Source organism: Janthinobacterium sp. Mn2066 (assembly GCF_049319705.1).
In the GTDB taxonomy this organism is placed as follows: Bacteria; Pseudomonadota; Gammaproteobacteria; order Burkholderiales; family Burkholderiaceae_D; genus Janthinobacterium.
Genome location: NZ_JBMOUF010000007.1, coordinates 342385 through 397707 on the forward strand (window position 1 = coordinate 342385; position 55323 = coordinate 397707).

Consider the following 55323-nt stretch of genomic DNA (forward strand, 5'->3'; position numbering starts at 1 on the left):
CGCCATCCTGCTGTTCCCGGACAGCGACATGCGCGGCGAACCGCTGGCGCTGGACCGCAATGCCGATGACCTGGTGCCATATGGTTTCAATGACCGCGCCTCGTCCATCGTCGTCAATGACGGCCAGTGGCAAGTCTGCAGCGACTCGTATTACCGCGGCCGCTGCGAAATCATCGGGCCGGGACAATATGGCCGCCTGAATGGCCTGGAAAACCAGATTTCCTCCCTGCGCAGGGTGCGCTGAGATGCGGGCTGCTTTCCGTCCGGCGCTGCTGTGCGCCGCCACCCTGCTGGCCCCTTTGGTTCCGTTGGCCGCCGAGGCGGGCGAGCTGACCTTGTTCCAGGATAGCGATTTCCGGGGCCGCGCCGTCACCGTGCGCTCCGACGTGGGCGACCTGTCGCGCATGAGCTTTAATGACAAGGCGTCGAGCATCATCGTGCGTTCGGGCTCCTGGGAAGTGTGCAGGGACGCCAATTACCGGGGCAGCTGCCGCGTACTGCGCCAGGGCTATTACAGCAGCCTGCCCGGCATGAATGACGCCATTTCCTCGGTCCGTGAAGTGAACAAGCCTGGCCACGGCGGCCATCGGCCACCGCCACCCCCCAGGCCGCAGCCGCCGGACGACATGCGCGGCGCCGTGCTGCTGTTTCCCGATGTGGGCATGCGCGGCCGGCCCGTGCGCCTGGAGCGCGAAGCGCGCGACTTGAGCCGCTACGGCTTCAATGACCGCACCGTTTCCGTCGTCGTCAACTACGGCCGCTGGGAATTCTGCGCCGACGCCAATTACCGTGGCCGCTGCATGATCATGGGGCCGGGCAGCTACGGCCGCCTGCACGGCATGGAGCGCCGCATTTCCTCGGTGCGCAGGGTACGCTAGGTAGATACTGCCGTATCGTTTAACAGCTCAGCCATCCACTCTGTAAAAGCTCGCACCGTCGACGACAGGTGCCGGCTCTGCGGGTAAATCACCGAGAGCGGGACGGCGGGGCCAGGATACTGTTCCAGCACCTGCACCAGGCGGCCGCTGCGCAAGTGCGGCGCCGCCAGGTAATCGGCGATGCGTATCAGGCCCAGTCCCTCCAGCGCGCATGCCAGATAGGCGTCGGTATCGTTGACGGCCAGCTTGCCCCGCACGGCGATCGTGCGCTCTTGACCGTCGGCGATAAAGCGCCAGTCGATTGAACGGCCACTGCGTCCCGAGTGAAACTCGATCAGCTGGTGCTGCTGCAAGTCTTCCAGCGACCGGGGCTTGCCATGCTTCGCCAGATAGTCGGGCGAGGCGCACACCAGCCATACAAAACTGCCCACCTTGCGCGCCACCAGCAGCGCCGAGTTTTCCGGCACGCCGCTGCGCACCACACAGTCCACGCCTTCCTGTATCAGGTCGACCGGCCGGTCGCCGAGGGTCAGCACCAGATCGATCTCGGGATACCTGGCCTGGAATTGCGCGATCGCCGGCAACACGATCTGGCGCGCAAACGACGCCGTCATGTCGATGCGCAGCTTGCCGCGGGCCTGGCTCGCATTCGTGGCAAGCCGGGTTTCCACCGCCTCCACCTCGCTCAGCACACGCAGGCAGTGGTCGTAGTACAGGCTGCCGGCGGCCGTCAGGCTGAGCGTGCGCGTGGTCCGCTGCAGCAGGCTGGCGCCGAGAAACGCCTCCAGGTCTTGAATGGTCCTGCTGACGGTGGAGCGGGGAATCGACAGGCTCTTCGCGGCCCCGGCGAAGCTGTGCGATTCCACCACGCGGGCAAATATGTGCATGGCGCGGATTCTGTCCAAGGCGTTCTCCTGCTGGCTGATAAGTCGCTAGATTATCCCGTATTTTGCAATTCTGAAAGCAGCGTCTGGGGGCTTATGTAGGTGGTGCTTCAATTTTATACTCTGCAGATTGGATCAAAAAACAGACTAATCGCTGAAAAGGAAACGCAGATGAAGCACAACGTGGAAATGGAAAATACCCTGGTGCTGGGCGCCGGAGAACTGGGCATGGCGGTCTTGCGCAGCCTGGCGCCGCGCCTGCAACAGACGGGTACTGCGCTGTCCGTGCTGGTGACGCCGCAATCGCTGGTCTCGCCGACACCGATGCAGCTGCTGCGCCAGCGCGAGCTGGATGCGATGGGCGTGCAATTGCTGCCGTTCGACCTGGCCGGGCGCAGCAATGCCGATCTGATCGCCTTGCTGGGCCAATTCCATACGGTGATCAACTGCACGGGATTCGTGGCCGGCGCGGGTACGCAGATGCGGCTGACGGAAGCCGCGATTGCCGCCGGGGTGCGCCGCTATTTTCCATGGCAGTTCGGGGTGGACTATGACGTGATCGGCAAGGGCAGCGGCCAGCCCGTGTTCGATGAACAGTACGATGTGCGGGGCTTGCTGCGGTCGCAATCGGGGACCGAATGGGTGATCATTTCGACTGGCATGTTCACCAGTTTCCTGTTCGAGCCAGGCACGGGCCTGGTCGATTTCGAGGCCGGCATCGTGCGCGGATTGGGGACCTGGGAAACGCAAGTGACGGTGACCACGCCGGAAGACATCGGCCGTTTGACCACCGAAATCCTGCTGCAGCAGCCGCGCATCCGCAATCAGGTGGTCTTCGTTGCCAGCGACACGATTTCCTATGGCCAGCTGGCCGATATCGTCGGCGAGGTGACGGGGCGCGTGGTTAAACGCGAGCTGTTAAGCCGTGACATGCTAGCCGTGCAACTGCTGCAGCAGCCGGACGATGTCATGCTGCGTTACCGCGCCGCCTTCGCACTGGGTCACGGCATGTGGTGGGACAAGGCGGGTACCTACAACGCGCAAAAAGGCATCCCCACGACCGATGTCCGGGCGTGGCTGCTTGCGCGTCAGAAAGCCAGGCCTTAACTCTTCTGCTTGTATTGTGCGCAACCATAGTTCCGCTCAATTCGTGTACTCTTTCCACAGGCGGGTCAACCATGGGGAGCATGCACGGTGGATTACAAGGACTATTACAAGGAGCTTGGCGTCGAAAAGACGGCCAGCGAGGCCGATATCAAGAAAGCGTACCGCAAGCTGGTGCGCAAATACCATCCCGACGTCAGCAAGGAGCCCGATGCGGACAAGCGCACCAAGGAGCTGAACGAAGCCTATGGCGTGCTGGGCGACGCGGAAAAGCGTGCTGCCTACGATGAGCTGGGGCGCAGCGCCCAGGGGCAGCCCCAGGGCCAGCCTTTCCGGCCGCCGCCTAACTGGGGTTCGGGCTACGAATCGTCCAGCGCCGACGACAGCGATTTCTTTGCCGACCTGTTCGCCCACGTGGGTGGGCGGGGGCGCGCCAACAGCCAGTTCCAGATGCAGGGCGAAGACAGCCACGCCGCCATCGAGGTCAGCCTGCACGACAGCTACCACGGCGCCAGACGCACCATCGTCTTGCGCGTGCCGGAAGCCGATGGGCAGGGCCGCGTGGTGACGCGCGAGCGCACCCTGGAAGTGACGATACCGAAAGGCGTGACCGAAGGCCAGCAGCTGCGCATGAAAGGGCAGGGCCATCCGGGCAGTGGCGGCGCGCCAGCCGGCGACCTGTACCTGGAAATCCGCTTCCAGAGCGATGCGCGCTACAAGGTCGAAGGGCGCGATGTGTTTGAAACGGTGCCCGTCGCGCCGTGGGAGGCGGCGCTGGGCGGTTCCATCGACGTGCCCACGCCATCGGGCACGGTGTCCGTGACGGTGCCACCGAATTCGCAGACGGGGCGCAAGCTGCGCCTGAAGGGGCGCGGCATACCTTCGGCCCAGCCCGGCGATTTATATCTGCTGCTGGAAGTGGTGCTGCCGCCTGCCAACGATGCGAAGGCACGCGAACTGTATGAAACCATGGCGCGCGAGATGGCTTTCAATCCGCGCCAGAAGCTGGGAGCATGATCATGACGAGCAATCTCATCGGCGTACTGCTGGAAGACTCGGCCTTGAGCCTGGAAGAACTGGCGCGCGCCTGCGCCGTGGAGCCTGACTGGGTGGTGCAAAGGGTGCAGACGGGCGTGCTGCTGCATGGCGGGCCGCCGCCAGGACAGCTCACGGCCTGGCGTTTTACCAGCCTGGACCTGGTGCGCGCGCGCCGCCTGCGCGAAATCGAATCGGTGTTCGATGCGAATGCCGACCTGGCGGCGCTGGTGGTCGACCTGTCCGAAGAAGTGGCGCGCCTGAAGCGGCGCCTGCATGTGCTGGGTGTCGACTAAACAAAAGTCTCAGGCGGGTTCGCCGTGCCGCTGCACGGTGATCCGGCTGATATAAAACTGCCCGTCGACCACCACCCGGTGCGGAATGCCGGCCACGTCGAAGCCGGGGCCGCCGTCTTCCATCCATTCCTGCGCCACGCTGTCGAATTGCTGCGGCGTCATGCGCAGCATTTGCGCCGTGATGACGAAACGCGCGCCAGGTTTTTGTTTGTTGACGAAGTCGTCGATGCCTGCCATGTGATTCTCTTTGCTATTGTGTCTTGCTAAATAAACCCCGCAAGTACCGGGGTCGGACCCTGAGGGGCCGATCCCAGGGTTTGCGTTTGGGTTGGGATGGGTATCATACCTCTACCAGTATTCTTCTAATACCCCTGCTCCAGCAGCAGCGGCAACTGCTCCGCAAACCGCTCCGTCAGCCACTTGCCGGCCTGGCCCGGCGGCGTGCCGGTGCGCTGGATCAGGTAGATCGGGTAGTTGGCGGTCTTGTCGACGATCAGCGGCAAGTGCACCAGCCGGCCCGAGGCCAGGTCTTCGCGCACCATCGCTTCGGGCATATTGCCCCAGCCCAGGCCCGCGCGCAGCAGGGCGTGCTTGGAACCGAGGTCGCCCAGGCGCCAGTTGCGCAGCCCCAGCACGCCAAAGTCTTGGCCTTCCGTCAGCGAACTGCGGTCGCTGAGCACCAGTTGCACATGTTCGCGCGCCAGGCCGATGGGGATCGGCCCTGCCAGCTGCGCCAGCGCATGGCCGGGAGCGGCCACCGGCATCAGCCGCACATGGCCGATGGCCAGGCGTTCGAGGGCGTCCGAATTGGCTGACATCCAGCCGCCCACGCCAAGATGGCAATGGCCGTCGAGTACCTGTTGCGAGACGGCGCCCATGGCTTCGATGCGCAGGCGCAGCGCGACGGTGGGAAACTGCACCTGGAAGGTTTCCAGGATGCGCACCAGCACGCAGGTGGGAAACATCACGTCCACCACCACCGACACTTCCGCTTCCAGTCCGCCAGCCAGCGCCTTGGCCCGCGCGCGCATGGCGTCGATTTTCAGCGCCACGGCGCGCGCATCGGCCAGCAGCGCCTGGCCGGCATCGGTCAGGGTGGGCTTGCGCTTGCTCCGGTCGAGCAGCACCACGTTCAGCTGTTCTTCCAGGTTGGCGATGGTGTAGCTGATTACCGATTGCGTGCGGTGCAGCTGGCGCGCCGCATGGGCGAAGCCGCCCGCATCGATGACGGCGACAAACACGCGCAACTGGTCCAGCGAAGGTTGTCCTGGTTCTCTCATGGCCACTCCATTTCCATCTGATATCTACAAAATCGATGCTAAGCATTTAAATTTAACTGGTTTCGTCGATAGTAGACCCGAACTATGATATGTGCAAGTGCAGCAATTGCGGCATTCCACATCCACTTTCTCTGAAGGAGCGATTCATGTCCAAGGTTCTCTACATCAATAGCAGCGCACGCAATAACAGTTCCCTGTCGCGTCAATTGTCAGGCGAATTCGTCGCCAAGCTGGCGGCACAGGGCAATACCGTCGTCGAGCGCGACCTGGCTACCCAGCAAGTGCCGCATCTGACGGAAGACGTGATCGGCGCCTTCTTTACGCCACCCGAGCAACGCGGCGCAGAAGCGGCATTCGCCGTGAAATTGTCCGATACCCTGGTCGATGAGCTGCTGGCCGCCGACGTGCTGGTCCTGGCTGCACCGATGTACAACTTTTCCGTGCCATCGACCCTGAAAGCATGGATCGACCATGTGGCGCGCGTGGGCCGCACCTTCCAATACACGGCAACCGGCCCGGTCGGCCTGGCAACGGGCAAGAAAGCCTACATCTTTACCTCCAGCGGCGGCATCTACAGCGAAGGTCCGGCCGCTGCCTACGACCACCTGAGCACCTATCTGCGCGCGGCGCTGGGCTTCCTCGGCATCACCGACGTCAGCTTCATCCAGACTGAAGGCGTGGCGCGCGGCGACGAAGCGCTGGCCAATGCGCTGGCCAAGACCCGTGCTTCGATCGCTGCACTGGCAGCCTAAGAACACCTAACAAAACCTGCTGCGCGTCGGTATAGGTAGCCTGCGATGCTCACCAGCTCGGCGCCCCCGTACTTCGTACGGCTGCGCTTCTTAGCCACCTCTCCCTTCCGCTCGCTACGGTTTTGTTAGGCGTTGCAAATCGGAAAACTAGTTCTTTAGGAGGATTGCCAGTCTTGTATGGTTGACATAAGCTTGCCGGCGATGCGCTCCGCATCAGCCCGGCGAGCGGTTCGCCATGAAAGATCCTCATGTTCAAGCTGGCAAGGGCAGTATTGCCCGGAATTTCCCCGCTGGCGCGCTCCGCGCCACCGCTCCCCATCAGCAGCACGCTGCCGTCATCGCCGACGCGGCACGCACATCGTCTGGCCGATAACGGCCATATCCACATCATCTGCAATGACGCGCACGGACACGGCGCGTGGTCCCGTTGCGGCGCGCAGTCATTGCACGCGTCCTCGATTCAATAGCTAGTCGCGTTGCAATATTTTTTTTGCATCGTTTATACTTTCTATAGATGCGCTAAAGCAACACCTTGCCGCCATCTTGTAGCAAGATGAACTGATCGTTCATCATTTTAAGTTGTGCCGCGTCATAAAAATAAATAGCTGAGCCAAGTATCCTGAGCAAGCGCGATCGCATGGTTTCCAACCCACCACCGGGCCAGTTTTTAGAGACGAACTAGCCGGTCATTTTTTGGAGCAAACATCGTGCCAATAAAGCATGTTGATTTTTATGAAGTGGATTACATGGCCGAGCCCTTGCGCGGCTGCAAGTTATGGGGCGCTTATGTCGCCGTCTACGCCCCTTCGGTCAATCCCATGCACAGGACCAATATCCTGAAAAAACGCAGGGTCTCGGCCGACCATCAATTCACCACGGAAGCCGACGCCATCGCCGTCGCGGGCGAGGCCGCCGTCAAGCTGGTCGAGCGCCGCCGGCGCCGCTACTATCTGCATCCTTGATGGCTTAAGCGATCGTTTCCGGGGCTAGTTGCTTAGCCTGCAGTTCGCGAAAGACGGCGCCCGGAGCATCGAGTTCGCGCTGCGCCCATGCGCGCAATGCGGGCGAGTCCAGGCCTGCCAGCGCCGCCTGGCGCAAGCTGGCGGCCTCGTCCGCGCGTCCCAGTCCCGTCAGCGTCGCTACGCACAAGCTCACGTCCCGGGTAAAACCATTCAATTCCGCCATGACCCTCGGTGCTTCGTTTTGCGGCGGGAACAGGGGCAGCTCATCTGCCACCCGGTTCAAGGCTTCCAGCTGGCCCAGCGGGTCAGGCAGGTAAGCTTCAGCGAGCGCAAAATCGCCCGCCGCCACGATCGCAGGCAATGCCAGCAAGGCGACGCGCTGCGCCAGCTCCGGCAATCCCGATAGCAGCTGGATAAACAAGTCATGACTGGCCCGCTCCTCCCCGAGTGTTGCATTCATGTCGAGTATCAGCTGGAAGCGCGGGCGCGGCCACGCTTCGCCAGGCAGACCGAAGAATTCATCACCGGCCAGCAGGCGCGCAGCTTGCCCGTCACGCGCGCTGGCCAGCGCCGCATGGGCGGCAGGATAAACCTCGGCCAGCTGGCCCCACTCGAACACCGTGATAAACAGGCGACTCTTGAGATGTCCGGCACTATTGCTGAGGTGATCAAACTGCTGCTGCAGCAAATGCAGTGCTGCATCGTGACGGCCGGCATGGCGGGCGGCGATGGCTTGCTTGACGTAGTGATCCATGGGTTCTTGTTTTGTTTTTTATCAAAGAATAAAGTGTACACCGCGCTCGCCCGTCCATGTCAGCCGCGCTGAAACTGTTTCACAGACGTGGTAGTCTGCAGTGGAAGGCGGCTGGGAGGCGTGCTGTGCCAATAGCGTTTGTCGATCACTATGAAGTCGATTACACGGCGGAACCCTTGCGGGGTACCCGCCAGTGGGGCGCTTACGTCGCCATCTTTACGCCCTCAGGCAGTCCCATGCATCGCGACAATGTGTTTCCCAAGCACCGGGTGCTGGCCGATCATGTTTTCATGACGGAAGCGGAGGCGGAACAGGCCGCGCAGGCCGAAGGTCTGGCAGTACTGGAACGGTTGCGCCAGCCGCCATCGTATTGAGATGGAGCTTTGCGCGGTTGCAAGCTTGCCCGTATCATCTCCTTTCCACCACGCCCGAGGATCACCATGCAACGCTCGCTGCACCTGCTCGTCATCGACCCGCAAAACGATTTTTGCGACCTGCCTGCCGACTGGCTGCCGCAAGGCGCCGCGCCAGCGCTGCCCGTGCCGGGCGCGCATGCCGACATGCTGCGCGTGGCGCGCCTGATCGAGCAGGGCGGCGCAGGCTTGACGCAGATCAGCGTGACCCTCGACGCCCACCACCGCTACGATATCGCCCACCCCACCTTCTGGCGCGCGGCAGATGGCGCTGCGGTGGCGCCGTTCACGCAAATCGTCGCCGCCGATGTGCGCGCTGGCCGCTACCTGCCACGCCGGCCGGAAGCCTTGCCGCGCGCCCTCGCTTATCTCGATGCGTTGGAACAAGCCGGGCGCTACCAGTTGATGGTGTGGCCCGTGCATTGCGAAATCGGTTCCTGGGGCCAGAGTATCCACGCGGCCGTGCGCGCCGCCTATAACGGTTGGGAAGTGGACCAGCTGCAAGTGGTTGCCAAGCTCAGCAAGGGATCGAATCCGTGGACCGAGCATTACTCGGCCGTCATGGCGGAAGTGCCGGACAGCGAAGATCCGGCCACGCAGTTGAATCTGGCCTTCCTCGATACCCTGATTCCGGCCGAGCGCATTTATGTCTGCGGCGAGGCGGCCAGCCATTGCGTCAAGGCCAGCACCGAACATATCGCCGACTACCTGGAACAGCAGCAGGGCAAACAGGCGCTGTCGCGTCTGGTGCTGCTGACCGATTGCATGAGTCCGGTGACGGGTTTCGAAGTCCAGCAGCGCGATTTCCTGGCCGCCATGCAGGCGCGCGGGGCGCAGCTGGCGACGGCAGCGGAGGTCTTGCCTGAGCTGCAGCAAAATGCCGCCGGGTGACACATTTATAAGCCGCTCTCTGCTGAAATGCTTGCAGTGGCGTACTATCTTGGCTTGAGGAAGTTGGAGAAAATTACACATGACCCCGATAGTGCGCAGTTTGCTGGAAACCGATCTGTATAAATTTACAATGTGGCAAGCTTTGCTGCACGGTCATCCGAATACCCATACCGAATACGAATTTGTCTGCCGCAATACACCCGTGTTCCCGCTGGCCGAATTGAAGCATGAGCTGGAAGAGCAGCTCGACCACCTGTGCTCCATGTCGTTTGCCGAGGACGAGCTGGCCTATCTGCGCACCCTGCGCTTCATGAAGAGCGATTTCGTCGATTTTCTGACGGTGTTCCGCTTCCAGCGCAAATTCATCGACGTCAGCACCGATGGCGACGACCTGGTCGTGCATGCGGCCGGCCCGCAAGTGCATGTGATGGGCTTCGAGATTTTCGTGCTGTACATCATCAACGAACTGTATTTCCGCCGCTTCGACCTCGATGCGGCCCTGCGCGAAGGGCGCCAGCGCCTGGCAAGCAAGGTGGCGGCCGTCAAGGAATTCGGCAAGCTGCCGCGCCGCAAGCATCCGTTTGAATTTTCCGATTTCGGCGTGCGCCGCCGTTTTTCAGGCGCCTGGCACGATGAGGTGGTGTCGACCCTGGCGCGCGCCGTGCCCGAGTATTTCAAGGGCACCTCGAATGTCTACCTGGCGAAAAAGCTGGGCATCGTGCCGATCGGCACCATGGCGCATGAATACATGCAATCGTTCCAGTCCTTTGGCGTGCGTTTGCGCGATTTCCAGAAAGCCGCGCTGGAAGACTGGGTGCAGGAATACCGGGGCGACCTTGGCATCGCGCTGACGGACGTGGTGGGCATGGATGCTTTCCTGGCCGATTTCGACCTGTACTTCGCCAAGCTGTTCGACGGTTTGCGCCACGATTCGGGCGACCCGGTCGAGTGGGGTGAAAAGGCGCTGGCCCATTACGCGGCCTTGCGCATCGACGCCAATACCAAGCGCCTGGTGTTTTCCGATGGCCTGGACCTGGACAAGGCGTTTGCCCTGTACCAGCATTTTGCCGACCGCATCATGACGGGTTTCGGCATCGGCACCAACCTCACGAACGACGTCGGCTTGACGCCGCTCAACATCGTCATGAAGCTGGTGCGCTGCAACGGCCAGTCGGTGGCGAAACTGTCCGATTCGCCGGGCAAGACCTTGTGCAAGGATGAAACCTTCCTTGCCTACCTACGACAGGTATTCCATCACCCCGCCGCGTGAGTACACCTGTTTTCTTTTTTAAAACCCCGTCAGCACGGTCTGCATGTGTTCTACCTGCGGCGGGGCGGCGAAGAATTCGCTGACCAGGGCGCGCCAGGCGGGGAAGGCGTCGCTGCCACGGAAGTGCACGGTATGGTCTTCCAGCGTAGCCCAGCGCACCACCAGGCGGTAGCCTTCGCTGTTTTCGATCGAGCGTTCCAGGTGCACGGCCTGGCAGCCGCGCGCGTTCTTGAACAGCGGCACGGCCTTGGCGACAGCCGCTTCGAAGGCGGCGTGGGTCTCGGGTTTGATCTGGATATGGGCAATTTCAAAAATCATGGATAGTTCCGGTGTGAAGGGGAAGAACGCTTATCTTGCCATGGTTTGCGCTTGCGTGTGAGAGTTGCTTTTGAACTTATCGCGCGGGAATTGTGAGATAAATATCTTGATATTCTCGTAACTGGCGTGCAAGTGGCGGTAAGATACGTCTTGTGCAGTATCTTGCAAACGGGAATGTTGGGATGATCTTTCATAGGAGAACCAAATGGCAGCGAAGAAAATTCTGTTTTTGACGGGCGATTTTGCAGAGGATTATGAAACGATGGTGCCGTTCCAGGCACTGCTGATGCTGGGCCATACCGTGCATGCCGTCTGCCCTGGCAAGAAGAGCGGCGACACCATCAGGACCGCCATCCATGATTTCGAAGGCGACCAGACCTACACGGAAAAGCCGGGCCATTTGTTCACGCTCAACGCGGCGTTTGATGAAATCGATCCAGCCCGCTACGACGCGCTGATGATTGCCGGCGGCCGCGCGCCCGAATACCTGCGCCTGAACGACCGGGTGATCGCCGCCGTGCGCCATTTCGCCGAAGCGGGCAAGCCGGTCGCCGCCGTCTGCCATGGCGCGCAATTGCTGGCCGCCGCCGATGTGATACGCGGCAAGCGCATTTCCGCCTACCCGGCTTGCGCGCCGGAAGTCAAACTGGCTGGCGGCGAGTATGCCGATATCGCCGTCACGGAAGCGGTGACGGATGGCCAGTTCGTGACGGCGCCCGCCTGGCCCGCGCATCCGGCGTGGCTGGCGCAGTTCGTCAAATTGCTGGGCACGGAAATCCGTTTGTAATTGTTCATGATTATTTTCTGGCCCGCCACGCCGTGACCGGCATGGCGGGTATGTTTTTCTTTTGATTCGAGTTTTCATGCAAGCGCCGCGCAGCAATCCCTCCCGCAAACAACTTCCCGCCTCGCGCTGGCGCCAGCGCCGCCAGGCACACACACCAGCCGGCCTGAGCGCCGCGCAGCAGCGGCAACTGGCCACCCTGCACGCTATCTCCACCTTGCTGGCCGGCCAGCACGCGATCGACGCCTTGTGCCGTGGCTTCCTGCGCCATGTGATGCAGTTCGCCCAGGCCGAAGGCGGCACGGTGCGCATTCTCGATACACAGCAAGACACGGTGCACATGATCGTGCACGAGGGCATCTCCGACGCGATGGTGGAGGAAGAACACTGCATCCCGAACAACGATTGCCTGTGCGGCGCGGCCGTGGCGCAGGGCGTGATCCAGATCCGCGAGTTTCGCTCTAGCGATACGGAACAGCGCTTCCGTTGCCAGGACGAAGGTTTTAGCGCGATTACGGTGATTCCCATCATCGTGCGCGAACAAGTGGTGGGCAGTTTTTCACTGCATTTTGCGCAGCCGAAAAAAGTGGGCGCGCAGCAACATGGCTGGCTGGAAACCCTGGCGCAAAGCCTGGGCATTGCGATAGAAAACCAGCGCCTGATCGCGCGCGAAAAAGAATTCGCCGTGGCCCGCGAACGCAGCCTGCTGGCCGAAGGCTTGCACGACAGTATCGCGCAAAGCTTGAATTTCATCAGCCTGCAAGTGCAGATGCTCGACGATTCCGTGCGCCGGGGCGAACTGGGCGAGGCGGCTGAAGTGCTGCCCTTGATGCGCATGGGCGTGGAGCAAAGTTACCAGGATGTGCGCGAATTGCTGGTCAATTTCCGTACGCGCTGGCAGGGCAGCGACTTGCAGGAAAAGCTGGGCGAAGTGCTGGCCAGGTTCGAACAGCAAACTGGCATCGCGGGCGCGCTGGACGTGCGCGGTCATGGCGCGCCGCTGGCGCCGGAACAGCAATTGCAGGTGCTGTTCATCGTGCAGGAAGCGCTGTCGAATATCCGCAAGCACGCGCAGGCCAGCCACGTGCTGCTGCGGGTGGACAACGGCCGCGATTTCGCGCTGCGCGTGTGCGACGATGGCGACGGTTTCGAGGCTGGCCTGCGGGGCAATCGCGCCGAAGTGCAGATCGGCTTGCGCATCATGCAGGAAAGGGCGGAACGCCTGGGCGCGCAATTGACCGTCGACAGCACGCCCGGCGAAGGCACCACGGTGTCGCTGGCCCTGCCCGAAGCGCGGCGCCTGGCCGCCTGATGAACTTTTAGCTAAATATAGCATCAACATAGATACGGATATAGTGAACGCAACTATCAATATTTTGCTGGTCGATGACCACACCCTGCTGCGTAGCGGCGTCAAGCTGCTGCTGCAGCGCAATCCGCAATTCAAGGTGGTCGGCGAGGCATCGAACGGACAGGACGGCGTCAGGCTGGCGGGCGAGTTACAGCCCGACGTGGTGCTGATGGATTTGAACATGCCCGGCGTGTCGGGCGTGGAAGCGCTGCAGCAAATCTTGCAGCAATGGCCGCACACGGTGGTGCTGATGCTGACCGTATCGGAAGACGCCAGCGACCTGGGCGCGGCCTTGCGCGCGGGCGCCCGTGGCTACCTGCTGAAAAATATCGAGGCCGAGCAGCTGGGCCAGGCGATACGCCGCGCCGCCGCCGGCGAATCGGTAATTGCCGACGCCATGACGGCCAAGCTGGTGTCGCAATTTCGCGCCGGCCAGGGCGCGCCCGAAGCAGATTACGACAAGCTGACGCCGCGCGAACGCGAAGCCATGGCGTGCCTGGCGCGCGGGCAGAGCAACAAGGAAATCGCCCGCGAACTGGACGTGGCGGAAAGCACGGTCAAGATCCACGTGCAAAACATCCTCAAAAAGCTGAAGCTCAGCAGCCGCGTACAAATTGCCGTTTACGCGGTCGAGCGCGGATTAGGCAAATAACGCCTATCCAAACCTACTGCGCGTCGCGCTTTGCGGCCTGCGATGCTCACCGTGCTTTAGCACGGTTGCGCTTCTTAGCCACAAATCACTGCCGCTCGCTACGGTTTTGTTAGACCTTATACCCGCAAAAAAATGCGTGGATAATTGATCTGGGTAGCGTTTTTGCCTAGATGATCCTAGTTCCTTTGACGTATGGCCTTGACGCTGCCGGCACACTACACTTAGCTATTCGCTAATCCACAGAAGAGAGTGTCATGCATAAGGTCAACGTCGATGGCTTGCTGTCGAGCCAGGCTCTGTTCCGCCATATTTCGCCATCCCAACTTGAACAATTGCGCCACGACGTGGTGCGGGTCGAAGTGGAAAAAGGCAAGGTGCTGTTCCGCAAGGGCGAAGTGGCGGAAGGCGCGTATGTGGTGGTCTTCGGCCTCATCAAGCTGAGCGTGTTTTCGATGGAAGGCACGGACAAGGTGCTGGAACTGATACGTCCCGGCCAAAGCTTTGGCGAAGCCATGATTTTCCTCGATGAACCGTATCCCTTCTGCGCCGAAGCGCTGGAACACTGCTTGCTGCTGCGCATCCCGCCGCATGCCTTGCTACGCCTGCTGGACCAGTCGCCCCGTATCGCCCGCCAGATGATGAACAGCCTGTCGCACCATTTGATGGGCTTCATCCGCAATGTCGAGCGTTGCTCGGTGCAAAATGCGACCCAGCGCGTGGTCGAGTATCTGCTGCAGGCATCGGACCAGCAGCGCAGCAACGAGGTCAAGCTGGACTTGAAGAAAAGCTTGCTGGCATCGTTCCTGAACCTGGCGCCGGCTACCCTGTCGCGCGTGCTGCATCAACTGACGGACTTGCATCTGATCAAAGTCAGCGGTTCATTGATCCAGATCCAGTCCGACGCCTTGAAAAGCTATCGCCACGGTTCAGTCACGCCGCTGCTCAACTAGGCTAGCGGGCAAGGTCAGCCGCCAAAATAGCAGGGCGGCACGCACACATACGTTCCACCAGTCCGCCAGCGCCTGCATGCTGGCGGTGCTCCAGCTTCACCACTACGCTTCATTCCTCCGCGTACCCACGAGACTGGGCAGGTTTTGCCTGCCGCCATGATACGCACGCCTTCCAGAAGCCGTGCGCCGGCATGTTCATTGATGACTGCCAGGTATAAGCATAGTGACTTCCGCGCTATCGCCTTTCAGTGTTCGCCAACCTATTATCTGCTAAAGGCAAACATGGCCATGCGTAAATTAATACGCTTGGCAACAGTTATTTAAAGCGTACAGTTCGCTACACTATGGAGTATCCCATGAAACTTTTTCGTTATGGTGAACCGGGCGATATTCGCCCGGGTATTGTTGACGCATCCGGGCGGCTGCGGGATTTGTCCGCCCATCTCGGTGATGTGAGCAGCGATGTTCTGTCAGACGCAGAACTTGCCCGTCTGTCCGAGCTGGATACATCGTTGTTGCCTGAAATACGATCTTCCGTGCGCTACGCGCCACCTATGAGCAGCATTGGCAAATTCATTGCAATCGGCCTCAATTACCGGGACCATGCTGAAGAGGCAAACTTACCCATCCCCTCTGAACCCTTGGTTTTTTTCAAGCCGATTAGCTGTATCAGTGGCGCCAACGATCCCATCATTCAACCACCGCATTCCCATCAACTCGATTGGGAGCTTGAGCTGGCCGTGGTGATCGGCAAGCGGGCTCAGTACGTAGCAGTGGAACAAGCCCTCAGTCATGTGGCAGGCTATTGCGTTGCCAATGACGTGTCCGACCGCGGCTTTCAGTTTCAGAGTTCACAATGGGACAAGGGCAAGAGTTCAGACACTTTTGGTCCGATTGGTCCCTGGCTTGTCACCCGTGACGAAGTGCCTGATCCCCAGAATTTGTCGATGTGGCTGGAGGTGAACGGGCAGCGCCGCCAGGAGGGCAATAGCCGTACCATGATCTTCAGTGTCGCCGAGATTGTTTCCTACTGCAGCCGCTACATGACCCTTGAAGCTGGTGATGTCATCATCACCGGTACGCCACCTGGTGTATCGATGGGGATGAAACCCCAGCCCCAGTGGCTCAAGGAAGGCGATGAAGTCACCTTGTCTATCGAGGGGCTGGGAACTCAACATCACCGGGTGCAGCGGTATCAGTTGCCCTGAGAAGGGCCTGGAATCAAGGTCAGCCGCCAGAACACCAGCGCAAGCAGGCTGACCGCTGCGCCCAGCCCGCACACGCCCCACCAGCCGGCCAGCGCCTGCACGCTGGTGGCGGCGATGGCGCCCAGGCCACTGCCCACCGCATAAAACAGCATGTAGCAGGCTACCAGGCGGCTATGGGCATCGCTATCGTGCTTGAAGATCATGCTCTGGTTGGTAACGTGGATGGCTTGCCCCGCCAGGTCCAGCGCGATGATGCCGACAATCAACGGCCATAGCGCCTGCGTGGTAAAGCCCAGCGGCAACCATGCGGAGCACAGCAACAGCAGCGCTGCGCCCGTGGTCCATTGTCCGCGGCCCCGGTCGGCCAGGCTGCCAGCGCGCGCCGCCCCCAAGGCACCTGCCACCCCCACCAGGCCGAAGGCGCCGATGGCCGTATGGCTAAAGCCTTGCGCGCTCAGGGGAAACACCAGCGTGCTCCAGAAAATGCTCAGCGTGGCAAACATCAGCAGCGCCAGCACACCGCGCACCTGCAGCACCTTGTTATGGGCCAGCATGTGCACCATTGAGGCCAGCAGCGCGCCATACGACAGGCGTTTTTCCGCTTGCGGGGAGGGTGGCAGCATGCGCCACAGCAAAACCAGCAAGGCCAGCGAGATGGCGGCCGAGACCAGGTACACGGCGCGCCAGCCGGCGATATCGGCCACCAGACCCGACAAGGTACGCGCCAGCAGCAGGCCGATCATCACGCCGCCCTGCGCCATGCCGACCACCCGGCCACGTTCATGGGCTGCCGCCGCGCTGGCCGCATAGGCGATCAAGCCCTGCGTCATGGCCGTGCCCAGCAAACCCGCCATCAACATGCCTGCCAGCAAGCCGGCGGTGGAAGTGGCTGATCCCAAGCCCAGCAAGGCCAGGCATAGCAACACCAGCTGGAGCAGGGTCAGGCGGCGCCGGTTCAGCATATCGCCCAGCGGCACGAGCAGCAGCAGGGCCAGCGCGCAGCCCAGTTGGGTGGCCGTGATGACCATGCCGCTGGCCGCCTCCGTCAAGCCGAATTCCTGCGCCAGGGTGGCCAGCAGCGGCTGGGCGTAATACACATTGGCCACGCTCAGGCCGCTGGCGGCGGCAAACAGCCACACAAGCGAGGCGGGCAGGGTCTTGTTGCTATTGATATTGTTATCGCGCATAGGGATGAATAATCTGGTTTTAAAGTGAAACTAGTTGGAGTCTATGCCGAATAGTTTTAAAATGCAACCACAAACAAAGGAGAGTGTGGTGGCCAAGCGCAAGAGTCTGAAAACCGATCCCTGTCCCGTGGCGCGGGCGCTCGACGTGATCGGCGACCGCTGGTCGCTGCTGATCGTGCGCGACGCCTTTGATGGAATGCGCCGCTTCGGCGAATTCCAGAAGAGCCTGGGCGTGGCCCGCAACATCCTGGCCGACCGCCTGCATACCCTGGTGGAAGAGGGTATCTTTACGAGTGAGCCGGCGTCCGATGGCACGGCCTACCAGGAATATGTGCTGACGGAAAAAGGCCTGGGACTGTTTCCCATCGTGGTGGGACTGCGCCAGTGGAGCGAGGCACAGCTGTTCGAGGCGGGCGAAGTCCATTCGACCTTGCTGGAGCGCAATACGGGCGCGCCGGTGCAGGCGATGCTGGTGCGCTCGCCCGATGGACGCGTGCTGCAGGCGGGTGATACCTTGGTGAAAAAAATCACATGATGAGGACAAGGCCATGAGCAGGGTGGCGGTAATCGGCGGCGGCATTACGGGCGTGACCACGGCCTATGCGCTGGCGAAACGGGGCGTGCACGTGACCCTGATCGAGCGGCACCGCTATGCCGCCATGGAAACCTCGTTTGCGAATGGCGGGCAATTGTCTGCCTCGCATGCCGAGGTGTGGAACCACAAGGCCACCATCGTCAACGCCCTGAAATGGATGCTGACCCGCGACGCGCCGCTGCTGCTCAACCCGCGGCCTGGCTGGCACAAGCTGAGCTGGTTCGCGGAATTCCTGGCCGCCATGCCGTCCTATGAAGACAATACGGTGGCCACCGTGCGCATGGCGATTGCCGCGCGCAAGCATCTGTTTTCGTGGGCGGCAGAAGAGGGGATTGATTTCGATCATCGCCAGACCGGCATTTTGCATATCTACCGCGACCGCGCCGGCTTTGAGCGGGCGGCCCGCGTGTCGCGTTTGCTGGCCCAGGGCGGCTTACTGCGCCATCCCGTCACGCCCGAAGAAATGCGCACCATCGAGCCGGCCTTGATGGGCGATTTTTACGGCGGCTATTTCACGGAAAGCGATTCTACCGGCGACATCCACAAATTTACCAGCGGCCTGGCCGCCGCCTGCCTGCGCCTGGGCGTGCGCTGCCGTTACGGCATCACGGTGACGGCGGTCGCCAGTGAAAACCAGCGGGTCGGCATCAGCACCAATGAGGATGACAGCGTGTTCGACGCCGTCGTCATTTGCGCTGGCACGGCCAGCCGCAAGCTGGCGGCCATGCTGGGCGACCATGTGAATGTGTATCCCGTGAAAGGTTATTCCATCACCGTGCAGCTGGACGATGCCGCCAGCCAGGCGGCGGCGCCCATCGTCAGCCTGCTCGACGATGCGACCAAGCTGGTCAGCAGCCGCCTCGGTGTCGACCGCTTGCGCGTGGCTGGCACGGCAGAATTTAATGGCAGCAACCGCGACATCCGCGCCGACCGCATCCGCCCGCTGCTGGCGTGGGTAGAGCAATGTTTTCCCAACGTCAGCACGCGCAAGGTCGTGCCCTGGGCCGGCTTGCGCCCCATGCTGCCCGATATGTTGCCCAAAGTGGGACGGGGCAAGGCGCCGGGCGTGTTCTATAACACGGGCCACGGCCACCTGGGCTGGACCCTGGCGGCCGCCACGGCCGAAACGGTGGCGGCGCAGGTGGTTCAATCGATGGACTGAGCTGTGTTTAAGGCTGCAGTGCCGCCTTGCCCTCGGCTGTCAGGAAGGGGGCGAGCTTGGCATAGGGCAAGCTGAACTCCTGCTCGCAACCGCTGCCATACGCTTCTTCCCAGAATTTCACGCCCGTCTCCGTCAAGCTCAGATGGTACAGGCCGCGGCCCATGTAATCGGTCTTGCAATCGTCGCTGACAGTCACGCCCTTGAACAGGGCCTGGCGCAGGCTGAGGGGCAGGGCGCTCATGTCGTAACTGCCTTCCTCGGATTTGCTGCCGAACCAGCGCCACACATCGACTTCCTTGCCGCTCTGCAAATCCCAGGTGCGAAAGCGCATGCTGATGCCGTTGCGGCCCATGCCTGCCGCCCAGCGGTAGAAATTGATCGTCACGTAACGCGCCGACCAGAACGTGGGTTCGGCGTGCACTTCATCGTCCATGGCGACGCCATACGTACCCAGGAAGTTACGGCGCCGCTCGAAATAATCGACCAGATCGTGCTTGTTTTGCGGCAATTCGGTACGTAGTTGCTTGTTGATGGCGGCAATGCCCTTGCCTGGCCCCGTCAGCTCGGCGGTGATGGTATCGGCGATGCGCAGGCTGCGGAAGGACACGTCTTTGCGCTTGTCCAGATACATGGGGCGGCTGGTGAGCAGCGCCGGAAACTCTTCCAGCGCCAGGTTGTAGGCAGCGCTGGCGCAGGGCTCTTCCTTGCCGGCCGGCGGGCGCACCAGGATCAGGGAAATCGGCAGGGTCTTGCCATTCGACGGGTGATGCCAGGTGCCGCCCAGCTTGCCATCCTGCGGCTTAGCCAATTCCCAGCTGCCGCTGGGATTTTCCCCGTCCACGCTTTCCACCCATGCGGTCTTGCCTTCCGGCTGGTTCAGGTTGATCGCCGTCTTGTGGCGCGCGTAGTAATAATTGCCCTTGTTGTCGTAGGTGCTGGGGAAATTAAAACAGGCGGTGATCTCGGCATTGCCCAGCTTGCCTTGCCAGACGCCGGCCAGCTCGTCGTTGTCGGGTCTGGTGGCTGCCTGCCCGGTCATCGGTAGAGCGGGCAGGCAGAGGAGCGCAAACAAGAGACGGCGCATCGGTGTTTCCTTGCTATCGTGAATGATGGCCGATTTTACATGCTGCATTCACCATGAGCGCTTACGACTGGCATGCTCCCGCTTGCTGCGCCAGCACAGCCATCGCCGGCGTCAGGAATTGCAGCATGGCCGGCGTGACGAAACTGCCCTCCATCAAACGCGGCTCTTGCTGGTGCGCCGTGCGCAGTTTCAGATGCGTGGCCGGGTCGCGGCCCGCATACGACTGGAACAGGTCCAGCCATTGCCTGGCCAGTTCCAGTGCCAGGGCATCGGTGGGGGCGGCATTGGCATCCATGGCGGCGCGGATGGCGGCAAACAGGGGCAGCCATTCCGAGGCGCGCTTGCCATAGTTGTCCTTCAGGAAGGCAAACTCGGCATCGTCGAGGTAGGGACGGTACAGCGCCACGCGCGAGGCATTGAAGGACTGGATAATGAATTGCATCAGCGCATGATCGATGCCGCTGGATGCCTGCAGCGCCGTTTCCGTTTCATGCATGGTATTGAGGCGCGCAAACAGGCCGGCGTGGGCGTTGGTGTCCTGCACTACCTTGACCATCCATTCGGTGGCCAGCGCTTGCGCGTCAGCATCGTCGGGCGTGGCGCCCTGCGCCTGGACGGCGCGCACGCGGGCCACCAGCGCCTTCCATTCCTGTTCCACCTTGGCATCGGTCAGCATCGGTATCTGTTGCAGTTCTTCGCGTGAAAAATAATTGTCGTACATGGTCATCAGCTCCATCGTGGTCAGCCAGTCGGCCAGTTCCGGTTCCTGCCCCTGCAGCAGTTGCTGTTGCAACTGCTGCAAACGGCTGCGCAAGGTATCGGCTTGCGCAATCTGGCTATCGAGTGCGGCGATCTGTTTCGCCACGATAGCCGCCAGCGGCAGGTCCGGACCGGCCAGTGAAGTTGCGATCTCGGCCAGCGACAAACCGAACCTGCGCAGCGCCATGATCCGGTGCAGCCGAGCCATGTCACTGTGCTGGTACAGCCGGTAGCCAGCCTGCGTGCGCCCCGAAGGCGAGAGCAGGCCGATGCTGTCGTAGTGGTGCAGGGTGCGCACGGTCAAGCCCGTGCGCCTGGCCAGTTCACCGATTTTCAACAGCATGGAATACTCCTTGTTCGTGGGCGTACAGACAGCATGGCGCCTGACGTTGCGTGAGGGTCAAGCATTGTTTTATGAAGATGTACACCATTCTTAACGCTGGCGCTGCTGTGCGCGTTCCCATTCCAGGCCGGGCCGGTCGACGCGAAACTGCAGCAGCCGGCCTTGCACCACTTCCGTCACATAGGCCGTGCGGCCATCGGGGCCGCCGAAGGCGATGTTGCTGGGTTTTGCGCCCGGCAGGATGATTTCTTGCAGTACCTTGCCTGCAGGCGACAGCTTGACCACCGTGCCCTTGCCATAGCGCGTCACGTACAGGTTGCCGTCCACGTCCACGCGCATGCCATCCATGCCGAAATCGTCGAATTTGATCAGCAGGCGCTTGTCCGTCAGGCTGCCATCGGCGGCGATGGTGTAGGCCCACAGATTGCGCTGCACGCTTTCATTCACGTACAAGGTCTTGCCGTCGGGGCTGACTTCGATGCCATTGGCCGTGCCCATGGCGTCCAGCGCCAGGGTCACCGTGCCATCGGGAGCTATGCGCCACACGCGGCCCGTGTTGTCCTTCCAGTTAGGATCGCTGGCATACAGCACGTCGCCGGCAGTGATGGCGATATCGTTCGGCTGCGACATGCGCGGCTCGCGTGCGTGGATGGACAGCGCGCGCGTGGCCGGATCGACTTTATAAATCGTGTGCTCGACATAATCGGCGATATACATCTGGCCATCGCTGCCGAAGCGGATGCCATTGGCGATGCTGGCGCCAGGTAAAGTCAGCCAGACCTCGCCGCTGCCGTCGGGCTTGACCTTGCCGATGGTTTGCTGGCGCGCGAAATTGACGGCATAGACATTGCCGTCCGCATCGACAGCCGGGCCTTCGATGCCCTTGGTGAAGGAGTGCGGCGCCGTCACGGTGGTGGCCAGGAACAGGGTCTCGCGGGCGGGCTGGCTGGCGCAGGCGGTGAGGCCGACCAGCGGCAATGCCAGCGCGGCGGCGCGCAGCCAGCGCAGGGCGTATCGGGAACGGGGCATGGGCAAACTCCATATTTTTGATGCAAAGCAGGCATGGTACCGGACTTCACCGCCGGCACGGCAGGCGCTTGCTGCATGCAGGCCGTACAATCGTGTTTTTACCGGAGCGATCATGGACCCCGTCATTTTCCGTACTGCCCAGGCCAGCGACCTGGCCGCCATCATCGGCTTGCTGGCCGACGACCCGCTGGGCGCCCAGCGCGAGACCGTGACGCCAGCCGGCTCGCCGCCCGCCGCCTGCTATCTCGACGCCTTCAAGGCCATCGCTGCAGACACAAACCAGCAACTGGTGGTCGCCGTTGAAAACGAGGTCGTCGTCGGCACCTTGCAACTGTCCTTCATCCCTGGCATCGCCCGCCGTGGCGCCTGGCGCGGCCAGATCGAAGCCGTGCGCATCGCCGCCACGCACCGCAGCGCGGGCCTGGGCCAGCAAATGTTCGAATGGGCGATTGCGCGATGCCGCGCGCGCGGCTGCCACCTGGTGCAGCTGACCACCGACAAGGGCCGCCCCGACGCGCACCGCTTTTACGAGCGGCTGGGCTTTGTGGCCAGTCATGAAGGCTACAAGCTGGCGCTGTAAAACAGGCAATGCGGCGTATGATGGACTTTTCCACGCAATCAGGAGGAGGCATCATGGACAAGCCGGAATTCATCTTGGCAGTCAAGGCGATGGAAGCGCTGGAAATGTACCAGGCCACGTATGGTGCTTCCAAAGAATACCAGGCGCATCTGCAGGAAGTGCAGCAGATACTGCGGCACAAAGGCGCTTCGTTGTTGCTTTCAGAACACGGCGCCGCCAAGTTCTTGCTGGCCTTTGCCGATGCACTGGAAGTGGCGCATTTGCCTGGAGAGTATGTGCCCCTGAGCCGCAGGCCAGCGTAAAACCAGCAAGACCAGTACTGCCTGAATACCAATAATATTTTTATTGTTGGTAATGATTCTCATTTATAATCCCCTTCCACATCGCTCCGGCTGGCGGAAGCGCAGGGGATACATAATGAAAAAAATGATGACAGGAGCCAATACGGCGCCTTTCAGGAGCGCCGCATGAGGGCGCCCGTATTGCGTGGCTGGTATGCCGTGCACCGCTGGAGCAGCCTGATTTGCACGATCAATCTGCTGATGTTGTGTGTGACCGGCCTGCTGCTGGTGTTTCACGACGAAATCGATGCGGCGCTGGGCCAGGATCACCGGCCGGTGGCTGCCGTCGTCGGCAAGGCACCCAAACCGAGTCTGCAAACCCTGGCTGACAGCGCAGTGCAGGGCGATGCGGACTACACCGTGCAATCGATGTTTTTCCCGCCCGACGAACCGTCGCTGGTGGCCATGCACCTGGGCGAGCGCGGTTCGGCCAGCCTGCGCGGCGGCAAGAACATCATCTTCAATCTGGACAATGGCATGCGCCAGGCGCTGCCCGTCAACGTGGAAACGGTGACAGGTTTTCTGCTGAAACTGCACGTCAACCTGTTCCTCGGCTTGCCTGGTCAACTATTTATCGGCCTGGTCGGCCTGATCTTCGTGCTCAGCATCGTCAGCGGCATCGTGATCTATGCGCCGCTGACGCGCAAGCTGGTGTTCGGCATCTTGCGTTTCGGCCGCCAGGCCCGCATCGTGCAGGCCGACCTGCACAACCTGTTTGCCGTCACCACCATGGTGTGGGCGCTGGTGGTGGGTTTGACGGGCACCTTCCTGGCGTTTTCGCCGCTGATCATCGGCCTGTGGCAAAAGACGGAACTGGCCGACATCATCCGCACCCTGCCGGCCGCCAGGCCGCACAGCATGGTGCCCGTCGACCAGGCGATTGCCCAGGCCCGCCTGCGCACCCCCGGCAAGGATCTCGCCTATGTGTTTTATCCCGGCACCGAATACGCCACCGAGCGCCACTACATGGTGGTGCAGCGCGGCCATAGCGAACTGGAACAGCGTCTGTTCAGCATCGTGGTGGTCGACGCCCAGGATGGCACGGTGGCCGATGCGCGCGGCATGCCCTGGTATATGCAAGCCCTGCTGCTGTCCGGTCCCTTCCACTTTGGCGACTATGCGGGCCTGCCTTTGAAAATCCTGTGGGCCTTGCTGACCTTGCTGACGGCCGTCGTCACCGTCAGCGGCTTTATCGTCTGGATGAAACGCACGCGCGCAGTGGTCGTGCGCCGCAATGAGGCCGCGCTGGCCGATGGATGGGGAGGACAAACATGAACGGTACCTGGGGTTGGCCGCTGCTGCTGGCGGCATTGAGCCTGGGCGGCCTGGCCGCCGGCATCCTGGGCGATGGCGTCTGGGATTGGCTGTGCTGGGTGGGTCTGGCCGCACCGATTTTTGTGGTGCTGCGCCGCATGCGGGCGCAGTGGCATGGCCCCGGTGAACGCGGCAAGCACAATCCCTAACGATTTTTCGACGACTTTCGGGAGGTGGGCGTGTCCGCCGACAGCATCCAGCGCAAGGAATTTCTCAGCCTGCTGTTTCACAACCATCACGGTTGGCTTTCCGCGTGGCTGCGCAAGAAGACCGGATGCCAGCACCGCGCGGCTGATCTGGTGCAGGAGGCGTTCGCCCGCATTTTGCTGCTGCCCGACCCGCGCCAGCTGGCGCAGCCGCGCGCCTTCATGGTCACCACGGCCACGCGCATCCTGATCGACGAACAGCGCCGCCGCGTGCTGGAGCAAAGCTATCTGGAAGCCCTGTACCGCCTGCAGGGCGATGACCCTGCAAGCGCCGACTCCCCTGAACAGATCATGCAGGCCGTGCAGGCGCTGGAGACCATCAGCCGCATGCTCGATGGCCTGGCCGCCAAACCGCGCCGCGCATTTTTACTGAGCCGCCTCGATGGCCTGGGCCACGCGGAAATCGCCACCGAACTGGGGGTCTCTGCCAGCATGGTCAAGCAATACCTGGCCAGCGCGCTCGGTCACTGCTACCGCGTGCTGTATCCGGTAGCCGCATGATGGCCAACAGCGCGTTTGACAGCATACCGCCGGAACCCGACGACGCGGTCGTGGACCAGGCCATCCTGTGGCTGACGCAACTGAGCTCGGGCTTGGCCAGCGAGGAAGAGCGCCGCGCCTACCGCGACTGGTGCGCGCAGCATCCGCAAAACGCGCTGGCGGCGCACCGGCTGGAAGGCATCTTTTTGCGTTTTGACGGCTTGCCGGCTGAACCGGCACGCGCCGCACTGGAGAGCCAGCGCCGGCCACGGCGCAAGGCGCTCAAGCTGGCCTTGAGCCTGGCCTTGCTGCTGGCCGGTGGCGGTCTGTTATCGCCATGGCCGCAAGCGCGGTACTGGACTGCCGATTACCGCACGGCGGCAGGCGAGCGGCGCGTGGTGGAACTGGCCGACCATAGCACGCTGACCTTGAACAGCGGCAGCGCCGTCAATATCCGCTACGACGGCCATGCGCGCCGCGTCGACTTGCTGGCCGGCGAAGTGCTGGTGCAGGTGGCGCACATCAGCGACGCGGCATCGCGGCCGTTCGCCGTGCATACCGGGGATGGCGAGGCGCGCGCGCTGGGCACGCGCTACCTGGTGCGGCGCGAACCTGGCGCCACCGTGGTGACGGTGCTGGAATCGGCGGTGCGGGCCGGTAGTGCCGACGGCAATGCGTCGCGCACCGTTTTACCAGACCAGCGCGTGCGCATCAGCGCCAACGCCGTCAGTGCGCCGCAAGCGGTCGATGCCGGGCAGGCGGCCAGCTGGGTGCGCGGCCGCCTGGTGGCCGACAACGCCCCGCTGTCCGAAGTACTGGCCGAGCTGGCGCCTTATCGCCGTGGCCTGCTGCGCTATGACGCGGACAACATGGGCACGCTGCGCGTGTCCGGCGTGTTTGCCCTCGACGATGGCGATCGCACCCTGGCCACCTTGCAGGCGCTGCTGCCGATCACGGTCGAGCATTACACGCCGTTTTTGACCGTGGTATCGGTGAAGACTAAAAAATAATTCACATTTTTTGCCGCGCCGCTGTCCTTGCGCCGTTCTGCTACGTCATGGTTACTGTATCCAAGAAAAAATGCGACTGCATCAACCTACAGGAACCGACATGACATCGAAAAATAAATTACCCCCGCTGCGCCTGGCGGCCCGATTGACACTGCTGTGCGCCGCTGTCGCTGCCCCCTTGCTGGTGGCGCCGATAGCCCAGGCCCAGGTGGCTGGCGCCGTTGCAGCGCAGCGCTCGTACAACATTGCTGGCGGCCCTTTGAGTGGGGTGTTGAATAAATTTGCGCAGCAGGCCGACGTGATCGTGGCCTTCGATCCGGCGCTGGTCCAGGGGCAGGTCTCGGCAGGCTTGAATGGCAGCTACGGCTTGCAATCGGGTTTCGAGACGATATTGCAGGGCAGCGGCCTGGCCGCCGCGGCGCAGGGCAATGGCAGTTTCCTGGTGCAGCGCGCAGCCAGCAAGCCGGTGGCGCATGCTGCTACGCCGGTAGCGACCGTGGCCGCTCCCGCGCCTGTGCTCAGCGAAGTGCTGGTAGTGGGCGCGCGCACGCCGACCCAGATCACGGAAATTCCCAGCACGGCCTGGATCATCGGCAGCGACAGCATCGCCGCCCAGGCGCGCGCCGGCGTACCGCTGAAGGAAATGCTGGGCAACCTGATGCCTGGCCTCGATATCGGCCCGCAAGGCCGCACGGCCTTTGGCCAGAACCTGCGCGGCCGCAGCGCACTGGTGATGATCGATGGCGTGTCGCTCAATGGCTCGCGCGCGCTGAGCCGCCAGTTCGATTCGATCGACCCCTTCAATATCGAACGCATCGAAGTGCTATCCGGCGCCAGCGCCCTGTACGGCGGCAACGCCACCGGCGGCGTGATCAATATCGTCACCAAGCGTGCGGTGTCCAGCGCGCTGGCCTTCACCAGCGAAGCGGGCGTGCGCAGCGGCTTGCGCAATGGCGAGGACCTGGACTGGCACGTGGCGCAATCGGTGGCAGGCGGTAATGAACAAGTCTTCGGTCGCCTGGGTTTCGTGTACGGCAAGACGGGCGCCAGCTACGATGGCAATGGCAAGGCCGTGATCCCCGACATCACCCAGACCGATTTGCAATACAACCAGTCGATCGACTTGCTGGGCAACCTCGATATCAAGCTGGCCCCCGGCCAGGAGTTGAAGCTGCTGGCGCAAGTGTACGATTCGGGTTTCCAGCCGGGCAAGGCGCTGTACCTGGGACCGAACCTGGGCGGTGCGATCCAGCTGACGGCGGCGCCCGTCAATCCGGCGCTGCTCGATGTGCGCGACGGTTTTGCATCGAGCGTCAAGCCGCGCACCAAGCGCCACATGCTGTCGGCGGACTACCATGCGGCCAATGTGCCGGGCGGCCAGGACTTTTATCTGCAAGCCTATACGCGCAGTGAAAAGCTGGACTTTTATCCGTTTCCCGGCATCGACAACTTTGCGGTGGGTGGCGTGCCCGGACGTTCGCTGAACTACGCCGCCTCGCGCCAGAACACGGATACCTCGGGCTTGAAGGCCGTCTTCGCCAAGCAGTTTGACAAGGTGAAACTGACGTATGGTCTCGATTACGACCACGAGAAATTCGAGGGCAAGCAGGTCTTGTTCAACACGGCGCAGGCGCTGCAAAGCGGTGGCCTGGTGTTTAATCAGATCGCAGAACTGGGCCGCTATCCAGGCTTCAAGACCGACATCTATGCGCTGTACGGCCAGGCTGACTGGCGCATCAGCGAGGTGTTGTCGCTGTCGGCCGGTCTGCGCCACCAGCGCGCCAATATCGCAGTCGACGACTTCGTGCAGGCGGCCCAGCAGCGCCTGATCGCCGTGGGTATCGGCCGCTCGGCGCAAGCCATCCCCGGTGGCAAGAACCACTACGACGTTACTTTGCTCAACGCTGGCCTGCTGTACAAGCTGTCGCCGCAACAGCAGTTGTGGACCAATTACTCGGAAGGCTTCGAGCTGGCCGACCCGGCCAAATACTACGGCCAGGGCAACTACGCGCTGGTGGGCGGCGCGGCCGGCAGCTGGAATCTGCTCAATTCCATCAACGTCAGCGGCTCGCCGATGAGCGGCATCAAGACGCGCCAGCTGGAAGCGGGCTGGCGCCATCGCGGCGGGCCATTGTCGGCCCAGGTGGCGCTGTTTTATTCGCAGTCGGACAAGGCGATCGAAGTCAACCGCAGCACCTTCGACATCAGCGTGGTGAATCAAAAAGTGCGCAATATCGGCCTGGAAGGGCAGCTCAATTACAGTCTTGACGAGCATTGGGATGCGGGCGCCAACTGGCTGGCCATCATCACGCAGCAGCAAGCCAATGGCGACTGGAACAAGCGCGACGTGACGGTATCGAGTCCATCGAAACTGACCTCGTATGTGGGCTGGAAGCAGTCAGGACTGGCGCTGCGCCTGCAGGGCACGCAGGTATTCGCAGTCGCCGACGCCAGCGGCAAGCGCCTCACCGGTTACGCGCTGTTCGATTTGCTGGGAGCCTACCAGCTGCCGAAAGGGACCTTGAGCTTTGGTCTGCAAAACCTGCTGGACCGCGACTACACCACCACCTGGGGCCAGCGTTCCAAGATCCTGTACGGCAGCCTGATCGCCGCCCAGGCGCTGGACTACAAAGGCCGTGGCCGCAGCATCGGCCTCACATATTCGCTTGATTATTGAAGCGGACTTATTGCGGCTGCCAGCTGGCCTGCCGATGGAAAGTTATAATGCGTGCGCAATCACACCCATCGACTTCCCATAGGCAGGCAGCATGCAAAACCATCCCATCACCACCGATATTTTACGCGGCGCCATCGAGCTGGAGACGACCGAACAGGGCGTGCTGCCGCATCGCCTGCCCGCATGGGCGCGCAAGCAGTGCACTGACCCGCAACTGGCGATGGTGGAAGCCCAGCCAGCCGGCGTGCGCTTCGTCTTCCGCAGCGAAGCGACCGTGATCGAACTCGATGCCGTCTGCACGCGCCGCGTGTATGTGGGCGCGCCGGCGCGTCCGGATGGCCTGTATGACTTGATCGTCGACGGCCAGCTGGTGGCGCAACAGAGCGTCAGCGGCGGCAAGCTGATGACCATCGACATGGCGGCCGGATCGATGAAGATGGACACGGGCCCGGCCGGCACGGTGCGCTTCGATGGCTTGCCGAATTACGAAAAGCGCATCGAGATCTGGCTGCCCTACAACGAGGCGACGGAAATCCTCGCACTGCGCACCGATGCGCCGATCGAACCGGTCGCGGACGAAGGCCGCAAGGTCTGGCTGCACCACGGCAGCTCGATCAGCCACGGCACGGATGCGGCCAGCCCCAGCACCACCTGGCCAGCGCTTGCGGCCGCGCAAAGCAAGGTAGAGCTGATCAACCTGGGCTTCGGCGGCAGCGCGCTGCTCGATCCATTCGTCGCCCGCGTGATCCGCGATACCAAAGCTGACCTGATCAGCATCAAGCTCGGCATCAACCTGGTGAACCTGGACCTGATGCGCTTGCGCGCCTTCGTCCCGGCCGTGCATGGCTTCATCGACACCATCCGCGAAGGCCATCCGAGCACGCCGCTGCACATCATCTCGCCTATCCTGTGCCCGATCCACGAAGACACGCCCGGCCCCAGCCTGCCCGACATGGCTGCGCTCAGCAGCGGCAAGCTGAGTTTCTACGCGGCCGGCAACCCGGCCGAACGGGCAGCCGGCAAGCTGACCCTCAACGTGATCCGCACCGAGCTGGAAAAAATCGTCAAGCAACGGGCGGCGGACGATGCGCATCTGTTTTACCTCGATGGCCGTGAATTGTATGGCGAGGCGGATGCGCAAGAATTGCCGCTGCCGGATAATTTGCACCCGGATGCGGCGACGCATCAGCGGATGGGCGCAAGGTATGCGCAGCTGGTGCTGAAGGGGTAAGCGATGGATGTGACCAGCATGGCTGCTCACTGTTGACGCTGATCAAGTGCATGCCTTGTCGGTACGCATTGTTCCCATCCACCTCGACAACGGCGCCCAGGTGGATCAGGGAGATAGTTATTACCGCTTTTCCTTGTTAATCACTTGCAGCAGCTTGAACGCTTCATGCTCGATTGCCGGTTCTGCATCGGCCAGTTCCTTGCTTGCCTTGACATACGCGGGGCGCTTGCGCTCTTTCTTTTCTTCCGGTGCAACTGCCGTCGTCATGCCCGCCATGATGAGCTGCGCGCCGGAGTTGTACTTCTTGTAGATGACCTGCTTGCCGTAAGCGGTGTTATAGAAGCGGGTCATTTCGATGGCGGTGTCTGCGGAAATCGCGCTCGTCAGGGTTGGCGCCAGGCGCTGGTACACCTCTGCCGGCGGGGTTTTGTCGAGCTTGGCGAATACGGCCTGCTTCTGTGCTTCAGTCGGATAGCGGCTGCGGGCGGCCACGCCTTTCAAGGCCTTTTCAATCTGCATCGCGGCCAGCAGATCCTGCACGGCTTGAAGGTGGGTGGGGTTGGATGCGACAACCGGTGCTGCGGGCGCCGTGCTGGCGGCAAAGGCGGGGGCGGTGAAGACCAGCGATAAACCCAGTACGGCGTGGACTGCAAACTTCATAAATTCCCTTCGGATGAGGAGGTAGGCGCCATGGGCGCGGTGCATGAATACGAAATTCCAGGAGGCCAGAGTGCGTGTAGCCGCAAGACGACAGGCTGTTTCCGGACAATGGCGTCATGGGATGCAACTATAGCGCAATTGATAACTAGTGTCAGTTGAAGTTCGACCTGTCTGATATCGGATATGGCACCGCCTCATCACAGTTCGAAGGTGATAATTGGATAGTATTTCCTCAATGAAAATGCCATACTATCCAGCATCATCTTCAGTCGAGCCCGGGTCATTAATGAAGCTGTTCTCCACGGTAAGCCCGATCGTATTTGGCGATAAAGGAGAAGGCTGGCCACGTCAGGCCGTGTTCCGTATCGCATTCGTTGTATTGCTGCATCTGGGGCTGCTGTGGATCGTCGCCCGGCCGTCACAGATACCCGCAGTGCCCGACAACCGGGTGTGGCTGCAATTACTGCAGCCAACACTGCCCGTATTTATTCCCAGGAAGACTGTCGATGAGCCCAAGCTTGATCCGCGCCCGGAGCCCAGGCTTGTTCCCCAGCATACGCCAGCGTCTTCCATCGCCCCCCCTCAGCCAGCCGGCCCGGTTGTAACGCCTGCCGCACAGACGGCACCGGCATCTGTAGCCGATGATCCCGAAGAGCGTGCGCTGCTTGCGCAGCCAGCGGCAGCCAGTACGCCGCCTGCCGACATGCTGCAGCGGGCTTTGAAGGCAGTCGGCGCGATAGACCGTCAGTTGCGTGCCGAACACAAGCAGGAATTTACCGCGCCGCCAGACACCGCCAGTTCGCGCCTGGCCAGAGGATTTGCAGAGGCGCATGCGGCAGTGGGGCCCAAGTGGAACGAGGCCGCGCGCATCGAGTTGTTCAGCGCCCCCAACGACCCCAAGCGCATCTACCGTGTGACAACGGCTATGGGCGAATATTGCGTGTTTTTTGCTGACAAGGCCAGTATTGCCGAGAACGGTTCTGCCAAGGCTGGATGGGCCGGTTTTGGGCAGGCGAGCATGTCGAAGTGTCCGATAAAGTTTTGACGGGCTTACAGCGATGGAGTTTGCTGGCGCCGCCTGAATCCCCCAAATCCCACGGCTGCACCGATCAGCAGCAATGCCACGGCAGTGCGGAGCGCCAGGTGCATGCCATGCATGAAAAGCGCTGTTTCTGTGTGCCTGACAAAAAATCCGAAGATGGCCACGCCGATCACGCCGCCCACCTGGCGCGCCGCGTTCAACAGGCCCGAAGCAATACCGGCCTGCGTATTGGGAACAGCGGCCAGGGTTGCATTGGTGATGGTTGGTATCGTCAGCGCAATGCCGCTGCCAGCCAGCAACATGGGCAAGACCAGCGGCAAGTAGGATTGTGCCGCCAGCGCCGGCAGCATCAACAGATAGCCGATGGCAGACACCAGCAGGCCGGCAACGGCCAGCCGGCGTGTCCCGATCCGGCTCACCAGCCTGCCAGCAATAATGTTCATCACCATCAGGATGGCCATCATCGGCAGAAAAGCCAGGCCGGTTTGCTGCGGTGTCCTGTGCTGCACCGCTTGAAAGAACAGGCTGAAGCTAAATACCATGCCGTAAAACACCAGGTTGACGATCAATCCGATCACGGTTGCGCTGCTGACTGCCGCATCGCGCAATAATGCCAGTGGCAGCATCGGCGAGGGATGGCGTGCCTCCAGCCAGATAAACAGGGCGCCAAGCAGGATCGACAGCAGCAGTGTGCCCAGAATAAGCGGGCTTTGCCAGCCGAGGCTGCTCGCTTGCGTCAAGGCAAATGTGAACGTTGCCAAGGTGACTGCTCCCGTCATTTGACCGGGCAGATCCAGGCTGCGGCCGGCTTGGGTGGGCGATGCCGGCGCATGGCGGTAGGTCATCCACAAGCCGATCAGGCCGACAGGCAGGTTGATCAGGAATATGCTGCGCCAGCCCAGCGTGCTGATCAACAGGCCACCGATGACCGGTCCGGCGGCCAGGGCGATGCCGCCGCCGGCGCCCCACCAGCCTATCGCCCGGCTGCGCTGCCGGTCGTCGTGGAATGCCTGCCGTAATAGCGACAGGGAGTTGGGCACCAGCAGCGCCGCGCCAAGTCCTTGAACCAGGCGCCAGGCAATCAGCGACGGCAGGCCCGATGCGGCGCCGCAGCCGGCCGATGCCAGCGTGAAGATCGCAAAACCGGCCATGAAGACGCGCTTCGCGCCCAGGCGATCGCCCAGCGCACCGGCCATCAACAATAATGCCGCGAAGACCAGCGCATACGCATTGACGACCCATTGCAGGCCGGTCAGATCGGCATGGAAGGCGGTACGCAGGGCTTCCAGCGCAACATTGACGACGCTGACATCGATCAAGACAAGTACGAAGCCGAGGCAGGTGGCGATCTGGACAAAGCGGGAATGATCAGGGGATGGTTTGGACATGTGGCCTCTCTCTATATAACGTAGGCCACAGTGTAAGAATGTTTGATCTGTGCGAATATTCCCTATATTTGCATAGCAAACTGGAGAAAATGCACAGATGTTTGACTGGGAAAACCTCCGCTGCTTTCTCGCCGTTGCACAGGCCGGCAGCCTGTCTGCTGCTGCGCGCGTGCTGAAAGTCGATCACGCTACCGTCAGCCGGCGCCTGGGTGCGCTTGAAACGGAACTCCAGGCGCGCCTGGTCGATCGATTGCCACGTGCGTGTCAACTGACCGCGCTGGGGCAGAGAATCTTCACCATTGCCAGGGAGATGGACACGGCCGCCTTTGCCGTAGAGCGGGTCGCGCGTGCTGAACAGTCGCCGATGGTGGGCAAGGTAACGCTCAGCGTGCCTCCCGTGCTGGCCAACAATTTCTTTGCAAAACAATTGTCCGCATTCCGGCGCCTGTACCCGGACATACAGCTATCGCTCGCCAGCCAGGCGCAAAGCGTATCGCTCGGCCGGCGCGAAGCGGATATCGCCGTGCGCCTGTTTCGGCCCAGCGAACCCGGCAATGTCGTGCGCAAACTGGGCGCCATGCCATTTGCCCTGTATGCCAGCCGGAATTACCTGCATCTGGAGGAGCCAGCCAACTGGGAATTCATCGGTTTCGATGCACAATTCGCCGACATGCCCAACCAGAAATGGCTGCTCGCAGCCATCGGAAAACGCAAGATAGTCTGCGAGGTCAGCGACATCACCACCCAGCATGCCGCCGTTCGCTCAGGAATCGGCGTGGCGAACCTGCCGACGTTTATCGGGGACAGCGACCCGGAGCTGCAACGGTTGCCGTTCGATGGCGAGCCGTTTTTCAGGGAAATCTGGCTGGTGGTGCATGTCGACTTGCGGCATGCACCGTTGCTGAGGGCGGTGATCGAGTTTGTGGTGGAGGTGGTGGCGGAGGAGTTTGGAGGAGTGGCGCGCCTGATGCCCCTATCCGCCTAGGGTTCAGCGACGTGGACGCTGGCCTTGATATGCTTGAGGTGGGCCACGATGGTGAACGTCATCACCACCAGCAGCGACCATGAGCTCCATTTGTTGACATGCACTGCCGACCAGGCGCCAAGCTGGTTCGGATAGCGCCATACGCCGAAGAAGGTGCTGATGTTTTCGGCCAGCCAGATAAAGAATCCCACCAGCACGAAACCGAGCAGCAAAGGCATGCTGCGGTCGCGGTCGAGCGGGCGGAACACCACGGTAGTGCGCGCATACAAGCCCAGCGCGCAGGCCGCCAGATACCAGCGATAGTCGCCGATGTAGTGATGGGTAAAAAAGTTGGCGTAGATCAGCACGGCGATCAGCACGCCCATCCAGTATGGCGGATGGTGACGAATCCGCATATCGAGCAGGCGCCAGGTCTGGATGATATAGCTGCCCACGGCCGCATACATAAAGCCTGAAAACAGGGGCACGCCGAACACCTTGCTGTAGGCAAAATCGGGATAGCTCCACGACTGTATCGTCCCCGACACCTTGAACACCTCCAGCGCAAAACCGACCGCATGAAACAGGCTGATGGCTTTCAACTCATCCCACGTTTCCAGTCCGCTCCAGACCATCGCCGCCTGGATCGCCAGCGCCACCAGCAACAGCACGTCATAACGCGGCAAGCCAAACAGGCCGGCACGCGGCACCAGGAACACGGCAGCAAAAAACAGCCCCACGAACAGGCAGGCTCGCGCCTCCTTGATGCCGAAATAGAGAAATTCGGCCAGGAAGCGGGGTAAGCCGCGCAGGCGGTTGCGGGGTGTGGTGTTTAAGAGGTGGGTGTCGAGGGCGGTGAGCATGGGGGACTTTAGCGGCTGGGTGCTACTCAATCACAGTTAGCAAATTTTTTTCTTGGTGTCGTAGTCTATGCATTCATTTTCATAGCGTTCGTCGACCTCTTTCAGGAATCTATCACGACCACGATTGAGTTTGGAAACCGTTAACTCTTGTTCTTCCTCAGGTGTGATCGAGCCGATGTCGGCTTTCAGAGTCTGATGGTCGGCGGATATTGTATAGCCAATATCGCAGTATTTATCGTCATCAAGGCGATGCGAACCTATCCAGTAGCAAATGCCGACGCTGGCCGGTTTGCCATCGTATGCGTAAAAAATATCAAAGCCCGCCAGCTTGAATTGCCTGGGGCGCATCTTTTCTGCGTGCTGTAGTACCTGCAGGACGGTTGCGCCGTCATCTGTTTTCTGGTTCTGCACAGCCTTGATGAGGCGTTTTTCCTCGGCCGGTGAAAGTGGCTGGGCTTTGAATTCTGTTGGGGTTTCGATTGTGGCTGGCGCTGGTGCCTGGGCAGGCGTGGGTGCGGGTGCTGCAGGTACTTCGGTAGGAGCTACAGGAGCTGGTTCGGGGTCTTGGGAGCAGGCGGTTAAGGGGGCTAGGATGAGGGCCAGGATAGAGAGGCGCATATTCGGGAGTGTTGTTAATTAATGATCATTATAAGGGCGAAGCTGGGGGACGAGAGAGGTTGAGCTGCACATTGGACAGGAGGGCTTCGCTTGTATGCGCAACAAAGTTTTGTGGCGGCGAGCTGTGATCGCCGAATTCTCGCAAAACCCTCGTGCCCGTACCGGACGGGGATGTGAGTCCCGGATATCGGCGCGTAGGATCAAAAATAAAGGCCCCGTCGCTTGCGGTCTACTTTCCATATATCTGGCCAGTTTGCGTTCTGTACCTCTTTTCGAACGGTCCGTCGCACGCCTGTCAGGCGGTGAAAAAGCATGTCGTATTATTAATCCTTCATCATAGACGGCGGGTACCCGCTGCCAAATAAGGGGAAGTAATGCAGAAACCGATAGGTCTACTATGTGCGGTCGTATTCGCCTTGAGTGCCGCTGTGAATGTCCAGGCCACCACGCTTGACCAGCTCGTTCACGCTTACGCTGACCAGCGCGACTTTAGCGGCGTCGTGCTGGTCGCGCGCGATGGCCAGCCCATCTACCAGGCCGCTTTTGGCATGGCACAGCCGGCTTGGAAGGTAGCGGTCAGCGACGATAGCGTGTTTCGTATCGGCTCACTCAGCAAGCCGCTCACTGCGACGTTGGTCATGCGGCTGGTGGAGATTGGCCGTATCAAGCTCGATGAAACCGTTGGCAGCTACCTCCCGGCTGCGTATGCAGGCACGAACGCGGGGAAAATCACGGTGCGACAACTGCTGGCGCATACGTCCGGCCTGGCTGATGTGCCATCTCGCTACACAGATACATTCTGGAGCCGAGACGCACGCCTTCATTACACACCCAAAGAATTCGCAAGCGCATGGATTCCCGGTGCACTGGCAAGCGAACCCGGGATCTGGCGCTACAACAACAACGGCTATTACTTGCTTGGAATGATAGTTGAAGCGGCCACCGGAAAGAGCTATGCCGAGAATATGAAACAATATATTTTTGCGCCGGCGGGCATGCAAGATAGTGGTCTATTCGATGGCCGCACAATTATCCCGAAACTCGCACAGGGAACCGTCCAGGCCGACGATGGCACGCGCGTATTGCCTTCCTATATAGACCCATCCGTATCTTATTCTGCAGCTGGCCTATATTCGACGGCGCTCGACCTGGTGCGCTTTGACTCGGCGCTGACGGGTGGCCGTCTGCTCAGCCAGACGTCCCAGCGCGAAATGTTTGCCAATAGAGGCAAGGGCTATGGTTACGGCTGGGAGGTCGAGAACTGGGCCGTACGCACAGATACGCCACTTCCCGTTGTGCTGCATACCGGAAGCATTCCTGGCTACCAGAGTATATTTGTGCGCTCCTTATCCGATCATGTGGCTATCGTCGTTCTTGACAATACCTGGCAGGGGGCGACGGTGGTCGCGATGGCAAGAGACATTGCCGACCTTGTGCACGGCAAACCGGTGGCCCTGCCGCGACGCAGCCTGCAGGCTGCCCTCGGTCCGATCTTGTTTCGTGAGGGCTTGGACGCCATGCGTGCCGCCTACCTCCGCTTAGGTGCACGCGAATCCACAATGTACGATGTGAGTGAATCTGCACTCAACGCTTTTGGCTATAGCCTGCTACGCAAGGACCAGTTGCAAGCGGCTATCCAGGTCTTTCGCTGGAATGCAGAAGCCTATCCCCTTAGCCATAACGTCCACGATAGTCTGGCTGAAGCCCTGCTTGTATCGGGAGACCGAGAAGGCGCTCGCGCCGGCTATGCCAAGGTATTGGCCTTGGACCCAGGCAATCGCCACGCGACGGAAGAACTGGAAAAGCTCCGGCACACAAATCCCTGAGCAATGTCCGTTTTGGGGCGGAGGCAGACGGCGCCGATTAGCGCCCTGCATCGCCACCAGTAGCTGAAGACCGCGATGTTCAGCGCGGTAATTTATACCGTACCAGCAGCGAAGGTCCTTTGCCGCCGACTGGCGTCAGCAGTATCTCGTCACCCGGCTGCATCTCTTCATACATCACCGTGCAACAGGTGGGCATCGAGTGGCCGCGCGCGGGATAAATGCCGACGTCGGTGTGCAGGGTCGCAGCGCGTACGTCCACGCTGGACTTGCCGGCCTTTGCTTCTTCTTGCAGTAGCTTGCGCAGTGCGGTGACGAAGTCGCTTTTGCTGAGTCTGGCGGGGGTTTGGGGTGCTGGCGGGCGGGTGGTTGCGTTGTTTTTCATGGCAGTTTCTTTTGGTGTGTATATTTCCGGCACTATAGCATTGGGGGGGGGGATGGTGGTTGGCTGGTGGATTTCATCGTTAGACAGGGAGCCGGGGCTAGTTCTGCCATTTTGATACTGACTGGGTATTGGATGGAGTTTTAGGGGTGGCAGCCCGCGCCCTAAAACCTGGTCAGAGGAATCGGAGGGGGTTGCGCTTGCAAGCGCAACCCGGTTTTGCGGCGGCGAGCTGCGCTCGCAGAAGTCCCGCATGTGGCGGGGAAGCATGAGTTGTCGCTTTTGCGAAGCATGAGCTGTCGTTTTTGTGAAATTTAGGCCCGAAAATTCACAAAGCTCAGAAACATGAGTTTGTAGTGTTTTAATGTACCCGGACACTAATTTAGGCGAGAATGCTCGCCATGGAGAGGTGTTTGATGAGCAAGCAAAGACGTACGTTTTCCCCCGAGTTCAAACAGCAGGCGGCATGCCTGGTACTGGATCAAGGATATAGCCATACTGAGGCAAGCCGGTCGGTCGGCATCGGCGAATCAGTGCTGCGCCGCTGGGTGCAGCAGCTGCAGTTGGAGCGGCAAGGCATCACGCCGCAGAGTAAGGCAATGACGCCTGATCAGCAACGAATACAGGAACTCGAAGCACGCATTGAGCGTCTCGAGCGGGAGAAGTCCATTTTAAAAAAGGCTACCGCGCTCTTGATGTCGGAAGGGATAGAACGTACGAGGTAATCGATCAGATTTGCGGTAACGAATCAATCGAGTTGATCTGCGCGGTGTTCGACGTAGCGCGGTCATCCCTGTATGCGCATCGGGAGCGCGCCCGGCACATTCATGTTGAGCGCATGGCATTGCGTAGCCGCGTGCACGAGCTGTTCGTCGAGAGTCGCAGTTCGGCGGGAAGCCGCAGCATCATGGGCATGATGCGCGAGGAAGGCGCGGCAATTGGCCGCTTCAAAGTTAGTCGTTTGATGGAAGAGTTAGGGCTGGTCTGCAAACAACCGGGCAGGCACGCCTACAAGCAGGCCACAGTGGAGCGGATCGACATTCCGAATCACCTCAACCGAGAGTTCACGGTGGAAGCGCCAAATCAGGCCTGGTGCGGCGATATCACATATATTTGGGCGCAGGGGCGATGGTATTACTTGGCCGTGGTGTTGGATCTGTTCGCTCGCCGAGCGGTGGGCTGGGCATTCTCGCTACGACCCGATGCCGACCTTGTTGTGCAAGCGCTGGAAATGGCTTACGAACAGCGAGGTCGACCGCAGGGACTACTGTTTCATTCGGATCAAGGTAGCCAGTACGCCAGTCGAAAATTCCGTCAGCGCTTGTGGCGCTATCGGATACGACAGAGTATGAGCCGCCGGGGAAATTGTTGGGATAACTCCCCAATGGAACGGCTGTTCCGCAGCTTCAAAACTGAATGGCTGCCGTCAACCGGTTACGTGACGGCACAGGAAGCACAACGGGACATCAGTCATTATCTGATGCACCGGTATAACTGGATACGGCCACATCAGTTCAATCACGGATTGGCACCGGCCGTCGCCGAAGAAAAACTTAACGGAGTGTCCGGAATGGGTTGACCACTACACTTTCTTCTGAAAAAGTGGTTGATAAGTAATTTGATGCCCTGTTTGCCGTAAGGTGAAATAGGAAGTGAGCCCACCCCCGTGGACTCTTTTTTTGTATAGATACTGTTTTTATACAAGATAGCTCCAGCGCGTGTTAAGCGTTTAATCGCATAGTTCAACGGCTTCATGGTAACCGTACTTTAAACGCGCCTCAACAGGCCAAGCTCACCTCTCATAAATTTCATCCATCACAAATATCCCCTACACAAAGTCATCGGCATACTGGACTACTTCAGCTAGGAAACATTCTTAAGTAATCTGGCTAGCACGCCTCTCTAAGTCATGCTACATTGTCTTGTCAGATTCCCCAAATTGTACTGCCCAAGCCAATCGTCGATTAAATATAGGGAGTTAACTTGATTAATAGCACAAAAAATAAAAAAGAGCTTCATGCTTGGCTTAAAAAATATTTTAAGAAAATTAACGAAAAATTGGTAGAGCCACCACGCTTATTGGGTGAAACCTCGAAATATAACGCACAACAAGAAGAATTTGAGCAACTAGCCCAGATGTTGATATCACGTATGTTCAAGGCAATGTTGCATCCAAAGGAAATTAAATTCTCGTTGGTGGTTAACGAGATTTCTAATGCCTGGGCGATTTGGCCAGCTGATTTTTATGCGGTGTTGGTGACAACAGCTTTAGCGAAAAACATTCAAGAAACATGCGGTCAAGTAGAAACCCTAATGAGGCAAGGTGAAAGACTGCCAACTGGAGAGCCCAATTTAATGAGAGATTTATGGTCAGGAATGCCATACGAAAATAGAGACTATGAGAGCTTCGGTGGCCTTCTCGCACACATAGCCTATGCCTTTGTTGTACACCATGAACTGGCTCATATTGGACTCGGACATGAAGCAATACTGGGAGGCATTTTATCGTCAAACGCAAACTCAATTATTGAAGAAGAGGTTTTAGCTCTTGATGAATCCCGAATGTGTGCTCCAGCAGCGCAAAATGCAGATGGTTCACCATCGCTTAGCGGTCAAGCATTGGAAGCCGATGCGGACTTAAATGCGCTTGCATATACTATCGAATTTATGCAGCTTCAACAAAGAAAGTTCTTAGAAAAAGAAGTGTGCTTTGACGACAGCCAAGGCATTGTATGGAAGGACATCTTAACAAATAAGAACAAACGATGGTTTGCAATAACCGCTGGTGTTGCGGTCGGTTTGTTTTGTTTAATAAATAACTTCGAGTCAGAAAAAATAGATGCTCTTGACGCTCGTTCTCATCCGCCTATATCTGCCAGAGTAATGGTTATGTTGCATGCGATAAAAATACGCTACCTCAACGAAAACCCTGGCGCGCCTTTTAATTTACCCGATACGCTACTTTTTGTAGTAACACTTTTTGGCAATTTGCATATGGCGAAAACTAGGAAAGCCATTTCTATTGATGAATTAATTGAAAAATTTCTTATAAAGGAAGCGGTCGAAAAATTTGAGGAAATTGGAATGCACTATGAGAAATTATCTACAGAAATGAAATTATTGGATAATAAGCGTCGACATTTAGTCAGATTCGAAGAGTATCTTTGTTGGCAGTGGTATAACGGAAAAGCAGCCGGAATTTAAACCTCAGCATTACGTAACGGGTAGCGCAGTGCATACCCTGTCAAATTTAAGGACATTGAGTGCACCATTTTTAATGGTAGCAATGCAATAATTTATAGGTAATGAAAATATGGAAAAGAAAAAGAAACACCATTTTGTTAGCCAGTTTTATTTGCTCTTATGGGCAAAAACGGAGGAAAAACTTTACACAAATATAGGAAGCGAAATTCACCCAAAAACAACAAAAGAGATTGCGGCGGAAAATTACTTCTATAGAATAAAAAGTTTAAACAAAAATGAATTTGATTTACTTACTCGTGAAAATTCACTTTTACCCAACATCCCCACGCGAAATCTCTTAAAAACCATTATAGATGCAGGTCTATTCTTTAGGTTAGAAGAAGCACTTCCATTAAGCCCCGGTGAAATAATTAATCTGGAGGCAAGACAAGCTAATTTGGTCGAAGAATTCTATTGCGTAGTTGAAGATTGTGTTTCATCTGCGCACAAAAAACTACTAAATGCAGAATATTCAAATATCGATATAGAGGAGTACAACTATATTGTTCGCTTTATGTTTAACCAATTAACAAGAACGCAAAAAGCAAAAAATAATATAAAAAGAGAAATTGCAGAAATTTTAGAAGGAAGAGGTATCGACTTCAACGCTTATCATATCATCTCAAGTTTGATTCTTTCCGAGAGAATGACTTTGGCAGCTATTGAAAAGCTTAGTACTTTGACTATATTGGAAAATGAAACTGATTTAAAGTTCATCACCAATGACTGCCCAGTGTTAAATCTTAAAACGCCACAGGACAAAAATATTCAATTATACTGGCCAATCAGCCCGAACAAAGCGCTTCTTCTTGAAGATTCAATCTTACATCCTCAAGAGCAAAAAAATCTAAAAGAACAGGTCCTAAAGGATAACTTAAAAAGCAATTACTTTATTAAATCAGTGAAAAAAATTAGCCGAAATGAGGTGAGCGATTTTAATAGGAAAATATGGGATAACAAGAATAGAAACGCATTTAGCGTATCAGAGATTGAGTTGTCGCATTATCAGTAAAATGAAAAGCGATTGAATAATTTTATATAAGCAGTCTCAATGCTTTCAAAAAATTCAATCGCTATTTACTTAAATATTTTGCACCCACTCCTGAATTCTGGCAGAAATTTCCTGAGGGATACGTCCAGATATTCGGCCAGCGACACTAAATCGCTTATCGTCTTGAATACTATATTTTTTAAAGAATCTCTCTACCAAGGCTTTTCCATGAATACGACGAGATATAGCAAAAACACGCTGTTCGACGGTACCGTTGGGTAAATCAAATGCCTCAATTTTCTGTTTCCACGACGCGTAGGCGTCGAGTTGTTTTTCATCAAATCCTTTAAAGGGGCCGGTCAATAAAAGCTGCTCGAAGGCGGCCCGGCTATCTACGTGCGAACCAAATCCATCCCCAATCTTGGCCTTGCCTATGGAATGTAACAAAGCATTAGCGGCTGCATGCGCAACAAGAATATCGCAATGAGATAAAATTTCGACCATCACCTCATCAGTGGAGCGTCGCCCATCACCTTTAGTCTTAGCATTAACACGTTCCTGCTCCCAGGCAACCGCGTCAATCAAATAGTTCTCAAGCTCCCATCGCAATGTATAGTAGATATTGGGGTTCTTATTTTGGTTTTCAGACAAAAATAAGGCATCGTCAGGCGTGCATGAGAACTCCAAATCCTCCAGGGAATCTCTATCTACTAAGCCGTACGCCTGAATGCCCGCAGCTCGCTGGTATAGCACATTTCGCTCAACTCCAACACAACCAGAAATAGGGATTGGTCCAGTTTCTGATAGTTTAAAAACCGCTTTATCAGAAATGTTCGCAAACCAATAGTTTTTGTAAACACCGAGGTCGTCTTGACCTTCTACAAAAATTTCAACACGATTGGCGTAGCGACTTCTAATCTGTGACGTCGAAAACCCGCGCCCACGTATACTAGCCATGAGTTCCCTCCTCAAAGCTACGTTTGAGGAAAGCTACCTCTTCTTGAATTTTCTGTGCTCGCTCTTCTTCCTCAGGACTTTCCAAAATAGCAGCAGACTTTCGGAGACCTTTTTCCTCGACCTCTATGGCCAGTGAATCTATTATTTCCATAGCATGGCTAGCGAGATATACACATAAGCCAGCATTTCGATGAATCATTTCCTTTAATCTAATGGAAATCCGCGAACGCCACTGCGTATGCAAATGGGCATCAACTTCATCAATAATCAGTATTGTATTCCGAGTCATATGTGCACCTACCCGAAGGAAAATTTGCATCAACGACTTTTCACCGCTACTCAACTGGTCCAGGCGGTAAGGTTGAGAACCTAATGTACGCACCTTGGCAACCAACTCGTTACGATTAGGAATCCCCAACAATTCTTTATCAGAATCAGCAAACATGAACTCGTTCACGAATTCCAGTGCTGCGTCGTATCTACCATCGTCCAGCCAAAGCATCCAGACGAGCAGATTATCCAACGACTCAGTCCAGCTGCGGCCCTCTTGGCGGAACACATGCAATGGGCGGTAGTTCCAGTCTGTAGGCGGTTCAATTGCTCGGCGCTCTGATGTAGGCAACTTCACAATGTCACGATAGGCCGGGAAATAAATCATCGTAGGCGCAGATAACGGAGAATTGGCAAACGCCTCCACGTTCTCTCCGACACTATCTGCAATCCATGAAACGAATTCCTTGGACCAGTTATCGGCCATACCTGCCCAGCGGAAATCACTACTACCTCGCCTGATGACGCTTACGTTATGCCAGCTCTCGGCTCGCACCTCGAGTAACATATCCTGAGACCAAGGTTTGAACCAGACCTCCGATTCAGCACGGCCCCCAAAAATAGAAAAGACAACGGTGTGTGAAACACCTTCGCTAGCATACGACGCCCGGAAATCAAGCTGAGCGCGGCCCTCTCCTGCATCCAGAGGCTCAAATCCAAACGGATACGCTGGGCGCTCTGGATGGTTACCCAGCACCCCCATAAGCGCGGCCATCGTTTCAAGAATATGGGTTTTACCGCGCCCGTTTCCACTCAAAAATAGAAAGTAGTTGCTGGGCTCACCAGGCTCATCTCTGAAGTCGAAGTATTCAACCCTATCCTGAAAAGGACCAATTCGCTCCAATGTGAGCCCGAGTGGTACAAACTCCGTCAATATAAACGAATTGTCCATTTCTACCTTTTTAAGAGCGCCGACCCGACATGATTGATTTAATATCGGAATTATCCACGAATGCACACTGCACTCGCTTCACTTCCTCACCTACAATTTTCACAAGCGCATCGCCCTGCCCAAGCAAGAGCTCAGCACCAGAATCGTCCAAGATAATTCGTGATTCGGAAGCTTTTTGCACACTCAAAGCTACTCGGCTTGGGACGTTCGTTCTCAACAGCCCACTCAGCGTCACGCTATCAGGCCTTTGTGTCGCCAATACCAGATGTATCCCACTAGCACGCCCTTTTTGAGCCAGCCGAACTAACGGCATTTCCGCCTCGGGGTGTTGCATAATCAAGTCGGCCAATTCCTCCACGAAAACCACATGGTAAGGCGGCGCATCAGTCCTTTGCTTTCTCCATTCCAGGAGGTTTTTGAACCCCAGTTCTGCAAGCTTCGCTTCACGTTCGCCCATCTCGTTCACGATATCTTCAAGATGCTTTTTGGCAACTGTCATATCCGTGATTGGGCTTTCAGGTGTAAGGTGAGCCAATCCCTTGTACACGGCAAACTCGACCTGCTTGGGGTCAATGAGCGACAATTTCAATTTATCCGTTCCGCTCTTCACGAGTAGCGAACAAATAATCGCATGCAGGGTAACGCTTTTACCGCTATTCGTAGTACCTGCCACCAAGAGGTGCGGCGCCTGGCACAAATCAAACTTGACTGCCGTACCCGTGGGGTCAACACCCAGACAAACGCCTAGTTGTGCATCTGACTCATCGGGGACTTCATTGGAAATTTGGCCCCACGTGACTGTATGCCAGGCATCCTTAGGCTTCGGAATGTGTGCGGTAACAGTTCGTGGTGTACCTGGCAAAGAAAACGAAATAGGACCCGTGCCCAGAATAAGCGCCAGATTTTCATTTGCCTTCTGTAGGGCGCGAAGCTGTGTTGCATCAGCCAGAATCAAATCAAAACTCTGTAGGCGCGGGCCGTCGGTTCGCTTAGCAATTTGCGCCGCAATACCCAACTCAGTCAGAGCAGCCATTAGTGGCCCACTCAAGTCCGTCTCGACTGCGTCAGGAACTTGGACACGGCTCAGTAATTCCTGATACAGAAATTCGTAGAAATTATGAGTTTCCCGCCATCCAGTGCGAATTTCCGCGAGCCCCCTCCGAATATGGCGTTGGAGCAAACGACCAAATTCATCGTGTGCTGCATCGAATAAGTCCAAGTCATGATAGACAGATAGAACGGCTCTATACGAATCCTCGTAATTGACCTCAGGTTCTTTCCCAAGCAACTGCTCCCAAGCGTATTCGCCACCCCGTGGGCGATAATCATCGTATTCTTCAGATGGGGGCTCTGAGCGAGCAAACGACAAGGCTAACGCCAACCGTAGGGCCTTCCACTTCGGTTCCCGGTCCTCTGCAAGAAGACCCTTTCTTAAGATTTTTCGGACGAGCAACTCATCTTCTTCACTTATGTAAACCTTGCTCATTGAACGGCTCCCGCAGCTGAGTGCATCGGTACTCCCGAGGTAACGACAGTCGAATCGCCTTTGGGATTGCTCAAGCAGAATTCGCCAGCAATGAAGGGTTTGAGTAAAGTGTACTTTGCAGCATCAAGCTCGGAGTCTGTAGGTAAAACAATCACCTGTTCCGCTGCGGCCGGATAGAACTTAGTAATCAGCAGCTTTTGATGGCCAGCATCGATACGAGCTAAGGGCGTATCGATTACGACAGGACATGGCATCCCCGCGACATCCTTGAGTGCCCAAAGAAACGACTGCGCTGCGAGTTGCTTCATACCAGCAGAAATATTTCCCATACCAACGGTTTTTGCGTCCGCATCCAGGTAGTTAATTTTATAATCTTCGTCAAAGACAATGCTTTGAATTAATGAATTTGAATCCATTAGCACTTTAAAATGCTCATTCATTTTTTGTTGTATTTCAGTTTGGCGAGCTTGCTTAAGCGCACCTCGGTATAATCGAATTCCGTTCAGAGCCTTCTCAGCTATTTCGACGCCAACTTGATTTCGAGTGGCCTCACTAACTTTTCGCTCCTGAACATTTACGTCAGTCTTCAATTTTTCAATTAAACGACCAGCCGGATTGAGACTCTCTTTAAGAGAACCTATTCTTTCGCGAAGCTTTTCAGATTGGCCAGCCAAATCGGCAATTTCTGAACGGCGAGCCAGCTGCCGCTCACGCTCGGTCTCAGGAAGTGAACTTAGGTCATCGAGCTGCGCTGAAAGTGCTAACTCATCCCTAGAAATTTTGATTATGTCTCGGAGCTGTGAAGTGTAAGTTTCACGCACGACCCCATTGGTAGTAAACGGGCGAAGCACGGACTCAATCTTTCGAGCCCTTTCAACACTAACTCTCCAAGCACCCTCATCATTTGACGCGCTAGCCAATTCGATTTCCGACTCAATTAATAGCTCGGCTTTTTGTTTTAAGAATCTAGTCTGCGACTCTGTCAATTGCGGCTTTGGATGTTGCGGCTCGTCGAACAATCGCGATGGCAAGCGAGAAATAATTGCCCGCAGCTCTTCAACTAACTCCGCTTTACCTTGGGAGCTATCTTTTATTTTAGCTATGGTCGCGGCGAGAAGCTTAGGATGACATACTAAGGGGGCAACGCCAGGGAAAGAGTCTATGAATAAAGCAGTTTTACTCTCTAAGTCGCTTTTTTTCTCTGCAATTTGTGACTTAACAATGCTTTCGCTCTGTTCATTCACGGCCGCCCGAGAAGTATTCAGACGCTTTTCAAGTTCCTTTATTCGACGTTTGAGGTCAACATCTTCACGTTCGAAGCTATCAATCTCAAGTTCAACTTGAGAGCGCTTGGACCGCTCCACTTCATATTGCCCACGAAGTTGCTCTAATCGCAACTGCTCTTGACGAGCATTACTGTCCCGGCGAAGTTTTTGAAGAACGCGGCTTAGATAATTATCAGCTGTGTTGATAGAGGTAATATCAAGCAGACGCTCGACTTGTTCCAATACGGCCTCAGAATTACTTTCTGCAATCTTTTGGACCTGCTCGGCATCATATATGAAAAGAGGAACTAACGACCGGGGAAGTCGGCGGTTCAAAAACTCTTGCCGTTGCTCCGCATCATCGAGGACGTCTTCGTCAGTTACAAAACTCGGCTGAATTACCAATGTCTCTACAATCGTGGAAGTTCCTTCCAATGACCAGGACCTGGTTGCGATGACCGTTCCTCTCGCTTCTTCCCAAGTTACAGAGATACTGCATTCCTTTTCTTTGGCTGCGAGAGCCTTTCGATTGAATACACCCTCCCACTCTGCACCACGGCCGAGCATGTATTCTCGCGAAGTATATTGTTTTCCTTTCGAAACGGTTCGCAATTCAGTGTCACCACTGCCGACAAAAAATAATATCAGCGAATTAATGAAACTAGTCTTACCAAATCCATTTCTACCATGAATTAGAATGACATTTCGGCCTTCTTTGTTCAAGCTCGGGAAATTAAAAACGCCTTCGCGATAGGAAAATAAATTCTTTATTGTAATATTTTTAAAAATCATGGGGCGGCTTGCTCCACCTGCTTCGCAGCTAAAATCAATGTTTGTTCGAGGTCGCGTTCTAGGCCTGTTTTGGCACCATACATCTCAAGCGATGACCACTTATTTTTCGTCAGATGTAAAATGGCATGCAATAACTCAGCTGGCACGTCCGCTTCAAGCGCCGCAGTCTCCAAAAAATCAATTGCAGACGCCTTTACCGCTTCCTCCGGATGTTCGAGGTAATCGGCAGTGAGAGTGCGACCAAATTTTTTCGCAATATTTAAGACTTCCGCCTTTGTATAATCAAACTCCACATTCCAAATTCGCTGAATATTAGTGAGGTCCTCAGTAGAAATCAGCTCCCACCCAGCTTGCTTTTCTGTTTCCAAGAGTTCATGCAAAATTTGTTTTCTGGCTTCGCCGGTAAAGGGACCTGTCCCAGGCGTTCCATCCCGTTTGACAGGGCTCCGCATCCCCTCTGCGTCTCTGTATTCAATTAGGTGCGTTCTGAATGTGTTAAGTGGCTTCATCCACTCTTCACCAGTAGCAATAAATCCTTCCATGGATTTATCCTGCTTTACTACAGTGCATGTCCAACAGCCGAAACGACTCCCACCGCAAGAAGGCGTATTCAGGTCGAAGACCACAGGGCATTCCCCACCATTTGCCTGACGATACAATTGAATAATCTTATCGTGGCTGCCTCCCCAAGCGGGGGGATTGGAATATAGATATTCCCACACCTCATCAGTTGACCACGAAACAATAGGTTTGAACACCATCGCGTCAGGTATCTCGTGATGCGGATTCAAATTTCGTTCACTATTCGTGAACGACTGAATTGACTGAGCACGCAAGGAACTTTCATCCATACGTGAGCCCAATAACAAAATCACGCTTCCGCTTTTTGCGACAATCGTATCAATCGCACGTCGTGAAGGTTTAATTTTCATATTGCTCGTGCACCACCGGAACCAGCGGCTAGGAGGCGGGTAACCTTTACCGATTAATTTTGCCCAGAATCCTTCGTCCATATCTGGGAAAACCAGCTGAGTGTGCAAATTCAGGTTGCGTGCGCGTGCTGAAGCCTCAATGCGCTTCATTGCATCCATGACGTACTCGGATACGATAGGTGCTTCTACCTTTGTATCACTCGAAAGCACATAGACTGGCTTTTGTGCAGCAGGCCCAAGCTCGAGCAGCAACTCCATCACAAGTTGGAGAACGAGAGTCGAATCTTTGCCTCCAGAGTAGGCAACGACCCATGGTCGGTTATCGGCTTCATATTGCTCACGAAGCAGTTGTTTGGTTTCGTCGATGTTGTTCATAGTTCTCTCACTTCCAACCTGGCAGATGTTGCCTATAAGCTCGCTTACGTCATCACTCAATGATGACTATCTATTGTACCTTGACAACTGTTTTGCCAATTGCTTTTCATGCAATTACGGCACATCCCGCTGAGGATGGTGCCACTACTGCCACAGTTGCATAACAGTAGCTCTATCCCTTAGTGCTCACTCTAGAGGTCTGTTAGGCCCTATTTCCTCCAGGCTAACTTCTACATGGGTTCGTCCCAGCGCTTTCATGCACTGAAGAAAGAATGCAAAACTGAATGTCCCACGAGACATCTTGTTCGTAATAGCACTTGAGGACTCGTCGACACCAATCACTGCCAGCAACTGAGAAAGCCGTTTGTGGGTGATTCCCCTGCGAACCAGCTCGCCGCGCAAGATTCGGCTAGCCTCCAAATTCCAGTCTGCCATGTTGATAATTTGCAACGTTGTTTGATAAAGACCATCATCTTCGCCGACATGGCTTAGAAAACGCTACATAAATCGCATATATGATATCAATATACCGTTTTCGATATTTTTAGATGCTTTATATGAAACTCGTTCTTGTTTTTTCCACTAAGTAAAGGGCTTAGGCAACCAGGCCAATGACAGGGAAGAAGATGGCAGTTAAGCAAGCGTGGACCGAAACGAAGACTCGGAGGATGGGTGCAGAAGGACTCCAACGAACGTTCCCAACGTCGGCAGCATCCGCAGATGCACATCGCAATTTGATTAAAACGTTTCCATTTTTGCACCGCTCTCGAACGCCGCAGTGCCGCGTACTCCGCAGGGATTGCCTCCCTCATATTGCCCGAATCCCGTCGCTTTTATACAACGGCTAGGTTTTTCCGTTTGTACTTACTCTCCTCTGAAGTACTAGTTATTCACACATGAGCTATTAGTAATTCGCCCATGAGCTATTAGTGATTCACACATCAGCTACTAGTGATTCGCACACGGTCAAAATGTAGAGTCAAACGTTATTGCGGCTTGTTTCGTTTCTCTAGTAACTTCGCAAAAAGCATACGGTTCACTTCTCATACCGTTGCTTGTTTGAGATATCGACCTTATCTGCACCTATAGCCCTTAGTACATGAATCAAAAAATGGAACGAGAATGCTCCTCTGTTGATTTTTGTACGCAGCTGAGTTTCGTTTTCCTTTAACCCTTGCGATTCGAGCAGTTTTGCAAGATTTTTGTATGTGATTGCTCGTCTGCGCAATTCAGCTTTCAGGATATTGGAAGCTTCGTCAAGAATATCTGGCATAGTTTTATTAATACATTTAAATGGTTTTAATATTGACATTTTAAAACCATTTAAATAGAATCGCCGCCCGCGTGTCGTTTTTGATACGTTTTGTGACGGATTACAACAGTTAGTTTGATGGGCTTTGAGGGCAATTATTTGAATAACTACGAACTGGAACAGTATCTTGATGAGCTTGGACTTCCGAACGAAGGTAAGGAAGCTATCCGGAAAGCTCGTCGCGGATCTCCAGTACGAGACGTTCGTGGCACCGGCGCGAACGTTATGAATATTTTCCAAAGCGCGAAAATGGGTGTGTCTATTGCGGCGGAAAGTCATACCGTCGAGCTGCCCGCTATAATTTCCTATGAGCTTGACTCTGACGTTCTGGAGTATTACGCGCAACCGATGAAATTGGACGTGGCATATCCAGATGGACGGTGGCAGCACATTCCCGACTTCTTATTGCTCAAAAAAGATGGAATCATTGTCGAGGAATGGCGGCAAGATAAGCGTTTGCATAATCTCGCAAAAGCCAATCCCGAACGATATGTGCCCGCATATGGTGGTGGATGGCATGCTCCGATTATGGAGGCCCATTTCGCTGAACTAGGCATGCAGTATGTTTTGAGTACGCCTGAGCAAGTTAATCAGCAAAAGATTCGAAATTTGAGTTTCTTGCGCGCTTATTATTTACCTTCGTGCCCACGTGCCTCTGGCGAGGCAATGATGGAGTTAAAGGAGTTTCTTGAGAAAAACCCGATTATTTCTCTACAAGACCTCGTCAATTTGACAAAAGATATGGAAAAACATGTCGGGGTACAGGCAATCAAGCCCTTGTCTTTCTCAGCCGATGATATCTATTGGGCCATTGCGCACGGTTCGCTTGTGGTAGACCTGGACAATGATGACCTAGCCGAGAGGCATCGTACTCACGTGTTCCGCGACTTGGCGGCAATGGAGATGTTTAACAGCCTACCGGAAATACCCACAGTCCATCCATCAGGCTCAACGGGTTTCACTTTGAAGAGTGGCACTCGTATCGAGTATGAGGGTGTTGATTATATCCTAACCTTCGTTGGCGATAAAAATTCCGTAATTTCGCCTTTTAATGGTTTGGTTGATAACTCAAGCGAAAATCCGCTTGAAATGTCGAATACTACCTTACTCCATCTTTATCGTACTGGAAAAATTGAGCCTCTCAATATTGAAAGCACCGAGACAAACAAAAATACAGAGGTAATTTCCCCCTCTCAAGTAGATGCTGCAATTAAGAGACGCGAAAAAATTGATAAGAACGACCAAGGGTTGAATGCTGGTGTTTCAATAAGAACAATCCAGCGTTGGAAAAAAAAACCTATGAATCGCAGAAAGTGCTAGCGAACAGATAATTAACTTAGCGCCAAAGCGGCGAGTAGGGAATTATCTTCCAAAGTTATCCGACGAGGTACTGGCTACCATAGACAAAACTCGGAAAGACATTTATGAGCGGCCATCAGGGAGAAATAAAAGTGCCGCTTTTCGTGCATTTGAAGCGATATGCTTTGAAAAGAAAATTAAACCTTGCTCGGAAAAAAGCTTTTTCGGGTTGATAGCGTCTGCAAGCTCGACTTTGAAGCGGGACGGCAGTCGAAATGAATATCAAACTGCCCCTATTGTTTTGTATCTTGACGCTGGTGCTCCCATTCATGGTGTACGGCCTTTTGAAATTGTTCATATTGACCATACGCCGCTTAAAATTTTAATCCACAGTTTGGCATTTAAGGAAATAGCAACCAGTGTTTGGATAACTTTGGCAATTGATGCGAAGTCACGAGCAATTGTTGGGTTTTACCTCACTACCGAATCGCCAAGTTATCGGTCTTGCATGATGGTTATGCGGGATATTGTTCGCCGTCATGATCGATTACCGGAAACTATTGTTGTTGATAATGGGCCAGAGTTTCATTCAAAGAATTTTCATAGAGTTTGTGCCGCCTATAGATGCAATTTGAAATATAGGCCAAAGGGAAAACCTCGATTTGGTACGGTTATGGAACGCGTTTTTGGCACCACTCAATCACAGCTGATTCATACCTTAGAAGGAAATACTCGGCTGATGAAGAAAAATCGCGCCATTACAAAGCTAGTAAATCCAAAAAACTTTGTGGAATGGACATTGCCCGCATTGCATGGCGCTTTGGATATGTATTTCAGTGAGCTATATGGTACCAAGCCTCATCCGGCTCACGGCGAGGAGCCCGTCGCACATTTGAAGAAAACTTTAGCTGAGACTGGAGCCCGCAATCACACTCACGTGAAGCTGGACAGACTATTTCTAATCGAAACCTGCCCATCGGTCGACGACGAAACCCGTATTGTTGATATACAGCGGGGAGTGAAGGTTCAACACTATTACTATTGGCACGACGGTTTCAAAGGCCTGAAGTCCAAACAGCGAAAGGTTCTTGTACGCCCGGACCCATGGGACCCTCGATACTGTTACGTGCTCATTGACAGCACCTGGCACACTGCTCGCTCTAAGCTGGTCGGCGAGTTACGGCGCTGCACTGCACTCGAACTTCAGTATGCCGTAGCTGAAACGAGCAAAAAATTCCTCACCAAGGGGCAGAAACTGACGCCCGAGCTACTGAAGAAATGGACGTACGTGGCCGTCGCGTCCAACTTTGACGCCCGCCTTGCCGCCGAGAGCGAGGAAATGCGCTACCTCTACGAGCCTATGGGTATAGGAAGCATCGAACGCGATAATCTGCTGCATCCCGTACTCCGCGTATCGGTCGATGATGATGCTGATTTTTCGCATCAGGCTACAAGTAGCCAAGCTATCGATTTAGACCAAGAAGTATCGGTTTATTCAACTGGCGAATTACCAGACGCCCCTCGGCGTCCGGAGGCGGCTTATGCCGCCTCCGTGGGCGAGAATTCGCCACTGACTTCCGAGCCTGAGAACCTTATCGGCCAAGCCGGTTCCAGCGCGGCTCCAAAGCCGCCACGAGTGAAAAAAACTAACCCACGCCCGGCTGCCAACGACAGCCTCTTGGACAAGCTACGCCATGCTGAGTCCCAACAGCAGCAGGAGCAACCGCCTGCCGCTCATTACAGCGATGACGAATATGGTTATTTCTAAAATTGGCATCGAACCTCCTTGGAACTCTGAAGGTATTACTCAACACCAGAAGGCTTTTGAGAAGGTCAAAGTTCGGCATCCAAAAATCAATGCAGCGTTTGAGCGTATCCACCGCATGATTGGTCCCCATAGCGGCACCAATATCGTGTTGCTAGTCGGCCCAACGGGTGTAGGCAAGTCGACGCTGGCCCATCTCTTGGAGGCAAAGATTCTCAGCGAAAATCACGACCTCATTGAGGCCGATACAAGCCTTGTGCCCATTGTCTGCGTGGAAGCCGAAGAGACGGGCCAAAAATCTACACCTTGGTGGGTTTTCTATAGCGCTGTTGGGCGGGCTTTAAACGAGCCTTTGATGCATCGTAAAGTCGACACGCGAAAAGTTGACTCCAGACTGTCCATCGTGCCACAAACTACGTCGGATATCGTAAGTCTCCGAAAAAGCGTTGAGTTTGCGATGAAAGAGCGTAAGACCGTAGCACTTATCATCGATGAGGCGGCGCATCTATTGCAAAGCAATCCCACATATTTGCAGAAGGATTTCAATGCATTGAAATCCTTTTGCAATCAAAATCAGGTGACCTTAATCGTGGTTGGCTCATATGACCTTTTTGACATACTGGCTCTTAGCGCTCAAATCATGCGCCGTACACAAATCGTGCATGTAGACCGCTACATGGTTGGAACCCCTGCAGACGAGTTAGCGTTTAAGAAAACGCTTCAAGCATTGCAGGCCAGTATGCCAATTACGACAATTCCTGACCTTTCAAAATTTGCGAAGTCATTGCAAAAGCAAACACTCGGCTGCATCGGCAGCTTGCAGGAAACGCTCGCTAGGATGCTAACCAACGTTCTGCATGCCAGCGGCGAATTCGAAATGGCACATCTTGAAAATGCCTTGCTCACCGATGCACAACTTGAATCCATGCTCGCTGAAACGCTTAAAGGAGAAAATATGGTTACACGCCACTCCCATAAAAAACGACTTATCGCGGAGGAGGAATGAATATTGATGACTACAGCGTAGTCGAGCGAGTAAAGCTTCCCGCCCGTTTAACACTTTATAAGCTCGCACCTGCCGTATTTAAGGGCGCGACCCGGGAAAGTTTAGCCAGCTATTTTCAACGACTTGCTGATGCCCATGCGATATCACCGCATCTCCTGGCCCGAGAGGTAGTTACACCGCTACTGGGGGTGGCCCGTCGTCAAGTCTCAGGCATAGATGACACTTGGAAGACATCGTATTTTCATAACATAGGCACGGTTGCTGAAAACTGGTCCAATGCGCTGAACCAACTGACTGGTCATCGAAAACTTCAAGAATTAACCTTCTTGCCGCTACGGGGCATGGTGCCAACGACCCTCCTGACCTCACTCCACCGAAAATGGTGCCCATGCTGTTTGGGTGAAGATGCAAAGTCGGGAACGCCGTATGGCCGATTGCTTTGGGAAGTGCGAGCTGTCGAAGCTTGCCCTATTCACAGAGTACAACTAGTTTCGGGATGCGATTGCGCTGGAGAGGCGAGTTTGCATTGCTCTCAAGCTAAATATTTGCCAAACATCTGCGAACGGTGTGGAACGGATTTGGGTACGCAGCGAAAGTTGTTACCCGCAGCCGATTCACAGATTATAAAGGCTCAACTGGTCCATGATTTTTTGGATACTCCTTACTCAACAACGGGGCTTCCCGTTATTAAATTCTCCGAATTCATATGGAATGCCTGTCAAAAGCATGCTGATGGACAATACGCCCCCTTCGCGAAAATGATTGGGAAATCAAAGTCAGTTGTCCATGGATGGCTCAACGAAAATCGCATTCCCCCATTCGCCGAAGTAGTAAATTTGGCCTATGTCTTGGGCTGCGAAGTTGCAGATATTTTCACGGGCGAAATGCGGAGACTGCTCGATATTCCACGTGACTGTACTCCCGCCCAAAAGCGGCAGCAAGCCCAAAAATTGAACATCCACGCAATTAGCGCCCAGCTCGGACGGTTTGCAGCAGAGACGCCTTGCATCTCGGTAGAGGAAGCTGCCCGCCGCATCGGGGTCAATAAAAGAACTTTATATGCCTCATTTGCAGAGCAGGCGGTAATCCCCCCATTTTTAGAGCGCGCTAAAAGTAGAGGTTAAGCGGCCAGGGCAAGCTTCTGTTTTGGTGTAATGC

Annotated in this window: 56 protein-coding genes (1 of these 56 only partly in view); 35 read left to right on the forward strand and 21 right to left on the reverse strand. The window is 56.6% G+C overall.

Translation table 11 applies throughout. The features are described 5' to 3' along the window. Together ACL9RI_RS15990 and ACL9RI_RS15995 are read left to right on the forward strand one after the other, a co-directional pair. Window positions 1-244, forward strand: the 3' end of a protein-coding gene (locus ACL9RI_RS15990; RefSeq protein WP_422727502.1) for a beta/gamma crystallin-related protein. Its footprint begins 707 nt before the window's first position; 244 of the gene's 951 nt are visible here — the last part of the coding sequence; its start codon lies off the left edge, out of view; it ends in the stop codon at window positions 242-244. A gap of 1 nt (window position 245) precedes the next feature. Then, entirely contained in the window at window positions 246-878 is a 633-nt protein-coding gene (locus ACL9RI_RS15995; RefSeq protein WP_422727503.1) for a beta/gamma crystallin-related protein, read from the forward strand. On the opposite strand, the gene ACL9RI_RS16000 is transcribed toward ACL9RI_RS15995, so the two are convergent. Next, window positions 875-1783, reverse strand: a complete 909-nt coding sequence (locus ACL9RI_RS16000; RefSeq protein ID WP_422727504.1) for a LysR substrate-binding domain-containing protein — start codon at window positions 1781-1783, stop codon at window positions 875-877. The two genes, ACL9RI_RS15995 and ACL9RI_RS16000, sit on opposite strands and share 4 nt — an antisense overlap. A gap of 150 nt (window positions 1784-1933) precedes the next feature. Here ACL9RI_RS16000 and ACL9RI_RS16005 point away from each other — a divergent pair, with 150 nt between their 5' ends. The 3 genes from ACL9RI_RS16005 to ACL9RI_RS16015 all read left to right on the forward strand — a co-directional run bounded on the left by ACL9RI_RS16005 (window position 1934) and on the right by ACL9RI_RS16015 (window position 4197). Beyond that, complete coding sequence (locus tag ACL9RI_RS16005) at window positions 1934-2869, forward strand: aromatic alcohol reductase (protein ID WP_422727505.1); 936 nt, start codon at window positions 1934-1936, stop codon at window positions 2867-2869. 87 nt (window positions 2870-2956) lie between these two features. After that, the gene (locus ACL9RI_RS16010; protein WP_422727506.1) at window positions 2957-3883 is read left to right on the forward strand and encodes a DnaJ C-terminal domain-containing protein; all 927 of its coding nucleotides are present in this window, start codon (window positions 2957-2959) and stop codon (window positions 3881-3883) included. Between the two features lie 2 nt (window positions 3884-3885). Beyond that, window positions 3886-4197, forward strand: coding sequence for a MerR family transcriptional regulator (locus ACL9RI_RS16015; RefSeq protein WP_422727507.1), 312 nt, complete (start codon window positions 3886-3888; stop codon window positions 4195-4197). Window positions 4198-4206: 9 nt separating this feature from the next. Here the strand turns inward: ACL9RI_RS16015 and ACL9RI_RS16020 are convergent, their stop codons facing one another. Next, window positions 4207-4434, reverse strand: a complete 228-nt coding sequence (locus ACL9RI_RS16020) for a hypothetical protein (RefSeq protein WP_422727508.1) — start codon at window positions 4432-4434, stop codon at window positions 4207-4209. A gap of 125 nt (window positions 4435-4559) precedes the next feature. Further along, on the reverse strand, window positions 4560-5477 hold the full coding sequence (locus tag ACL9RI_RS16025) for a LysR family transcriptional regulator (RefSeq protein WP_422727509.1): 918 nt from the start codon (window positions 5475-5477) through the stop codon (window positions 4560-4562). A 146-nt stretch (window positions 5478-5623) separates the two neighbouring features. On the opposite strand from ACL9RI_RS16025, the gene ACL9RI_RS16030 reads away from it, so the two are divergent. Both ACL9RI_RS16030 and ACL9RI_RS16035 read left to right on the forward strand, forming a co-directional pair. Beyond that, window positions 5624-6229 (forward strand): FMN-dependent NADH-azoreductase, encoded by a 606-nt coding sequence (locus ACL9RI_RS16030; protein WP_422727510.1) that lies wholly within the window; start codon window positions 5624-5626, stop codon window positions 6227-6229. Window positions 6230-6936: 707 nt separating this feature from the next. Next, window positions 6937-7191 (forward strand): hypothetical protein, encoded by a 255-nt coding sequence (locus tag ACL9RI_RS16035; RefSeq protein WP_422727511.1) that lies wholly within the window; start codon window positions 6937-6939, stop codon window positions 7189-7191. A gap of 4 nt (window positions 7192-7195) precedes the next feature. On the opposite strand, the gene ACL9RI_RS16040 is transcribed toward ACL9RI_RS16035, so the two are convergent. Beyond that, on the reverse strand, window positions 7196-7945 hold the full coding sequence (locus ACL9RI_RS16040; protein WP_422727512.1) for a hypothetical protein: 750 nt from the start codon (window positions 7943-7945) through the stop codon (window positions 7196-7198). A gap of 125 nt (window positions 7946-8070) precedes the next feature. Here ACL9RI_RS16040 and ACL9RI_RS16045 point away from each other — a divergent pair, with 125 nt between their 5' ends. From ACL9RI_RS16045 to pncB, 3 genes are all read left to right on the forward strand, one after another. Continuing rightward, the gene (locus tag ACL9RI_RS16045) at window positions 8071-8319 is read left to right on the forward strand and encodes a hypothetical protein (protein ID WP_422727513.1); all 249 of its coding nucleotides are present in this window, start codon (window positions 8071-8073) and stop codon (window positions 8317-8319) included. A gap of 66 nt (window positions 8320-8385) precedes the next feature. Beyond that, complete coding sequence (locus tag ACL9RI_RS16050; RefSeq protein WP_422727514.1) at window positions 8386-9249, forward strand: cysteine hydrolase; 864 nt, start codon at window positions 8386-8388, stop codon at window positions 9247-9249. Between the two features lie 79 nt (window positions 9250-9328). After that, window positions 9329-10519 carry a nicotinate phosphoribosyltransferase gene (gene pncB, locus ACL9RI_RS16055; RefSeq protein ID WP_422727515.1) on the forward strand — a complete coding sequence of 397 codons (1191 nt, stop codon included), beginning with the start codon at window positions 9329-9331 and terminating at the stop codon, window positions 10517-10519. 18 nt (window positions 10520-10537) lie between these two features. On the opposite strand, the gene ACL9RI_RS16060 is transcribed toward pncB, so the two are convergent. Continuing rightward, window positions 10538-10837: an antibiotic biosynthesis monooxygenase family protein gene (locus ACL9RI_RS16060; protein ID WP_422727516.1), complete on the reverse strand. Its 300-nt coding sequence runs from the start codon at window positions 10835-10837 to the stop codon at window positions 10538-10540. 205 nt (window positions 10838-11042) lie between these two features. Between ACL9RI_RS16060 and ACL9RI_RS16065 the strand changes: the two genes are divergently transcribed. The 5 genes from ACL9RI_RS16065 to ACL9RI_RS16085 all read left to right on the forward strand — a co-directional run bounded on the left by ACL9RI_RS16065 (window position 11043) and on the right by ACL9RI_RS16085 (window position 15782). Then, window positions 11043-11624: a DJ-1/PfpI family protein gene (locus tag ACL9RI_RS16065; protein ID WP_422727517.1), complete on the forward strand. Its 582-nt coding sequence runs from the start codon at window positions 11043-11045 to the stop codon at window positions 11622-11624. A 76-nt stretch (window positions 11625-11700) separates the two neighbouring features. Next, complete coding sequence (locus tag ACL9RI_RS16070; protein ID WP_422727518.1) at window positions 11701-12933, forward strand: GAF domain-containing sensor histidine kinase; 1233 nt, start codon at window positions 11701-11703, stop codon at window positions 12931-12933. 43 nt (window positions 12934-12976) lie between these two features. After that, on the forward strand, window positions 12977-13624 hold the full coding sequence (locus tag ACL9RI_RS16075; protein WP_422727519.1) for a response regulator: 648 nt from the start codon (window positions 12977-12979) through the stop codon (window positions 13622-13624). 254 nt (window positions 13625-13878) lie between these two features. After that, complete coding sequence (locus ACL9RI_RS16080; protein ID WP_422727520.1) at window positions 13879-14574, forward strand: Crp/Fnr family transcriptional regulator; 696 nt, start codon at window positions 13879-13881, stop codon at window positions 14572-14574. A gap of 356 nt (window positions 14575-14930) precedes the next feature. Next, the gene (locus tag ACL9RI_RS16085; RefSeq protein WP_422727521.1) at window positions 14931-15782 is read left to right on the forward strand and encodes a fumarylacetoacetate hydrolase family protein; all 852 of its coding nucleotides are present in this window, start codon (window positions 14931-14933) and stop codon (window positions 15780-15782) included. On the opposite strand, the gene ACL9RI_RS16090 is transcribed toward ACL9RI_RS16085, so the two are convergent. Continuing rightward, window positions 15770-16969, reverse strand: coding sequence for an MFS transporter (locus ACL9RI_RS16090; RefSeq protein WP_422727522.1), 1200 nt, complete (start codon window positions 16967-16969; stop codon window positions 15770-15772). The genes ACL9RI_RS16085 and ACL9RI_RS16090 overlap by 13 nt on opposite strands. Before the next feature lie 61 nt (window positions 16970-17030). Here ACL9RI_RS16090 and ACL9RI_RS16095 point away from each other — a divergent pair, with 61 nt between their 5' ends. Together ACL9RI_RS16095 and ACL9RI_RS16100 are read left to right on the forward strand one after the other, a co-directional pair. Then, window positions 17031-17504, forward strand: a complete 474-nt coding sequence (locus ACL9RI_RS16095) for a winged helix-turn-helix transcriptional regulator (RefSeq protein WP_422727523.1) — start codon at window positions 17031-17033, stop codon at window positions 17502-17504. A gap of 13 nt (window positions 17505-17517) precedes the next feature. Next, the gene (locus ACL9RI_RS16100) at window positions 17518-18726 is read left to right on the forward strand and encodes a D-amino acid dehydrogenase (protein WP_422727524.1); all 1209 of its coding nucleotides are present in this window, start codon (window positions 17518-17520) and stop codon (window positions 18724-18726) included. A gap of 7 nt (window positions 18727-18733) precedes the next feature. Here the strand turns inward: ACL9RI_RS16100 and ACL9RI_RS16105 are convergent, their stop codons facing one another. From ACL9RI_RS16105 to ACL9RI_RS16115, 3 genes are all read right to left on the reverse strand, one after another. Next, window positions 18734-19810 (reverse strand): hypothetical protein, encoded by a 1077-nt coding sequence (locus ACL9RI_RS16105; protein ID WP_422727525.1) that lies wholly within the window; start codon window positions 19808-19810, stop codon window positions 18734-18736. 61 nt (window positions 19811-19871) lie between these two features. Further along, window positions 19872-20912 carry a MerR family transcriptional regulator gene (locus ACL9RI_RS16110; protein ID WP_422727526.1) on the reverse strand — a complete coding sequence of 347 codons (1041 nt, stop codon included), beginning with the start codon at window positions 20910-20912 and terminating at the stop codon, window positions 19872-19874. Between the two features lie 90 nt (window positions 20913-21002). Continuing rightward, window positions 21003-21941 (reverse strand): SMP-30/gluconolactonase/LRE family protein, encoded by a 939-nt coding sequence (locus ACL9RI_RS16115; RefSeq protein WP_422727527.1) that lies wholly within the window; start codon window positions 21939-21941, stop codon window positions 21003-21005. Between the two features lie 112 nt (window positions 21942-22053). Between ACL9RI_RS16115 and ACL9RI_RS16120 the strand changes: the two genes are divergently transcribed. From ACL9RI_RS16120 to ACL9RI_RS16155, 8 genes are all read left to right on the forward strand, one after another. Further along, entirely contained in the window at window positions 22054-22521 is a 468-nt protein-coding gene (locus ACL9RI_RS16120) for a GNAT family N-acetyltransferase (protein ID WP_422727528.1), read from the forward strand. A 53-nt stretch (window positions 22522-22574) separates the two neighbouring features. Beyond that, window positions 22575-22823, forward strand: coding sequence for a hypothetical protein (locus ACL9RI_RS16125; RefSeq protein ID WP_422727529.1), 249 nt, complete (start codon window positions 22575-22577; stop codon window positions 22821-22823). 165 nt (window positions 22824-22988) lie between these two features. Beyond that, window positions 22989-24137, forward strand: a complete 1149-nt coding sequence (locus ACL9RI_RS16130) for a PepSY-associated TM helix domain-containing protein (RefSeq protein ID WP_422727530.1) — start codon at window positions 22989-22991, stop codon at window positions 24135-24137. After that, the gene (locus tag ACL9RI_RS16135) at window positions 24134-24325 is read left to right on the forward strand and encodes a hypothetical protein (protein ID WP_422727531.1); all 192 of its coding nucleotides are present in this window, start codon (window positions 24134-24136) and stop codon (window positions 24323-24325) included. Before ACL9RI_RS16130 ends, ACL9RI_RS16135 begins: the two co-directional genes overlap by 4 nt. A 30-nt stretch (window positions 24326-24355) precedes the next feature. Then, on the forward strand, window positions 24356-24883 hold the full coding sequence (locus ACL9RI_RS16140; RefSeq protein ID WP_422727532.1) for a sigma-70 family RNA polymerase sigma factor: 528 nt from the start codon (window positions 24356-24358) through the stop codon (window positions 24881-24883). Further along, entirely contained in the window at window positions 24880-25872 is a 993-nt protein-coding gene (locus tag ACL9RI_RS16145; protein WP_422727533.1) for a FecR family protein, read from the forward strand. Before ACL9RI_RS16140 ends, ACL9RI_RS16145 begins: the two co-directional genes overlap by 4 nt. A 100-nt stretch (window positions 25873-25972) precedes the next feature. Next, entirely contained in the window at window positions 25973-28549 is a 2577-nt protein-coding gene (locus tag ACL9RI_RS16150) for a TonB-dependent receptor (RefSeq protein WP_422727534.1), read from the forward strand. Window positions 28550-28640: 91 nt separating this feature from the next. Continuing rightward, entirely contained in the window at window positions 28641-29780 is a 1140-nt protein-coding gene (locus tag ACL9RI_RS16155; RefSeq protein WP_422727535.1) for an SGNH/GDSL hydrolase family protein, read from the forward strand. 120 nt (window positions 29781-29900) lie between these two features. Here the strand turns inward: ACL9RI_RS16155 and ACL9RI_RS16160 are convergent, their stop codons facing one another. Next, window positions 29901-30440, reverse strand: coding sequence for a hypothetical protein (locus ACL9RI_RS16160; RefSeq protein WP_422727536.1), 540 nt, complete (start codon window positions 30438-30440; stop codon window positions 29901-29903). A gap of 286 nt (window positions 30441-30726) precedes the next feature. On the opposite strand from ACL9RI_RS16160, the gene ACL9RI_RS16165 reads away from it, so the two are divergent. Beyond that, window positions 30727-31485 (forward strand): hypothetical protein, encoded by a 759-nt coding sequence (locus ACL9RI_RS16165; RefSeq protein WP_422727537.1) that lies wholly within the window; start codon window positions 30727-30729, stop codon window positions 31483-31485. Window positions 31486-31490: 5 nt separating this feature from the next. Here ACL9RI_RS16165 and ACL9RI_RS16170 read toward each other — a convergent pair whose 3' ends face one another. Next, window positions 31491-32870 carry an MFS transporter gene (locus ACL9RI_RS16170; RefSeq protein WP_422727538.1) on the reverse strand — a complete coding sequence of 460 codons (1380 nt, stop codon included), beginning with the start codon at window positions 32868-32870 and terminating at the stop codon, window positions 31491-31493. Window positions 32871-32967: 97 nt separating this feature from the next. Between ACL9RI_RS16170 and ACL9RI_RS16175 the strand changes: the two genes are divergently transcribed. Beyond that, window positions 32968-33855 carry a LysR family transcriptional regulator gene (locus ACL9RI_RS16175; protein WP_422727539.1) on the forward strand — a complete coding sequence of 296 codons (888 nt, stop codon included), beginning with the start codon at window positions 32968-32970 and terminating at the stop codon, window positions 33853-33855. Here the strand turns inward: ACL9RI_RS16175 and ACL9RI_RS16180 are convergent. Then, entirely contained in the window at window positions 33852-34697 is an 846-nt protein-coding gene (locus ACL9RI_RS16180; protein ID WP_422727540.1) for a DUF817 domain-containing protein, read from the reverse strand. The genes ACL9RI_RS16175 and ACL9RI_RS16180 overlap by 4 nt on opposite strands. 36 nt (window positions 34698-34733) lie before the next feature. Next, window positions 34734-35315 carry a hypothetical protein gene (locus ACL9RI_RS16185; RefSeq protein WP_422727541.1) on the reverse strand — a complete coding sequence of 194 codons (582 nt, stop codon included), beginning with the start codon at window positions 35313-35315 and terminating at the stop codon, window positions 34734-34736. 374 nt (window positions 35316-35689) lie between these two features. Here ACL9RI_RS16185 and ACL9RI_RS16190 point away from each other — a divergent pair, with 374 nt between their 5' ends. After that, entirely contained in the window at window positions 35690-37141 is a 1452-nt protein-coding gene (locus tag ACL9RI_RS16190; protein ID WP_422727542.1) for a serine hydrolase, read from the forward strand. Window positions 37142-37220: 79 nt separating this feature from the next. On the opposite strand, the gene ACL9RI_RS16195 is transcribed toward ACL9RI_RS16190, so the two are convergent. Further along, complete coding sequence (locus tag ACL9RI_RS16195) at window positions 37221-37523, reverse strand: HNH endonuclease (protein WP_422727543.1); 303 nt, start codon at window positions 37521-37523, stop codon at window positions 37221-37223. A gap of 413 nt (window positions 37524-37936) precedes the next feature. Here ACL9RI_RS16195 and ACL9RI_RS16200 point away from each other — a divergent pair. The 3 genes from ACL9RI_RS16200 to ACL9RI_RS16210 all read left to right on the forward strand — a co-directional run bounded on the left by ACL9RI_RS16200 (window position 37937) and on the right by ACL9RI_RS16210 (window position 41775). Beyond that, a protein-coding gene (locus tag ACL9RI_RS16200) for an IS3 family transposase (RefSeq protein ID WP_422727560.1) occupies window positions 37937-39099 on the forward strand; the annotation gives its coding sequence in 2 pieces (ribosomal slippage) (window positions 37937-38192 and window positions 38192-39099; 1164 coding nt in all). 404 nt (window positions 39100-39503) lie between these two features. Beyond that, window positions 39504-40724, forward strand: coding sequence for a hypothetical protein (locus ACL9RI_RS16205; RefSeq protein WP_422727544.1), 1221 nt, complete (start codon window positions 39504-39506; stop codon window positions 40722-40724). Between the two features lie 109 nt (window positions 40725-40833). Continuing rightward, window positions 40834-41775 (forward strand): DUF4238 domain-containing protein, encoded by a 942-nt coding sequence (locus ACL9RI_RS16210; RefSeq protein WP_422727545.1) that lies wholly within the window; start codon window positions 40834-40836, stop codon window positions 41773-41775. 69 nt (window positions 41776-41844) lie between these two features. On the opposite strand, the gene ACL9RI_RS16215 is transcribed toward ACL9RI_RS16210, so the two are convergent. The 7 genes from ACL9RI_RS16215 to ACL9RI_RS16245 form a co-directional block, all read right to left on the reverse strand. Continuing rightward, window positions 41845-42711: a hypothetical protein gene (locus ACL9RI_RS16215; protein ID WP_422727546.1), complete on the reverse strand. Its 867-nt coding sequence runs from the start codon at window positions 42709-42711 to the stop codon at window positions 41845-41847. Then, window positions 42704-43933 (reverse strand): AAA family ATPase, encoded by a 1230-nt coding sequence (locus tag ACL9RI_RS16220; protein WP_422727547.1) that lies wholly within the window; start codon window positions 43931-43933, stop codon window positions 42704-42706. The genes ACL9RI_RS16215 and ACL9RI_RS16220 overlap by 8 nt, the downstream gene beginning before the upstream one ends. 10 nt (window positions 43934-43943) lie before the next feature. Then, the gene (locus ACL9RI_RS16225; protein WP_422727548.1) at window positions 43944-45419 is read right to left on the reverse strand and encodes an FtsK/SpoIIIE domain-containing protein; all 1476 of its coding nucleotides are present in this window, start codon (window positions 45417-45419) and stop codon (window positions 43944-43946) included. Continuing rightward, the gene (locus ACL9RI_RS16230) at window positions 45416-47476 is read right to left on the reverse strand and encodes an AAA family ATPase (protein WP_422727549.1); all 2061 of its coding nucleotides are present in this window, start codon (window positions 47474-47476) and stop codon (window positions 45416-45418) included. The genes ACL9RI_RS16225 and ACL9RI_RS16230 overlap by 4 nt, the downstream gene beginning before the upstream one ends. Then, on the reverse strand, window positions 47473-48783 hold the full coding sequence (gene dndC, locus ACL9RI_RS16235) for a DNA phosphorothioation system sulfurtransferase DndC (protein WP_422727550.1): 1311 nt from the start codon (window positions 48781-48783) through the stop codon (window positions 47473-47475). Before dndC ends, ACL9RI_RS16230 begins: the two co-directional genes overlap by 4 nt. Before the next feature lie 186 nt (window positions 48784-48969). Continuing rightward, entirely contained in the window at window positions 48970-49218 is a 249-nt protein-coding gene (locus tag ACL9RI_RS16240) for a DUF6471 domain-containing protein (protein WP_422727562.1), read from the reverse strand. 601 nt (window positions 49219-49819) lie between these two features. Next, window positions 49820-50095, reverse strand: a complete 276-nt coding sequence (locus ACL9RI_RS16245; RefSeq protein WP_422727551.1) for a DUF6471 domain-containing protein — start codon at window positions 50093-50095, stop codon at window positions 49820-49822. A 99-nt stretch (window positions 50096-50194) separates the two neighbouring features. On the opposite strand from ACL9RI_RS16245, the gene ACL9RI_RS16250 reads away from it, so the two are divergent. The 4 genes from ACL9RI_RS16250 to ACL9RI_RS16265 all read left to right on the forward strand — a co-directional run bounded on the left by ACL9RI_RS16250 (window position 50195) and on the right by ACL9RI_RS16265 (window position 55289). Next, entirely contained in the window at window positions 50195-51415 is a 1221-nt protein-coding gene (locus ACL9RI_RS16250; RefSeq protein ID WP_422727552.1) for a hypothetical protein, read from the forward strand. A 232-nt stretch (window positions 51416-51647) separates the two neighbouring features. Beyond that, the gene (locus tag ACL9RI_RS16255; protein WP_422727553.1) at window positions 51648-53162 is read left to right on the forward strand and encodes an integrase catalytic domain-containing protein; all 1515 of its coding nucleotides are present in this window, start codon (window positions 51648-51650) and stop codon (window positions 53160-53162) included. Continuing rightward, the gene (locus ACL9RI_RS16260) at window positions 53089-54165 is read left to right on the forward strand and encodes a TniB family NTP-binding protein (protein WP_422727554.1); all 1077 of its coding nucleotides are present in this window, start codon (window positions 53089-53091) and stop codon (window positions 54163-54165) included. Before ACL9RI_RS16255 ends, ACL9RI_RS16260 begins: the two co-directional genes overlap by 74 nt. Beyond that, the gene (locus ACL9RI_RS16265; RefSeq protein ID WP_422727555.1) at window positions 54162-55289 is read left to right on the forward strand and encodes a TniQ family protein; all 1128 of its coding nucleotides are present in this window, start codon (window positions 54162-54164) and stop codon (window positions 55287-55289) included. The genes ACL9RI_RS16260 and ACL9RI_RS16265 overlap by 4 nt, the downstream gene beginning before the upstream one ends. Window positions 55290-55323: the final 34 nt, after the last annotated feature.

What these genes read in the sequence shown, in the direction of transcription:
- ACL9RI_RS15995 (WP_422727503.1), top strand. Translation starts at nt 246, where the DNA reads ATGCGGGCTGCTTTCCGTCCGGCGCTGCTGTGCGCCGCCACCCTGCTG.
- ACL9RI_RS16005 (WP_422727505.1), top strand. Translation starts at nt 1,934, where the DNA reads ATGAAGCACAACGTGGAAATGGAAAATACCCTGGTGCTGGGCGCCGGA.
- ACL9RI_RS16015 (WP_422727507.1), top strand. Translation starts at nt 3,886, where the DNA reads ATGACGAGCAATCTCATCGGCGTACTGCTGGAAGACTCGGCCTTGAGC.
- ACL9RI_RS16020 (WP_422727508.1), bottom strand. Translation starts at nt 4,434, where the DNA reads ATGGCAGGCATCGACGACTTCGTCAACAAACAAAAACCTGGCGCGCGT.
- ACL9RI_RS16025 (WP_422727509.1), bottom strand. Translation starts at nt 5,477, where the DNA reads ATGAGAGAACCAGGACAACCTTCGCTGGACCAGTTGCGCGTGTTTGTC.
- ACL9RI_RS16030 (WP_422727510.1), top strand. Translation starts at nt 5,624, where the DNA reads ATGTCCAAGGTTCTCTACATCAATAGCAGCGCACGCAATAACAGTTCC.
- ACL9RI_RS16040 (WP_422727512.1), bottom strand. Translation starts at nt 7,945, where the DNA reads ATGGATCACTACGTCAAGCAAGCCATCGCCGCCCGCCATGCCGGCCGT.
- ACL9RI_RS16050 (WP_422727514.1), top strand. Translation starts at nt 8,386, where the DNA reads ATGCAACGCTCGCTGCACCTGCTCGTCATCGACCCGCAAAACGATTTT.
- pncB (WP_422727515.1), top strand. Translation starts at nt 9,329, where the DNA reads ATGACCCCGATAGTGCGCAGTTTGCTGGAAACCGATCTGTATAAATTT.
- ACL9RI_RS16060 (WP_422727516.1), bottom strand. Translation starts at nt 10,837, where the DNA reads ATGATTTTTGAAATTGCCCATATCCAGATCAAACCCGAGACCCACGCC.
- ACL9RI_RS16065 (WP_422727517.1), top strand. Translation starts at nt 11,043, where the DNA reads ATGGCAGCGAAGAAAATTCTGTTTTTGACGGGCGATTTTGCAGAGGAT.
- ACL9RI_RS16070 (WP_422727518.1), top strand. Translation starts at nt 11,701, where the DNA reads ATGCAAGCGCCGCGCAGCAATCCCTCCCGCAAACAACTTCCCGCCTCG.
- ACL9RI_RS16080 (WP_422727520.1), top strand. Translation starts at nt 13,879, where the DNA reads ATGCATAAGGTCAACGTCGATGGCTTGCTGTCGAGCCAGGCTCTGTTC.
- ACL9RI_RS16085 (WP_422727521.1), top strand. Translation starts at nt 14,931, where the DNA reads ATGAAACTTTTTCGTTATGGTGAACCGGGCGATATTCGCCCGGGTATT.
- ACL9RI_RS16090 (WP_422727522.1), bottom strand. Translation starts at nt 16,969, where the DNA reads ATGCGCGATAACAATATCAATAGCAACAAGACCCTGCCCGCCTCGCTT.
- ACL9RI_RS16095 (WP_422727523.1), top strand. Translation starts at nt 17,031, where the DNA reads ATGCAACCACAAACAAAGGAGAGTGTGGTGGCCAAGCGCAAGAGTCTG.
- ACL9RI_RS16100 (WP_422727524.1), top strand. Translation starts at nt 17,518, where the DNA reads ATGAGCAGGGTGGCGGTAATCGGCGGCGGCATTACGGGCGTGACCACG.
- ACL9RI_RS16105 (WP_422727525.1), bottom strand. Translation starts at nt 19,810, where the DNA reads ATGCGCCGTCTCTTGTTTGCGCTCCTCTGCCTGCCCGCTCTACCGATG.
- ACL9RI_RS16110 (WP_422727526.1), bottom strand. Translation starts at nt 20,912, where the DNA reads ATGCTGTTGAAAATCGGTGAACTGGCCAGGCGCACGGGCTTGACCGTG.
- ACL9RI_RS16115 (WP_422727527.1), bottom strand. Translation starts at nt 21,941, where the DNA reads ATGCCCCGTTCCCGATACGCCCTGCGCTGGCTGCGCGCCGCCGCGCTG.
- ACL9RI_RS16120 (WP_422727528.1), top strand. Translation starts at nt 22,054, where the DNA reads ATGGACCCCGTCATTTTCCGTACTGCCCAGGCCAGCGACCTGGCCGCC.
- ACL9RI_RS16125 (WP_422727529.1), top strand. Translation starts at nt 22,575, where the DNA reads ATGGACAAGCCGGAATTCATCTTGGCAGTCAAGGCGATGGAAGCGCTG.
- ACL9RI_RS16130 (WP_422727530.1), top strand. Translation starts at nt 22,989, where the DNA reads ATGAGGGCGCCCGTATTGCGTGGCTGGTATGCCGTGCACCGCTGGAGC.
- ACL9RI_RS16135 (WP_422727531.1), top strand. Translation starts at nt 24,134, where the DNA reads ATGAACGGTACCTGGGGTTGGCCGCTGCTGCTGGCGGCATTGAGCCTG.
- ACL9RI_RS16145 (WP_422727533.1), top strand. Translation starts at nt 24,880, where the DNA reads ATGATGGCCAACAGCGCGTTTGACAGCATACCGCCGGAACCCGACGAC.
- ACL9RI_RS16150 (WP_422727534.1), top strand. Translation starts at nt 25,973, where the DNA reads ATGACATCGAAAAATAAATTACCCCCGCTGCGCCTGGCGGCCCGATTG.
- ACL9RI_RS16155 (WP_422727535.1), top strand. Translation starts at nt 28,641, where the DNA reads ATGCAAAACCATCCCATCACCACCGATATTTTACGCGGCGCCATCGAG.
- ACL9RI_RS16160 (WP_422727536.1), bottom strand. Translation starts at nt 30,440, where the DNA reads ATGAAGTTTGCAGTCCACGCCGTACTGGGTTTATCGCTGGTCTTCACC.
- ACL9RI_RS16165 (WP_422727537.1), top strand. Translation starts at nt 30,727, where the DNA reads ATGAAGCTGTTCTCCACGGTAAGCCCGATCGTATTTGGCGATAAAGGA.
- ACL9RI_RS16170 (WP_422727538.1), bottom strand. Translation starts at nt 32,870, where the DNA reads ATGTCCAAACCATCCCCTGATCATTCCCGCTTTGTCCAGATCGCCACC.
- ACL9RI_RS16175 (WP_422727539.1), top strand. Translation starts at nt 32,968, where the DNA reads ATGTTTGACTGGGAAAACCTCCGCTGCTTTCTCGCCGTTGCACAGGCC.
- ACL9RI_RS16180 (WP_422727540.1), bottom strand. Translation starts at nt 34,697, where the DNA reads ATGCTCACCGCCCTCGACACCCACCTCTTAAACACCACACCCCGCAAC.
- ACL9RI_RS16185 (WP_422727541.1), bottom strand. Translation starts at nt 35,315, where the DNA reads ATGCGCCTCTCTATCCTGGCCCTCATCCTAGCCCCCTTAACCGCCTGC.
- ACL9RI_RS16190 (WP_422727542.1), top strand. Translation starts at nt 35,690, where the DNA reads ATGCAGAAACCGATAGGTCTACTATGTGCGGTCGTATTCGCCTTGAGT.
- ACL9RI_RS16195 (WP_422727543.1), bottom strand. Translation starts at nt 37,523, where the DNA reads ATGAAAAACAACGCAACCACCCGCCCGCCAGCACCCCAAACCCCCGCC.
- ACL9RI_RS16210 (WP_422727545.1), top strand. Translation starts at nt 40,834, where the DNA reads ATGGAAAAGAAAAAGAAACACCATTTTGTTAGCCAGTTTTATTTGCTC.
- ACL9RI_RS16215 (WP_422727546.1), bottom strand. Translation starts at nt 42,711, where the DNA reads ATGGCTAGTATACGTGGGCGCGGGTTTTCGACGTCACAGATTAGAAGT.
- ACL9RI_RS16220 (WP_422727547.1), bottom strand. Translation starts at nt 43,933, where the DNA reads ATGGACAATTCGTTTATATTGACGGAGTTTGTACCACTCGGGCTCACA.
- ACL9RI_RS16225 (WP_422727548.1), bottom strand. Translation starts at nt 45,419, where the DNA reads ATGAGCAAGGTTTACATAAGTGAAGAAGATGAGTTGCTCGTCCGAAAA.
- ACL9RI_RS16230 (WP_422727549.1), bottom strand. Translation starts at nt 47,476, where the DNA reads ATGATTTTTAAAAATATTACAATAAAGAATTTATTTTCCTATCGCGAA.
- dndC (WP_422727550.1), bottom strand. Translation starts at nt 48,783, where the DNA reads ATGAACAACATCGACGAAACCAAACAACTGCTTCGTGAGCAATATGAA.
- ACL9RI_RS16240 (WP_422727562.1), bottom strand. Translation starts at nt 49,218, where the DNA reads ATGGCAGACTGGAATTTGGAGGCTAGCCGAATCTTGCGCGGCGAGCTG.
- ACL9RI_RS16245 (WP_422727551.1), bottom strand. Translation starts at nt 50,095, where the DNA reads ATGTCAATATTAAAACCATTTAAATGTATTAATAAAACTATGCCAGAT.
- ACL9RI_RS16260 (WP_422727554.1), top strand. Translation starts at nt 53,089, where the DNA reads ATGCTGAGTCCCAACAGCAGCAGGAGCAACCGCCTGCCGCTCATTACA.
- ACL9RI_RS16265 (WP_422727555.1), top strand. Translation starts at nt 54,162, where the DNA reads ATGAATATTGATGACTACAGCGTAGTCGAGCGAGTAAAGCTTCCCGCC.